Origin of the sequence: Mucilaginibacter sp. NFR10, assembly GCF_900100445.1 — a bacterium.
Taxonomy (GTDB): Bacteria; Bacteroidota; Bacteroidia; order Sphingobacteriales; family Sphingobacteriaceae; genus Mucilaginibacter; species Mucilaginibacter rubeus.
Genome location: NZ_FMTV01000006.1, coordinates 345054 through 402724 on the forward strand (window position 1 = coordinate 345054; position 57671 = coordinate 402724).

Annotated in this window: 48 protein-coding genes and 1 tRNA gene (2 of these 49 cut by a window edge); 23 read left to right on the forward strand and 26 right to left on the reverse strand. The window is 42.9% G+C overall.

Annotated elements, in window-relative coordinates; all coding sequences use genetic code 11:
• From BLP33_RS20610 to efp, 7 genes are all read left to right on the forward strand, one after another.
• Nucleotides 1-400: the end of an HD domain-containing protein gene (locus BLP33_RS20610; RefSeq protein WP_090532868.1), read on the forward strand. It extends 833 nt beyond the left edge of the window; only the last 400 of its 1233 coding nucleotides appear in the window; the start codon falls outside the window, past its left edge; it ends in the stop codon at nt 398-400.
• A 445-nt stretch (nt 401-845) separates the two neighbouring features.
• Nucleotides 846-1895 carry a UDP-3-O-(3-hydroxymyristoyl)glucosamine N-acyltransferase gene (gene lpxD, locus BLP33_RS20615; RefSeq protein WP_090532652.1) on the forward strand — a complete coding sequence of 350 codons (1050 nt, stop codon included), beginning with the start codon at nt 846-848 and terminating at the stop codon, nt 1893-1895.
• A 21-nt stretch (nt 1896-1916) separates the two neighbouring features.
• Nucleotides 1917-3323 (forward strand): bifunctional UDP-3-O-[3-hydroxymyristoyl] N-acetylglucosamine deacetylase/3-hydroxyacyl-ACP dehydratase, encoded by a 1407-nt coding sequence (locus BLP33_RS20620; protein WP_090532654.1) that lies wholly within the window; start codon nt 1917-1919, stop codon nt 3321-3323.
• The gene (gene lpxA / locus BLP33_RS20625) at nt 3320-4105 is read left to right on the forward strand and encodes an acyl-ACP--UDP-N-acetylglucosamine O-acyltransferase (protein ID WP_090532656.1); all 786 of its coding nucleotides are present in this window, start codon (nt 3320-3322) and stop codon (nt 4103-4105) included. Before BLP33_RS20620 ends, lpxA begins: the two co-directional genes overlap by 4 nt.
• Nucleotides 4106-4198: 93 nt before the next feature.
• Nucleotides 4199-4330 (forward strand): hypothetical protein, encoded by a 132-nt coding sequence (locus tag BLP33_RS27805; RefSeq protein ID WP_256382336.1) that lies wholly within the window; start codon nt 4199-4201, stop codon nt 4328-4330.
• Nucleotides 4327-4947: an ABC transporter ATP-binding protein gene (locus BLP33_RS20630; RefSeq protein WP_090532658.1), complete on the forward strand. Its 621-nt coding sequence runs from the start codon at nt 4327-4329 to the stop codon at nt 4945-4947. Before BLP33_RS27805 ends, BLP33_RS20630 begins: the two co-directional genes overlap by 4 nt.
• Before the next feature lie 221 nt (nt 4948-5168).
• Nucleotides 5169-5732 (forward strand): elongation factor P, encoded by a 564-nt coding sequence (gene efp / locus BLP33_RS20635; protein WP_090532660.1) that lies wholly within the window; start codon nt 5169-5171, stop codon nt 5730-5732.
• 120 nt (nt 5733-5852) lie between these two features.
• Here efp and BLP33_RS20640 read toward each other — a convergent pair whose 3' ends face one another.
• Nucleotides 5853-7178 carry a D-alanyl-D-alanine carboxypeptidase/D-alanyl-D-alanine-endopeptidase gene (locus tag BLP33_RS20640; RefSeq protein WP_090532661.1) on the reverse strand — a complete coding sequence of 442 codons (1326 nt, stop codon included), beginning with the start codon at nt 7176-7178 and terminating at the stop codon, nt 5853-5855.
• Between the two features lie 59 nt (nt 7179-7237).
• On the opposite strand from BLP33_RS20640, the gene BLP33_RS20645 reads away from it, so the two are divergent.
• The gene (locus tag BLP33_RS20645; protein WP_090532662.1) at nt 7238-8488 is read left to right on the forward strand and encodes an aspartyl protease family protein; all 1251 of its coding nucleotides are present in this window, start codon (nt 7238-7240) and stop codon (nt 8486-8488) included.
• A 95-nt stretch (nt 8489-8583) separates the two neighbouring features.
• Nucleotides 8584-11226 carry a zinc-dependent metalloprotease gene (locus BLP33_RS20650; protein ID WP_090532665.1) on the forward strand — a complete coding sequence of 881 codons (2643 nt, stop codon included), beginning with the start codon at nt 8584-8586 and terminating at the stop codon, nt 11224-11226.
• Nucleotides 11227-11361: 135 nt separating this feature from the next.
• On the opposite strand, the gene BLP33_RS20655 is transcribed toward BLP33_RS20650, so the two are convergent.
• A complete protein-coding gene (locus BLP33_RS20655) occupies nt 11362-11634 on the reverse strand; it encodes a hypothetical protein (RefSeq protein ID WP_090532667.1) in 273 nt (90 codons plus the stop codon).
• 437 nt (nt 11635-12071) lie between these two features.
• On the opposite strand from BLP33_RS20655, the gene BLP33_RS20660 reads away from it, so the two are divergent.
• Nucleotides 12072-15032 carry an outer membrane beta-barrel protein gene (locus tag BLP33_RS20660; RefSeq protein WP_090532669.1) on the forward strand — a complete coding sequence of 987 codons (2961 nt, stop codon included), beginning with the start codon at nt 12072-12074 and terminating at the stop codon, nt 15030-15032.
• Between the two features lie 155 nt (nt 15033-15187).
• On the opposite strand, the gene BLP33_RS20665 is transcribed toward BLP33_RS20660, so the two are convergent.
• Together BLP33_RS20665 and BLP33_RS20670 are read right to left on the reverse strand one after the other, a co-directional pair.
• A complete protein-coding gene (locus BLP33_RS20665) occupies nt 15188-16702 on the reverse strand; it encodes a PA14 domain-containing protein (protein WP_090532671.1) in 1515 nt (504 codons plus the stop codon).
• Nucleotides 16703-16913: 211 nt separating this feature from the next.
• Nucleotides 16914-19610, reverse strand: coding sequence for an outer membrane beta-barrel protein (locus tag BLP33_RS20670; RefSeq protein ID WP_090532673.1), 2697 nt, complete (start codon nt 19608-19610; stop codon nt 16914-16916).
• 540 nt (nt 19611-20150) lie between these two features.
• On the opposite strand from BLP33_RS20670, the gene BLP33_RS20675 reads away from it, so the two are divergent.
• From BLP33_RS20675 to BLP33_RS20690, 3 genes are all read left to right on the forward strand, one after another.
• The gene (locus tag BLP33_RS20675; protein WP_090532675.1) at nt 20151-20558 is read left to right on the forward strand and encodes a hypothetical protein; all 408 of its coding nucleotides are present in this window, start codon (nt 20151-20153) and stop codon (nt 20556-20558) included.
• 121 nt (nt 20559-20679) lie between these two features.
• The gene (locus tag BLP33_RS20680; protein ID WP_090532677.1) at nt 20680-22218 is read left to right on the forward strand and encodes a YifB family Mg chelatase-like AAA ATPase; all 1539 of its coding nucleotides are present in this window, start codon (nt 20680-20682) and stop codon (nt 22216-22218) included.
• 605 nt (nt 22219-22823) lie between these two features.
• Entirely contained in the window at nt 22824-23264 is a 441-nt protein-coding gene (locus tag BLP33_RS20690) for a hypothetical protein (protein WP_090532681.1), read from the forward strand.
• A gap of 637 nt (nt 23265-23901) precedes the next feature.
• On the opposite strand, the gene BLP33_RS20695 is transcribed toward BLP33_RS20690, so the two are convergent.
• Together BLP33_RS20695 and BLP33_RS20700 are read right to left on the reverse strand one after the other, a co-directional pair.
• On the reverse strand, nt 23902-25641 hold the full coding sequence (locus BLP33_RS20695) for a cellulase family glycosylhydrolase (RefSeq protein ID WP_217633199.1): 1740 nt from the start codon (nt 25639-25641) through the stop codon (nt 23902-23904).
• A gap of 89 nt (nt 25642-25730) precedes the next feature.
• Nucleotides 25731-27134 carry a glycoside hydrolase family 30 protein gene (locus BLP33_RS20700; protein ID WP_090532686.1) on the reverse strand — a complete coding sequence of 468 codons (1404 nt, stop codon included), beginning with the start codon at nt 27132-27134 and terminating at the stop codon, nt 25731-25733.
• Nucleotides 27135-27409: 275 nt separating this feature from the next.
• Here BLP33_RS20700 and BLP33_RS20705 point away from each other — a divergent pair, with 275 nt between their 5' ends.
• Nucleotides 27410-27781, forward strand: a complete 372-nt coding sequence (locus BLP33_RS20705; RefSeq protein WP_090532688.1) for a response regulator — start codon at nt 27410-27412, stop codon at nt 27779-27781.
• A gap of 230 nt (nt 27782-28011) precedes the next feature.
• On the opposite strand, the gene BLP33_RS20710 is transcribed toward BLP33_RS20705, so the two are convergent.
• The 9 genes from BLP33_RS20710 to BLP33_RS20750 form a co-directional block, all read right to left on the reverse strand.
• The gene (locus BLP33_RS20710) at nt 28012-29592 is read right to left on the reverse strand and encodes a M1 family metallopeptidase (RefSeq protein WP_090532690.1); all 1581 of its coding nucleotides are present in this window, start codon (nt 29590-29592) and stop codon (nt 28012-28014) included.
• Nucleotides 29593-29689: 97 nt separating this feature from the next.
• Nucleotides 29690-30613: a hypothetical protein gene (locus BLP33_RS20715; RefSeq protein ID WP_090532692.1), complete on the reverse strand. Its 924-nt coding sequence runs from the start codon at nt 30611-30613 to the stop codon at nt 29690-29692.
• A 79-nt stretch (nt 30614-30692) separates the two neighbouring features.
• The gene (locus BLP33_RS20720) at nt 30693-31436 is read right to left on the reverse strand and encodes a hypothetical protein (RefSeq protein ID WP_090532694.1); all 744 of its coding nucleotides are present in this window, start codon (nt 31434-31436) and stop codon (nt 30693-30695) included.
• Nucleotides 31437-31679: 243 nt separating this feature from the next.
• On the reverse strand, nt 31680-33008 hold the full coding sequence (ffh, locus tag BLP33_RS20725) for a signal recognition particle protein (protein WP_090532696.1): 1329 nt from the start codon (nt 33006-33008) through the stop codon (nt 31680-31682).
• 150 nt (nt 33009-33158) lie between these two features.
• Nucleotides 33159-34100: a DUF3078 domain-containing protein gene (locus BLP33_RS20730; RefSeq protein WP_254780206.1), complete on the reverse strand. Its 942-nt coding sequence runs from the start codon at nt 34098-34100 to the stop codon at nt 33159-33161.
• Nucleotides 34101-34327: 227 nt separating this feature from the next.
• Nucleotides 34328-35098: a peptidase associated/transthyretin-like domain-containing protein gene (locus BLP33_RS20735; protein ID WP_090532699.1), complete on the reverse strand. Its 771-nt coding sequence runs from the start codon at nt 35096-35098 to the stop codon at nt 34328-34330.
• A 164-nt stretch (nt 35099-35262) separates the two neighbouring features.
• On the reverse strand, nt 35263-36099 hold the full coding sequence (locus tag BLP33_RS20740; RefSeq protein ID WP_090532701.1) for a glucosaminidase domain-containing protein: 837 nt from the start codon (nt 36097-36099) through the stop codon (nt 35263-35265).
• Nucleotides 36100-36161: 62 nt separating this feature from the next.
• A complete protein-coding gene (locus BLP33_RS20745) occupies nt 36162-36704 on the reverse strand; it encodes a glycoside hydrolase family 73 protein (RefSeq protein WP_090532703.1) in 543 nt (180 codons plus the stop codon).
• Between the two features lie 3 nt (nt 36705-36707).
• The gene (locus tag BLP33_RS20750) at nt 36708-37346 is read right to left on the reverse strand and encodes an O-methyltransferase (protein ID WP_090532705.1); all 639 of its coding nucleotides are present in this window, start codon (nt 37344-37346) and stop codon (nt 36708-36710) included.
• Between the two features lie 162 nt (nt 37347-37508).
• Between BLP33_RS20750 and BLP33_RS20755 the strand changes: the two genes are divergently transcribed.
• Nucleotides 37509-37886 (forward strand): GxxExxY protein, encoded by a 378-nt coding sequence (locus tag BLP33_RS20755; RefSeq protein ID WP_090532707.1) that lies wholly within the window; start codon nt 37509-37511, stop codon nt 37884-37886.
• A gap of 94 nt (nt 37887-37980) precedes the next feature.
• Here BLP33_RS20755 and ruvX read toward each other — a convergent pair whose 3' ends face one another.
• On the reverse strand, nt 37981-38391 hold the full coding sequence (gene ruvX / locus BLP33_RS20760; protein ID WP_090532709.1) for a Holliday junction resolvase RuvX: 411 nt from the start codon (nt 38389-38391) through the stop codon (nt 37981-37983).
• Nucleotides 38392-38555: 164 nt separating this feature from the next.
• Between ruvX and BLP33_RS20765 the strand changes: the two genes are divergently transcribed.
• The 3 genes from BLP33_RS20765 to BLP33_RS20775 are packed head-to-tail and all read left to right on the forward strand — an operon-like array spanning nt 38556 to nt 41679.
• Complete coding sequence (locus tag BLP33_RS20765) at nt 38556-39701, forward strand: DNA polymerase III subunit (RefSeq protein WP_090532711.1); 1146 nt, start codon at nt 38556-38558, stop codon at nt 39699-39701.
• 2 nt (nt 39702-39703) lie between these two features.
• On the forward strand, nt 39704-41200 hold the full coding sequence (gene ricT / locus BLP33_RS20770; protein WP_090532714.1) for a regulatory iron-sulfur-containing complex subunit RicT: 1497 nt from the start codon (nt 39704-39706) through the stop codon (nt 41198-41200).
• A complete protein-coding gene (locus BLP33_RS20775; RefSeq protein WP_090532715.1) occupies nt 41197-41679 on the forward strand; it encodes a gliding motility lipoprotein GldH in 483 nt (160 codons plus the stop codon). The genes ricT and BLP33_RS20775 overlap by 4 nt, the downstream gene beginning before the upstream one ends.
• 6 nt (nt 41680-41685) lie before the next feature.
• On the opposite strand, the gene BLP33_RS20780 is transcribed toward BLP33_RS20775, so the two are convergent.
• Entirely contained in the window at nt 41686-42066 is a 381-nt protein-coding gene (locus BLP33_RS20780) for a hypothetical protein (RefSeq protein ID WP_090532717.1), read from the reverse strand.
• A 99-nt stretch (nt 42067-42165) separates the two neighbouring features.
• On the opposite strand from BLP33_RS20780, the gene BLP33_RS20785 reads away from it, so the two are divergent.
• The 3 genes from BLP33_RS20785 to rmuC all read left to right on the forward strand — a co-directional run bounded on the left by BLP33_RS20785 (nt 42166) and on the right by rmuC (nt 45376).
• Nucleotides 42166-42396, forward strand: coding sequence for a hypothetical protein (locus BLP33_RS20785; protein ID WP_090532719.1), 231 nt, complete (start codon nt 42166-42168; stop codon nt 42394-42396).
• Nucleotides 42397-42499: 103 nt separating this feature from the next.
• Nucleotides 42500-43927 carry a DUF4932 domain-containing protein gene (locus BLP33_RS20790; RefSeq protein WP_090532723.1) on the forward strand — a complete coding sequence of 476 codons (1428 nt, stop codon included), beginning with the start codon at nt 42500-42502 and terminating at the stop codon, nt 43925-43927.
• 78 nt (nt 43928-44005) lie between these two features.
• Nucleotides 44006-45376 carry a DNA recombination protein RmuC gene (gene rmuC / locus BLP33_RS20795; protein WP_090532725.1) on the forward strand — a complete coding sequence of 457 codons (1371 nt, stop codon included), beginning with the start codon at nt 44006-44008 and terminating at the stop codon, nt 45374-45376.
• Here the strand turns inward: rmuC and BLP33_RS20800 are convergent, their stop codons facing one another.
• From BLP33_RS20800 to nadA, 4 genes are all read right to left on the reverse strand, one after another.
• Nucleotides 45377-46237 carry a DUF6263 family protein gene (locus BLP33_RS20800; protein ID WP_090532727.1) on the reverse strand — a complete coding sequence of 287 codons (861 nt, stop codon included), beginning with the start codon at nt 46235-46237 and terminating at the stop codon, nt 45377-45379.
• A gap of 36 nt (nt 46238-46273) precedes the next feature.
• Nucleotides 46274-46720, reverse strand: a complete 447-nt coding sequence (locus tag BLP33_RS20805; protein ID WP_090532729.1) for a hypothetical protein — start codon at nt 46718-46720, stop codon at nt 46274-46276.
• Nucleotides 46720-47766: a thiamine-phosphate kinase gene (thiL, locus tag BLP33_RS20810; protein WP_090532869.1), complete on the reverse strand. Its 1047-nt coding sequence runs from the start codon at nt 47764-47766 to the stop codon at nt 46720-46722. Before thiL ends, BLP33_RS20805 begins: the two co-directional genes overlap by 1 nt.
• 442 nt (nt 47767-48208) lie before the next feature.
• Nucleotides 48209-49201, reverse strand: coding sequence for a quinolinate synthase NadA (gene nadA, locus BLP33_RS20820; protein WP_090532733.1), 993 nt, complete (start codon nt 49199-49201; stop codon nt 48209-48211).
• Nucleotides 49202-49608: 407 nt separating this feature from the next.
• On the opposite strand from nadA, the gene nadB reads away from it, so the two are divergent.
• Complete coding sequence (nadB, locus tag BLP33_RS20825) at nt 49609-51201, forward strand: L-aspartate oxidase (protein WP_090532736.1); 1593 nt, start codon at nt 49609-49611, stop codon at nt 51199-51201.
• A 126-nt stretch (nt 51202-51327) separates the two neighbouring features.
• On the opposite strand, the gene BLP33_RS20830 is transcribed toward nadB, so the two are convergent.
• Nucleotides 51328-51400 (reverse strand) — tRNA-Gly (locus tag BLP33_RS20830).
• 84 nt (nt 51401-51484) lie between these two features.
• Here BLP33_RS20830 and BLP33_RS20835 point away from each other — a divergent pair.
• Entirely contained in the window at nt 51485-51997 is a 513-nt protein-coding gene (locus tag BLP33_RS20835) for a gamma carbonic anhydrase family protein (RefSeq protein WP_090532738.1), read from the forward strand.
• Here BLP33_RS20835 and BLP33_RS20840 read toward each other — a convergent pair.
• The 4 genes from BLP33_RS20840 to BLP33_RS20855 form a co-directional block, all read right to left on the reverse strand.
• Nucleotides 51987-53627, reverse strand: coding sequence for an Ig-like domain-containing domain (locus tag BLP33_RS20840; protein ID WP_090532740.1), 1641 nt, complete (start codon nt 53625-53627; stop codon nt 51987-51989). The two genes, BLP33_RS20835 and BLP33_RS20840, sit on opposite strands and share 11 nt — an antisense overlap.
• A gap of 115 nt (nt 53628-53742) precedes the next feature.
• Nucleotides 53743-55605: a tRNA uridine-5-carboxymethylaminomethyl(34) synthesis enzyme MnmG gene (gene mnmG, locus BLP33_RS20845; protein ID WP_090532742.1), complete on the reverse strand. Its 1863-nt coding sequence runs from the start codon at nt 55603-55605 to the stop codon at nt 53743-53745.
• Between the two features lie 184 nt (nt 55606-55789).
• On the reverse strand, nt 55790-56035 hold the full coding sequence (locus BLP33_RS20850) for a CBU_0592 family membrane protein (RefSeq protein ID WP_208102383.1): 246 nt from the start codon (nt 56033-56035) through the stop codon (nt 55790-55792).
• On the reverse strand, nt 56035-57671 hold the 3' portion of the coding sequence (locus BLP33_RS20855) for an ABC-F family ATP-binding cassette domain-containing protein (RefSeq protein WP_090532744.1). 229 nt of this gene lie beyond the right edge of the window; 1637 of the gene's 1866 nt are visible here — the last part of the coding sequence; its start codon lies off the right edge, out of view; its stop codon occupies nt 56035-56037. The genes BLP33_RS20850 and BLP33_RS20855 overlap by 1 nt, the downstream gene beginning before the upstream one ends.

Genomic DNA, 57671 nt, shown 5'->3' on the forward strand with positions numbered 1-57671 from the left:
GTTTGCCTGTTTGGATGATACCGATATTATGGCATCGGTAAAAGTGTGGGCATATCATCCCGACCAGGTACTTTCCCATCTTTGCAAAAACCTGGTGCAGCGTAACCTTTTCAGGGTTGATATTACCAACGAATGCCCCGATGAAGCTTTTGTTGAAAGCCTCCGCCAAAAGGCGATGGAAAAGTATGGCGTTAGTTATGAAGATGCTGCGGCCTACTTTGTGTTTACCACATCTATCCGCAATAATGCTTATAACCAAAACGATGGCAACATCGGGATACTGATGAAGAATGGGGATGTAAAAGATATTGCTGCCGCCAGCGACAATTCAAACCTTGTGGCTTTGGCCAAGACGGTGAAAAAGTATATCCTTTGTTATAACAAGGAGTTGTTGAATTAACAGGCGGTTTTCACTGTAGAGACGCATAATTGCGTCTCCCGCATGCAGGTTACGGCAGTTCGAGATTGGCAAAGCGATCTGTCCTAAAGGAGACGCAATTATGCGTCTCTACATAAAAAGGCATTATGGATAAATGCCGGAAATGTGCGCTGGCCGCGTTAGGAATTGTAGTGTAAAGCCCGCAGCGAGGGTTGGAATTACGGGTTTGGCAAGCGAGGACTTGGAACGGAAAGCCCGGCCGCAGGCAACGCCCCTATTTAAGAGAGCGATAAAACAATGGCGTCGTACTTTGGATTTTAACAAATAGCAAAACGAAACCGATATACACTTGCGACAAATGAAGAAATGGTGAAAAATGAAACGCTTTGACAGTCAAAACTTTTTAACGCGAGTTCATAACTCATTAATAATTTGTTGCTTCAATTTTAACATTTAAATTTGCCCGATGCAATTTACCGCACATGATATAAGTTTACTGCTCAACGGAACTGTAGAAGGCGATCCTTCAGCAACTGTTAGCCAGCTTGCCAAGATAGAGGAAGCCGGGGCCGGCAGCCTTTCTTTTTTGGCCAACCCTAAGTATGAGCAGTTTTTGTATACTACCAACGCCTCCATTGTTATTGTTAATAATGATCAGCAGTTAACGGAACCGGTAAAGGCAACCCTGATCAGGGTTGAGAACGCTTACAGCGCGTTCACTGTCCTCCTTGATAAGTACAACACCTTCAGGCTGGATAAAAAAGGAATTGAACAGCCAAGCTTTATCCATCCCACAGCACAGGTAGGAGCGGGCGTTTATATCGGCGCGTTTGCCTATATCGGCCAAAATGTAAGCATCGGCGATAATTGTAAGATCTATCCAAACGTTAATATTGGCGATAATGTGACCCTTGGCAATAATGTAACGCTGTTTGCAGGGGCCACGGTTTACTTTGATTGCGTTATCGGCAACAACGTGATAGTGCATTCAGGAGCGGTAATAGGCAGTGATGGCTTTGGCTTTGCGCCCAACCCCGACGGCACTTATACCAAAATTGCACAGATTGGTAACGTAATATTGGAAGACGACGTTGAAGTGGGTTCAAATACTACTATCGACAGGGCGACCATGGGTTCGACCATAGTGCGCAAAGGGGCTAAAATTGATAACCTGATCCAGATAGCCCACAATGTGGAAATTGGTGCGCATACTGTAATTGCAGCACAGTCGGGCATTTCAGGCAGTACCAAAATTGGCGAAAGGGTTGTAATTGGCGGCCAGGTTGGTTTTGCCGGTCACCTCAATATTGCTAACGGATCGCAGTTTTCGGCCCAGACGGGGATAAACGGCTCTATAACAGAAGAAGGTAAGGCATGGGGGGGCTCTCCATATATGCCATATAAAGATTACCTTCGTGCCCACGCTAAGCTGCGAAAGCTGCCCGAGCTTGACCGTAAGGTGTACGAGCTTGAAAAATTAATTGAAGAACTACGTAAAGGCAGGGCAAGCGAATAGCCTTAGCCGGTAAATTTAAATATGAACGTTAAACAAAGAACTATTAAAGCGCCGGTTTCGGTATCAGGAACAGGCTTACACACCGGACAAAGCGTTACAATGACCTTTAATCCCGCCCCTGAAAACCACGGTTATAAATTCAGGAGGGTTGATATTCCCGGTGCGCCAATTATTGATGCCGATGTTGATAACGTGAGTGATACCTCACGCGGAACATCTATAAGCCAGAACGGCGCTACAGTAAATACTGTTGAGCACGTGCTGGCCGCTTTGGTTGGGCTTGAAGTTGATAACCTGCTGATTGATCTTGATGGCCCCGAAACTCCCATTATGGACGGCAGCTCGATACAGTTTGTTGACGTAATAACCGAAATCGGGCTGGTTGAACAGGATGCCGACCGCGAATACTATCATATTCCCTATAACATTCATTACTCTGAACCTGAGCGAAAGGTTGAAATGGTTGCCATGCCTTTGGATGATTACCGTTTTACCTGTATGGTTGATTATAATTCGCAGGTGCTGGGTAGCCAGCATGCCAGTATCTCAACCATTGGCGAGTTTAAAAAAGAAATTGCTTCATGCCGTACCTTCTGCTTTTTGCATGAGTTGGAAATGTTGCTAAAGCATGACCTGATTAAAGGCGGCGACCTGAACAATGCCATCGTGGTTGTTGATAAAGATGTTGACCAGGAAGAACTTGATCACCTGGCCAAGCTGTTTAACCGCAAGGATATCAATGTTGCCCCGCAGGGCATTTTAAATAATATTGAACTTCGCCATCAAAATGAGCCGGCACGCCACAAGCTGTTGGATATGATAGGCGATTTGGCGCTGGTTGGCGTACCGCTTAAAGGGCACATCATGGCCGCAAGACCGGGCCATGCGGCTAACGTTGCCTTTGCTAAAAAGATCAAAGCGCTCATCAAAAAGGAAAAAAGCCGTAAGCAGGTAAAAACTTATGACCTGAACGCCAAGCCGGTTTTTGATACGGTGGAAATTATGGGCATGCTGCCCCACCGCCAGCCATTCCTGATGATCGACAAGATCCTGGAGCTTACTAAAAGCCACGTTGTAGGGTGCAAAAACGTAACCATTAACGAGGAGTTTTTTAAAGGCCATTTCCCCGGCGCGCCAATCTTCCCCGGTGTATTACAAATTGAAGGGATGGTACAAACAGGAGGGATCCTGGTTTTAAACACGGTTCCCGATCCGCAAAACTACCTTACCCTGTTCCTGAAAATCGAGAACGCCCGCTTTAAAAGCAAGGTGGTTCCCGGCGATACCATTATTTATATTTGCGACCTGATTGCCCCCATCCGCCGCGGCATAGCTACCATGAAAGGTATAGGCATGGTGGGCGACCGCGTTGTTGTTGAGGCCGAACTGATGGCTCAAATTGTAAAAGTAAAAGAATCTGAAGCATGATCCAGCCATTAGCATACATCCATCCACAGGCCAAAATAGCCGATAACGTGGTAATTGAACCATTCGTTACCATCCATAAGGATGTTGAAATTGGCGAAGGTACCTGGATCGGCTCCAACTCCGTAATTATGGATGGCGCCCGCATAGGTAAAAATTGCCGGATCTTCCCCGGCGCGGTAGTATCCGCCCCACCGCAGGATTTAAAATATAAAGGCGAACAAAGCACCGTAACCATAGGTGATAACACAACCATTCGTGAGTGTGTTACCCTTAACCGTGGTACCGCCCTTGATAAAAACACCACCACCATTGGCAGCAACTGCCTGCTGATGGCTTATGTACACGTAGCGCATGATTGTGTTATCGGCGATAACGTAATTGTTGCCAACGCCGTGCAATTGGCAGGCCACATTACGGTTTATGATTACGCTTTCATCGGCGGCTCATCTGCCGTGCACCAGTTTGTTGAAATTGGCGCGCATAGCATGATCTCGGGCGGTTCATTGGTACGTAAAGACGTTCCCCCGTTTACCAAGGCTGGTCGCGAACCGCTGTCATATGTAGGTATCAACTCCGTAGGCTTGCGCCGCAGGGGATTTTCGGCTGCTACGATAGCCGAAATCCAGGAGATCTACCGGATCATATTCCTCAAAAAATATAACGTAACCAAAGCGCTTGATATCATCGAGGCCGAGTTTACCCCAAGTGTAGAACGCGATGAGATCATCAACTTCCTCCAAAACTCGCAACGCGGTATCATGAAAGGGTTTGGGAATACTTAAATGGTTGATGGGTTATAGTTCATGGTTCATAGCCGCGCACTTGTCTGATTCTGTATTGCATCAACCATAAGCTACAAATCAGGTTCTCCGGCCATGAACTATGAACCATCAACCATAAGCTACAAATCAGGTTCTTCGGCTATGAACTATGAACCATCAACCATAAGCTACAAATCAGGTTCTTTGGCTATGAACTATGAACCATCAACCATAAGCTCCCCATGACCATCACCCTCAAAGACATCGGCCGCCGCTTTAACCGCGACTGGATTTTCAGGGGAGTGGATTATACCTTTACTTCCGACGAATCATATGCTATCCTCGGCCCCAACGGCTCCGGGAAATCAACCTTACTGCAGGTTTTAAACGGGAGCCTTTCGCCTTCTACAGGTAAAATTGAATTTGCTAACGGAGGTAAGCCGGTTGAAATAGATACCGTTTTTACTCATTTAAGCCTGGCTGCTCCCTATCTTGAGCTGATAGAAGAGTTTACCATGAGCGAGATGATCGATTTTCATTTCAAATTCAAAAGCTTTAAACCGGGTATAGATAAAGAAACGGTTATCGCGCTGCTTAACCTGCCTAAAAGTGCCAACAAGCTTATTAAATACTTTTCGTCGGGGATGAAACAGCGCCTTAAGCTTGCCCTTGCTTTTTGTGCCGATACCCCCATGCTTATGCTGGATGAGCCAACTTCCAACCTGGATACCCAGGGCGTTGACTGGTACCTAAGCCTTGTTCAGCAATTCGCCGAAGGTCGCCTTACCATCGTATGCTCCAACCAGGAGCATGAGTATGGCTTCTGTACGCACAGGTTGAGTATTGTGGATTACAAAGGGTAGATTTGAGACGTTAGATATAAGATTTGAGATTTCCAATTCGTTAGGTTGTTTGGATAATCTACACAGCGGATATCCGACTCGCTTAGTCTCAAATCTCATATCTAACATCTCATATCTATTTTATACATAACCCTTTAAATGTGGCTGCAGAGTAGAAAATCTCAAATCTAACATCTCAAATCTCAAATCAAATTCCTAAGTTTGCGCCTCAATATTATTTTATGGCTAAGGCATCAGATGTTAAAAATGGAAATGTACTTCGCTTCAACGGCGAATTAGTTCAGGTTGAGGAGTTTTTACACCGTACCCCGGGCAACTTACGCGCGTTTTACCAGGCCCGTATGCGCAACGTTAAATCAGGCAAACTGGTTGAATACCGTTTCCGTACCGATGAAGAGGTTGACATAGCCCGCGTTGAAACCAATGATTATCAATACCTGTATGATGAAGGTGATTCATTAGTAGTAATGGACAACACCACATACGATCAGCATAACGTACCAAAGGCATTATTTGGCCCGGCAGTTAAATTTTTGAAAGAAGGCATGAACGTAATTGTTGCCTTCGAAAGCGACGAGCCCATCATGGGTTCTATCCCTGGTTCGGCCGAGCTGGAAATCACTTACACCGAACCGGCTGTAAAAGGTGATACCTCAAGCGGAGCTTTGAAAAATGCCACCGTTGAAACCGGCGCAGAGATCCGTGTACCGTTGTTCATCAACATTGGCGATAAAGTTAAAGTGGATACCGCTACCGGCGCTTACGTTGAGCGTGTAAAAGGTTAAGCCACCGGCCCTTAAAGGGTAGGAACAGATATAAACCAGGAAGAGGTTTCGCGAAAACGAAACCTCTTCCTGGTTTTAGCCCCGCCCATGCCATACTTGTTTCGGAATCACTATAGGGGATTAAAACTTATCATGTATGTACGTCATGATCCTCACCATCTCATCTCTTATTTCACGGGTTGACCGGGTAAAATTATTGTTCATGAATGCAAAAGCCAGGCGTTTGCCTTTACGGGTAACTATGTACCCGCTTTGGTTATGGTTATTGCTTAACGACCCGGTTTTTGCCCAAACAAAAGGCTGCCCGTTATCAGTTTTATAGGCGCTTTTAATTGTACCCGCTACGCCGCCTATCGGCATCATGCTATGTAACAGGTTTTCATCTTTCACCTCATCCTGAATTTTGAGCAGCAGGGCTACAAGGTCGCGGGGGGTAAACAAATTATACCGCGACAATCCCGAGCCATCAACCCATTGCGGCACATCGGGCAAGTCATTCAAAAAATGTGTTTTTGAGTAATTGATCACCGAATCGGTACTGAGGGTATTAAACCTTACTGACGAGCACACCAGCAGCAATTGTTCGGCAATAAAATTATCGCTCGGCTGCAGCATCCGCCGGTAAACGGAATCGGCATTGGTATTATAAATAACCCGGGCATCGGCAGCCATTGGTTCCTGCAATAAGGATACCTGCTTTTTAAGCGTATCCTGCAGCAGGGCCATGGTAAGCTGCAGGCTTGTTTTCCATGGGATTTCCTGTTTGTAGTTTTTGGGGATCTCCCCGGCAGGGTACACAAAATTATTGCTGATAAAATCGCGCTTAACTTTAAACTGAGCCGGGCGATAATTAAGATCCGCGTTTAAAAACCGTTTTAGATATTGGGGCCTTACCTGCATGTTACCGTCATTATCGGCATACAGCTGAGCCACATTATCCTCAATTGGCAGGGCGGTTATTTCGGCCTGGTAATAATCATTGTAATCGTCCCAGCCCCATCCTGCACCAAAAGGCTCACCGGTATAGTTGCCGGGCGAATAAAAAAGGTGTTTACTGCTGCTCTTCAAAAAGTTAAGCCCGTTTACCCCTTTCAAATCGCTGTGCAAAAAAGAAGGATCGCCGGTACCCCAAAATATCAGCGAATCACCGCGGGTTTGATAACGCAATGCCGGGATAGAATCGCCAAGCATTTTCAAACAGGTATAAAAAGTAAAAAGCTTGGTATTGGATGCCGGTGTAAAGTATTTATCGGCGTTTAATTCATATATCATTTTATGCTCGTCCAAATCATAAAGGGCGAACCCGGTAAAATGATCATTAACAATCTGCGAATGCTTAAACAGCTTTTTAACCTTTCGTTTTTTTATGGAACGGGCATAAACAATATCACAACAAAGGGATAAAACACAAACAATTAACAAAAATGAAATTGTTGACTTTCGCATAATAAAATAATTTTTTAACAAATAAATCTCGTAAATTTAATATACCAACTATAACCACTTTGTTACACAAGCTATATTATAAAATACGCCATCCGGGAGCATTGTGGCTGGCATTTGTGTTAACATTTTGCCTTATAACCACAGCCCGGGCCCAGTACTTTGATCTTGATGTACATAAAAAAAAGGTGAATATCCCGTTTAAGCTGGAACGAAACCTGATGATCATTCAACTTAAGATCAACCACAAAGGGCCCTTTAACTTTATATTGGATACCGGCGTAGGCCTCATGATCATAACCGATCCTAAATTAGTCGATTCTATCAGTATTCCTAATAAACGAACATTAAAAATCCCGGGGCTTGGCGAAGGGGAAGATTCTGAAGCTTATGTAACCTCAACCTTAGATGTTGCCATACCGGGGCTGGTTAGTTATGATGTTGCGGCTGCCATATTAAAAAAAGATCTTTTTAACCTTTCGGGTTACGCGGGCATGCCCATTCATGGTTTGCTGGGTTACGAGTTTTTTAACAACCTTGCCGTAAAGATCAGTTTCCAGGACAGCGTAGTTACCGTTTGCCGGCCTAAAGACCTTAAGCCTTTCAGAAAAGCGAATAAGATCCCCATGTCTGTCGAAGACAGGAAAGCCTATGTGGATGCGCGGGTTATAATGCCAGGCATAGCACCTATTAAAACCAAGCTGGTTGTTGACCTTGGCGCAGGACACCCGGTATCAATTGAACGTTATATCAAAACCTATGGCCTCCCGCAAAAATTTATTGCTTCGGCCAACCTGGGCATCGGCCTAAACGGACCCATAAACGGCTTTATAAGCCGGATGGACGAATTTAGTTTAGGAAAATTCAGGATGAAAAGGGTAATAGCTTCATTTCCTGATGATAGCAACAACCAAATCAATCTGTCGGTGAAGCGCGACGGAAACCTTGGCGTTGGGATCTTAAAGCGATTTACCGTTATTCTTGATTATCCGGATAGCGCCATGTATTTAAAACCCGGCCCAACCTATAACGATCCGTTCGAGCATGACATGAGCGGCCTTGAGTATTATGCCGCAGGCGACCACCTCGACAGGATCGTTATCAGCCGCGTAGAGCCCGGTTCGGCAGCCGATGAAATTGGCCTTGAGCGCGACGACGAGATCATATCGGTAAATTTTAAACCCGTTTCAAAAATGAACCTCCAGGATATTGATGAAATATTCAAATCAAAGGACGATAGAAGCCTGCTGCTTGAGGTGTACCATGACAAACGGGTTGATAAAGTTGTACTGACATTGAAACGCAGGATATAATTAGTAATACCTGTAAAATTATTATTGATAAAACACTTTGCAGCTAAAAAAACCTGTTTTTTATATAAGTTTACGGTTTAAACTATTTTTAATAAATGAAAAAACATCCGTTGCCGGGTATTTATTTACGCGGCTCAGTATTGGCACTTGCGGTTTTGGCGGGCTCTTGCGCTGCCAGGAAGCAAGCTGCAAACCAAAGCCTTACCCTAAAAACCACTACCACACCCGGCGGAACCGTTGCGACAGCAACAACCGGCCCCCCCAAAAAGGAAGGGATTAAAAAGTTTAGCGACCTTATTCCCGCTAAAACAAAAGCTGATAGCGGCCTTTTTAATACTTATAAAGTTGATGGCAAATATTACTACGAAATACCCGATTCATTAATTAACCGCGAGATGCTGGTGGTTACCCGTTTTGTAAAAACACCGGGCGGCCTCAAAACATTTGGCCAGCAATATGGCGGCGAAGAAATTAACAACCAGGTTTGGAAATGGGAAAAGCACGATAAGCAGGTATTTATCCGGGTGCCCAGCTATTCGTTGCGTGCCGATAGCGCCAGTGATATGTACCAATCGGTTAAAAACTCAAACCTTGATGCTATACTGGCCTCCTTTGAGGTAAAAGCCTTTAACAAAGACACTACCGGCGTTTTAATTGATGTTACCGATTTTTACAATGGCGATATTGCCGCTATTGGTTTGTCTGATGATATCAAAAAGGCTTATAAAACCATGGGGGTTGATAACTCACGTTCCTATATCGACACTATTAAAAGCTTCCCGATAAATATTGAGGCGCGTACACTAAAAACCTACCGCGCCGGCGAGTCGCCAACTGATAACAGTAATGCAGCTATTACCTTTGAGTTGAACACCTCCATGCTTTTGCTGCCCAAAGTCCCGATGAAAGCCCGCATCATGGACCCGCGCGTGGGCTTTTTTGGCCAGCGCCAAACAGATTATGGCACCAATGCTCAAAAAGCCCTGGTTACCGCTTATATTCACCGCTGGAGGTTAGAGCCTAAAGACCCCATTGCTTATGCCAAAGGCGAGCTGGTTGAACCTAAAAAGCAAATTGTGTTTTATATTGACCCGGCTACACCTAAAAAGTGGGTGCCTTATTTAATACAGGGCGTAAACGACTGGCAAAAAGCGTTTGAAGCTGCCGGTTTTAAAAATGCCATAACCGCTAAAGAAGCTCCAACAGCAAAACAGGACCCGCAGTTTAGCACCGAAGATGCCCGCTACAGCGTGATCAGGTATTTTGCATCGGATGTAGAAAACGCCTATGGCCCGCACGTGGCCGATCCGCGCAGCGGCGAGATCCTGGAAAGCCATGTTGGCTGGTACCATAATGTGATGCAGCTATTGCGCGATTGGTACCTGATCCAAACAGCAGCGGTAAACCCCAAAGCCCGCCACGCACAATTTGCTGACGATCAAATGGGCGAGCTAATCCGTTTTGTATCATCGCATGAAGTTGGTCATACTTTAGGTTTGCCACACAACTTTGGCTCGAGCTACGCTTACCCTGTTGATTCACTACGCTCAAAAACCTTCACCGATAAACATGGTACAGCGCCCTCCATTATGGATTATGCCCGCTTTAACTACATAGCCCAACCCGGCGATGGCGTTACGCACCTGTACCCGCAAATTGGCGAGTATGATAACTGGGCAATAAAATGGGGGTATACCTGGTTCCCGGGCAATAAAACGCCGGAGCAGGAAAAAGAAACATTAGCCGTGTGGACCAACAAAAACGCAGGCAACCCGGTTTATTATTTCGGTCGCCAGGGCACTACTATCGATCCCCGCCTGCAAAATGAAGATTTGGGCGATAATGCCATGAAGGCCAGCGCTTATGGTATTGCCAACCTGAAACGGATTTTGCCAAACCTCGAAAAATGGTCGTACAAAAAAGATGAAGGCTATGCCGATCTTAATGAATTATATAACGAAGTTTTAGGTCAGTATTACCGTTACATGGGGCATGTTACCACCAACATTGGCGGCATGAACGAAAACTTTAAAACATATGATCAAAAAGGCGCCGTTTATGATTTTGTGAGCAAAGAACGCCAGCGCGAAGCCGCTTTATTTTTAAACCAGCAATTATACATAACCCCGTTATGGCTAATTAACAAAGCCGAATTGGCCAAATTTGATAACGGCGTTATGATAAACCGGATTAAGGCTATGCAGGTTTCGTTGTTAGGCAATGAGTTAAACCCCTCAAGGCTGGCGCGGATGTATGATAACGAGGCCAAAAATGGCGCTAATGCCTATACCGTTGCGCAGTTATTAACCGATTTGCATACGGGCATATTCGGCACAACCAAACCCGACGGCTACCAGCGCAACCTGCAAAGGGGCTATATCGAAAACCTGAAGAACCTGTTAAATACAGATGCAAGCTTTGCGTTCCCGGGTATATCAAGCGCGCAGCTGGCAAGCTGGGGCTTTACTCCAATCAACATCGCATTGTCTGATATCAGGCCCATGGTACGTGCCGAATTAAAGAAAATTGATACCGGCCTGCCCAAGGGCGGCGATGCAATAACAGCAGCTCATTATGCCGACCTTCACCTTAGGATAAAAGAAGCCCTTAATCCGACAAGGCCGGTTGTAAATATTGAAGGGGGAATGGTTAGGGGTATAAACACCGCCAACCAGGATATACTGAATGAGAAAACAGGAAGTATGAACTGCTGGCCACGTACCAATGTTGAAAACTAATCTGGCACACCCCTTAAAAATCCTTCTTAAAATCCTGCCCTATTTGTAGGGTGGGATTTTTATTTGATGGATTTGTTTTAACAAAATGCTGATGACTTAAAACAATTATTCGGCCGGGTGTAAAAAGCCCTTTGCCTATTTAAGCTGGCTTATATTTTCAAAAAAAGCAATCTGCAAATCAAGCAGCGACTTCACGTTTATTTTTTCGCCGTAAGCATCAAAGCATAAAAATTTTGTTAACTCGGGCCTGTTTTTCTTCGATTTTTCGAAAAAATTAAAGGTTTCAAAAAAATAATGATTGGTTGTAACCTGACTTTTGCTGTTTGTTTGTGATGTATTCAGCCTAAAACCGATCGTATCGATCCATTTGTGCACTTTTGAATGCAGCGAGTTTCTAATATTGTTCATAGGTTAATGTTTGGTTTAAGTATTACGAAATTTCATGCCACAATGTTACTATCATATAAATTCATTTTAAACAATAGTTTATTTCCTGTGTGGATTATTAACGCATCAATAGCATTATTTGGTATTTGCTGCAACAAATATTGAAACTAATTATTCACATTTTCGTAATAAACCTAAAAACCTCCAAACGTGGCTCATTGAGCACTCCCCGCCGCTTGTAATTGACTGACTGATCTTTATAACAACCACAAGGCCGGAGACCCCGGCCTTTTTTGCATAATAATTTGTAACAATAATATGATTGATAAGCAATTACAGGCCTAATGTGTAACAATAATATATTGATTGGGCTTTTAGCAAATTTTAAGTTGAACATTTGCAGTTCAATTACGTCTATATACACACAAAAACAATAATTGCACGCCGAAAAAACGTTTATGAAACCCCTATTTCTTATTTTAAGTTTTACCCTTTTATTTGCCTTTGGTTCCTACGCTCAAACAGGGCGGGAGGTAAGGGGAACTGTCGTTGATTCCACTAAGCTTTCCTTACCCGGAAGTAGTGTCAAACTGGTTTCAAATGCCGGGGATAGCACCATAGCCATTGCCGATGCTACAGGTAAATTTTCGTTCCCGGTAGTAAAGGGCAACAAACTAACCCTTACCATTTCGTCAATCGGTTTCACCGCAATTAAAAAACATTACTCGCTTGATGCCGGGACCCAACCGGTTGATCTTGGCCCGATAGTTTTAAAAACCGAAACCAATATGCTTAACCAAGTTACCATTGTAGGCGTTAACCCGGTGATATTAAAAGAGGATACAACCGAATATAAAGTAAGCGCATATCCTGTACGCGAAAATGCTCCTGTTGAAGACGTGTTAAAGAAACTGCCCGGCGTTGATGTGGATAAAGACGGTAATGTAACCGCACAGGGCAAATCGGTGACCAAAGTAAGGGTTAACGGAAAGGATTTTTTTGGGGGTGATGTTAAAACAGCAACCAAGAACCTGCCTGCCGATGTGGTTGAAAGCATCCAGGTAATTGATGATTACGGCGATCAGGCCAACCTTACCGGCATAAAAACCGGCGAACCGGATAAGATCCTGAACATCACCATCCGCAAGGACAAGAACCATGGCTATTTTGGACAAGCCACAGCCGGCGACGGCGAGGATTTTTTACCTAAAGACCCAGGCGTCACCAATGCCAACCGTTATATAGGCGATCTGAAATTTTTCAACTTCAATAATGAACAACAAATAGCCGTATTGGGTACCATTAACAATACCAACGTAAATACATTTACTTACGGTAGCCCATCATCGGGTGGCGGAGGTGGTGGTGGTTTTGGCGGCGGGGGCGGCGGCCGGGGGAATGCATTGCGTGGCTCAAGCAGCTCCACAACCAGCGCAAACGGTATCACCAACGCGCACGCCATTGGTGCCAACTTCCGCGATCAGTGGGGTAAAACACTCTCTGTTTACGGAAGTTACAGCTATACTGACAATACTACCAACACCATTAGCTCATCTATCCAAACCAACAACGTTCAGTCGCCAAGTATAAGTACACAAAAAAGCGATCAAACAGATAATCCCATTAACCATCGCTTTAACTTTAACCTTGAGTGGAAACCTGATACCATTAATTACTTAAAAGTTGTACCAAACTTCACCTATTCGAGCACTAATACAGATGCTAACGAATCCTTATCAACAACTATTGATGGTATAACACATCCCTCATATACCTCGCTATCTCATACCGACGGCACAACACCAAGCTATGGTATTAACGCCTTGTATAACCACCGCTTCAACGGGCATGGCCGTAACCTAAGTATTAACATCAGCGCTAATACGTCAAAAACATCGCAGTTCGATAATCCGACTTATGATTATGCCGATGGCGCACCCCGCCAGGCGCCTGCCAATCAGCAAACCTATACCGATAGCCGCGTAACCAGCTTTGGTACAAACATCTCCTACATTGAGCCTCTAAGTAAACGGGGGTACCTGGAGTTAAATTATGCCTTTAACCGCTCAAACACCACAAGCGACAGGGAAACCGATACGCTGAGTACCGCCAATACATATGACCATTACGACAGGTTGAGTAATAACTATAAATACAATTTTACCACCAACCGCGTTGGCCTGAACTACCGCTTTATCGAAAAGAAATACAACGTTACTGTAGGTATTGGCGTACAACCGGCCGCATTAAACGGGCTAAACCTTAAAAACGATTCGGCTACGCATGTAACCACGTTTAACGTGATCCCAACCGCTCGTTTCAGCTATAATTTTTCGAGAGGAAAAGCTTTAAACTTCCTGTATAACGGATCAAGCAACCAGCCTACATTTAGCCAGCTGCAGCCCGTTATTGATTTCACAAACGCGCTTTACCCGGTACAGGGTAACCCTAACCTAAAGCCGGAACTTGCCAATAACTTTTCATTGAGATATAATAATTTCAGTTTCCAAACCGGCAATATTTTCTTTACCAATTTCAACTTTACCGCAACACAAAATAAAATAGTACAAAACACTATTTCTTATCCCCGCAAATTTAGTAAGGCGGTGTTAGCAGCAGATCCATCGTTAAAAAGCTTTGAGGGCACTAATCTTACCAACTATTTAAATGCGGATGGTTACTATTCGGGCACTGCCAATGTGGTATACGCCAAGCCGTGGGCCCAGCGTAAATTTACCCTGCAATTTAATAGCGCCTTAACTTACACCAATGGTGTGGCATTCTCAAACAGCATCGATAGTAATAATGTTGCCGCATCAGCTGCTCCATTAAAAAACATAGCCAAAAACCTCAACTTTACCCCCGGTTTAAAATTCAGGGTAAATATTGTTGATGTTATTGATGCAGAGGCAAGCAGCAGCTATGGCATCAATAAAACAACCAACTCTATCCATAGTACGCTTATTGATGGCAGCTCAAACTTCCGCACGTTAAATTTAGGGCTGGCCGGCAAAAATTATTTCTGGAAAGACTGGACCCTGAGCTATGACTTTACCCGTACTGTAAATTATGGATATGACCCAAGTCTTGGTATTAAAAACCCTAACATTCTGAATACTTACGTTGAACGTCGCTTTTTGAAAGATCACCGCGCAACTATCCGTTTAGCGGCATACGATTTATTTAACCAAAACACAGGTTATACATCGGTTGTAAATGGCAATATAACCACGCAATCTACTGTAAACAGGCTTGGGCGTTACTACTTGCTAACATTCACACTTCGTTTACAAAAGTTTGCAGGCAAGGCCCCGGATCAGCAGCCCGGCCAGCGCAGGTTTAACCGCGATGGCGGAGGTCCGGGTGGACCGGGCGGTGGTCCAGGTGGAGGTGGCCCGGGCGGTCCGGGTTCTTTCTAAGGGATAATATTTTTGTAGAGACGCATAATTGCGTCTTCCGCAGGACAAGCGATTTCAATAGCGTCTTAGCTACCGTAAATTGCAGGCGGGAGACGCAATTATGCGTATCTACATTCAAAAACTGTCATTTTTAAATGGCCTCTACGGTAAGCAACCTATCTGGGCCCATACTGCAATGCGTAGGGAATTGGCGAGATCTTCTTTTTGGCAATATTATCCGGGGTTACGTAAACAAAATCAAGCTTACGGCCACCTTCTTTTTGAAAGTATTCTATCCGCAGCGGATAAAACCCTTTTTTCAAAGGAACGATGTATGACCGTTCAATATCGCCGTCATGCAAACCATCAAGGTCAAGGATCGGCTTATCATTCAGGTACACTTTGCAACCATCGTCGCTCCCTAACCCAAAAATGTAATAGCCATCCTGTTTAACTTCAAATTGCCCATCCATCACTATACCGAAATTATTTTGGCGGGGGAGTTTATTGATACTGAAAGTACTATCGGCTACGCCCTCTTTAACTGGTTTTAAAGTCTTAAAGTCGGGTAGCTTATCCCATTGGCCTTCGTAATAAGCGTAATGAAGGCCGCCCGGCTTGTAGTTTTTCCTGAGCCGTGTTGCAGGCAGATAAGTACCCACCCTGAAATCGCCGCTGGTGCTCTTGTCAAATTTAGCCCGATCGGCTATCTTCCGCAGGGTAACACTTGCGGCGCCTGATAACTCTATTTCGGGCCTTACAGCCGGCGATGCCACTGACGGCTGCGAGCCATCAAATGTATAGTGCACTTTTGTGGTATCGTCAAAGTACCAGATCTTTATTGGCTTATCCTTAAGTACAATTCCGCGGGATGGGTGAAACTCCAGCGGCTTACCGCCATAGTCGTTATAAGCAAACCTTAAACCATCATACATATTTTTCAATCTCACGGTCCCGTGCGATTCCTTTGGATACGCTTTAACCACCCACTCAAAACCCGTCGGGGCATCTTTTTTCAGCAGGCTATCCATTGCGTTTATGTTCATCTCCTTCATGCCCTGTCCTTCACGCCCGCCGATATAAAGCGCCTTACCCTTACCTGCAAGCGAAGGCAACTTCTCTTTAACCTGCTTAAGCATCACGCCATTATCCCACCAATAACTTGGGTCGCCGGCAATATAATTGCTGAAGAGCTGCGGTTCGTTCAGTAAAGCATAAGTAACAAACACGCCGCCGAAAGAGTGGCCGAAAAGGGTATTATCACCATCAGAAGGGTAGGTTTTATCAATATAAGGGATCAGCTCCTCTTTAAAAAACTTTAGAAATTTGTCAGCCCCGCCCGATGTTTTATTTCCATTATTATGGGTCGGCAAAAAATCTCTATCACGGTCAACATTCAGTAGCCCGACAATTATCATTGGCGGCATGGTGTGCTCATCAAAAATAAAATGCTGGATATCGCGCCCTAATTTTATATTCCAGTCGTCAATGATGTACAATACATCATATTTGGTTGCCGAACCGGCTTTATAACCATCGGGCAATATTACCTGAATAACGCGTTTCTCATTTAATATAACCGAATTGATGGAATCGCGTTTACCGGGCAGGTCCTGCGCCTCAGCGCGTCCTGACAAGCTAACTATTACTGCAATAGTAATGGATAGAAAAAGGTAGGCCCTGGTTTTCATAATGGGGGAGGCTTTGATTACTGGTAAGACTATACCTTAGTAAGGATAGTTACACAAAGCAGGCAAAAAACAGCGGTTTGCTCTTTTTTCATAGCTAAAAGCAGAATACACAAAGCCTAAAGCTTAATTCGCTGATTATTAACCCTGTTTAATTACTTGAATTATTAGACGCTATATAGCTTAATACAGTTCCTTTATTTTTTTCCGACATTTATTTAGTGCTTAGCTTATTGAACTTGACACTGTAAGTAACCAGGAAATATCGCTTCAGTGTATTGTTTTGCACATCGTTAACCGAATTGGTGTTAATGTAACGGTACACGCTCACGTTTTGATTAAAGAGATCATAAACGGAAAGTTTAAGTTCTCCCCGGTCTTTTTTAAGCATTTGCAGGGCCAGGGACGAGCTCACTACGTTAACCCCTTTTTTAAAACCTGCCGCAACCTGGCTGTTATAATTAAAATCCTGCCTGGTTTCCCAAATGATTTTTTTAGGAAACCTTACCACCAGGCTGTTGCTTATATTGTAGGTAGCTACCCTGATACTCCTGAAATCGTCATAATGATATTTGGAGTTCGATTGGTTAAAACCAACGGCGGTATTCAGGTCAATCACATCTTTCCAGTTAACATTAATATTTTCACGCAATCCATATGCAACAGTATTTTGCCAGCCTTCCACATTATTCAGCAAATTAAGGTTTTGGTAATAGTTGCCGTAAAAATTAGCTGATGTGCCGAGCTGCCAGTCTTTTATCTTTTTGAACCCTTTAGAGACACCAACTGAAAAATTATAGCTCGGCCTGCCATCGCGGTTAACGGTAGTACTATTTTGCACCCCGTCTGAGCGAATGGTTTGCTGTGTAATTGCCATGTTTTTTTGCGAAGAAATGTTGCCGTACGAGTAAATACCCAGCTGACTGTTATTAAAGTATTTGAAAAAATTAAAGTAATAGGTATTACTTATGCCGGGCCTCAAATTTGGATTACCGGTGTAGCTGTACAACGGACTATAAACAATAGTAATAGGCTGCAGGTTTGATACCCCCGGCTGGTTAACACGGCGCTCATAACTCAAGAATATTCCATAAGCTTCGATACGGATTGTTGGCAATAGGAAAAAATAATTTTGAACAAGCCTGCTGGTCGCGAAATTGTTATTGATCTGCTGCCATTGGGTGTTAAGCCCGGCGATGATTTGTGTGTTTTTATTGAGCTGATAAGTGATCCCCGGTTTAATATTCTCCGTCCACAGATCCCGTTTAAGGTCGGAGCTTTGATTAGTGAGCAGCGAATCAAAACCGCCTGTTTTACGGTCGAAGGTAAAGACCTGGTCGCTGGTTTTATTATATATGCCCGATGTGATAACATCAACAATAAGCTTTTTGGTTAGCGGGTATCGGTAACTAAAATCGAGATTGCCCGAAGCATTGTTTGATGTGCGGGTAGATAACCTATGCAAGCTATCTGATAATTCCGGGCGTTGATAATTAACTACATCATTATTATTGAAATTGTTGTTATGATTAGGGCTAATGCTGAGGTTATGCGAGATAGTGAACGACTCCTTGCTTTTGTTCTTAGATCGTTTATGAAAATAAAAGCTTTGGTTAAATTGCGTTGAATGCCAGTCGCCCACGGAGCCCGATACCGATTTATTCACTGGCATATCAAAATTATTTGAAGTATTGCCCAACGACGAGGAGATGCTATTATTAGAATTATAACTTAATGATGGATTATAGCGCAGGTTCCGGATAGTATCAGGCTTCCACTCTACAAGTCCGCTTATCGTGTGCGTATGATTGTTTGCATACCTGCTGCTTGAAGCACGGGTTAACAGCGTTGTATCCTTCAGAAACTGCTGCTGAAAATTGGCTGATTCAATTTTGTTGTTCCGCTGTGTATAAAAATATTGCAGGTTAAGCTTTAGCTTTTCGCCATAGTTTTGGTTAAGGTTAAACCCTCCGGACGTAATTTTTTCAATGCCGCCGCCCCAGTTTCGGCCGCCGTTAAAGGATGTGTTACCCCCGCTGCGGTCAAAACCGCCCTCGGCATTAAGCTCATCGCGAGAGAAAGCTGTATGATTAAGGTTATTGCTTAACCCAATGAGGCTTACCTGCAGCGTATCCCGAAACATATTGAACAATCCCCCGGCCTCGTACCTGTCGCGCGAACCCACACCTCCGAATACCTTGCCGAAAACGCTTTTTTTAATGGCCTTTTTAAGTTTGATGTTAATGATCTTCTGTACCTGGGTTTCACTTACCAAATGATCGGGGTCATTCTCCCGGTCGTCATAAACCTGAACCTGTGCAACAATGGCCGCGTCCAGGTTTTTGGTAGCGATCTTAGGGTCGGAACCAAAAAACTGCTTGCCATCAATCAACAGTTTGCTTACCTGTTTCCCGTTAACGGTAATGGTTCCGTCGCCATCTATTTGTACGCCGGGAAGCTTTTTAAGCAATTCTTCAACGGCGGCATTGGGGCGGGTTTTGAAAGCGGCAGCATCAAATTCAATGGTATCTTTTTTTACTTTGACTGGAACCCGCTCTGCACGTACCACCACCTCCTTTAGCATCTTACTGCTGAGGGTAACATTGCCCAGATCAACTATATCGCCTTTTTTAAAATTAAAATTATGGATATAATTTTGATACCCGGCATAGGAAATAACCAGGCGTACCTGCTTATCAACAGGGAGTCGCTGTAATTCAAAATCCCCGTTCTTTTTACTGAGGGTATAAGCTATAAGCGAGGTATCTTTCAGGTCGACAACGGCAACAGTACTCAACTCAAGAGCTTGCTTATTCAGGGAATCGGTGACCTTCCCTTTTATTGTGGCCTTTTGGGCAAAGGCCCCGGAAAACAGGCATAACAGTATTAATGAAAGAAAGATGGTTTTCATCCAGGTTTAGGTGCAGACAGGTAAGGTTAATTAAATTGTGTTATAGGTGATGTAGGGCCGAGGTAAATAGAAACTTAAATCATGAGGTAGTTATAGGGTTTAGATGTTAGCATGTTGGTTAATTTTTTTGATAGACGCGTATTCGACAAATATCAAACTTAAACTTTTAAAGCATAAAAACAGCTCACCCAGCTTAACCACTACATCCATAACCCCGTAGGCAGCATTATATGCTATAAATGTGCTCTAATAACATGAAAGCAGCATTAATATTGCCTGATACGCTACAAAAAGGGGAGATATTGGGTATTGTAACATTGATTTTACCAAAGTGTCCTTTTTCCCGGAGCCATGCAGAATAAAATTATTTCTTTCTCCGCGTTGTTTTTTTGCGATATAAACATCAAACCAAATAAATGAATATAAATGCTATAAAAATCAAGCATGGCCGCAATAAAATTTTGCCAATTCCGTTTTTAAACTAATATTGTGCAAGTAATATTATTTTGTACCGAATTAATTACCTAAAACCATAACATTATGAAAGCAGCAGAAACCTACAAGTCCATTTATGTAACGTTTTACAGGTGGAACGTTAAAAATTTTGGTCACGGCGGATTGCCAAAAGCTAACGCCCTTTTTGGAGCAAGCTTTTTGATGATCATTTTGCTGGCCATTTTAGTAAGTGTTGCGCAGTTATTTTTAACCGCCGGCTGGTTTCAGTTAAGTCCGGTATTCGGCTTAATGATATTACTGGGCGCCACAGGCGCGTTTGTACTTAATTATTTTGTATTGCTGAACAGCCGCTACTTTAAAAAGGTGAATGCCGCTTTTGCGCGCATCAGCAAACACAATCCCAATACATGGTCAATAATGCTGATGGTTTGTGTGATTGTTTCCTGCACCATGCTCCTGGTTGTTTGCCAGGCCGGAACATTTTTAAGATGAGATTAAACAATGTGATTATAAGAAGGCCCGCCGGTACCGGCGGGTTTTTTGTTTTATATGGTCCCGCTTTATCACTTCATCAAAATTCTATATCTTTCGCTTCAATTAAACTTTTATCACTGTGTTGGTTAAAACTTTTGGAAGCGCGGTTTATGGGATACAGGCTATTACCATAACAGTTGAGGTGAATATTGCATCGGGCACAAAATATTTCATTGTGGGCCTGCCCGATGTGGCTGTAAAAGAAAGTTATTTCAGGATAGAATCGGCGCTAAAAAACTGCGGTTTCAGGATGCCCCGCCAGCAGGTAGTGGTTAATATGGCCCCGGCCGATATCAAAAAGGAAGGCTCATCCTATGATCTTACTATTGCTACTGGCGTATTAGCCGCATCCGGCCAGATAGAACCCGAAACCCTTGATAAATTCATCATCATGGGCGAGCTTTCACTCGATGGAAGTCTGCAGCCCATAAAAGGCGCTTTGCCCATAGCCATACAGGCCCGAAAAGATGGCTTTAAAGGGTTTATCCTCCCTAAACAAAACGCCCGTGAAGCAGCCATTGTAAACGATTTGGAAGTTTACGGTGTTGAAAGCATTAAAGACGTCGTTGGCTTTTTTAACGGCACATCCGAGCTTAAGCCCGAAATAGTAAACACCCGTGAAGAGTTTTACGACAGCCTCTGCAATTACGACAGCGATTTCAGCGAAGTAAAAGGCCAGGAAAATATTAAGCGCGCCTTAGAGATTGCCGCGGCCGGCGGCCATAATGTGATCCTGATCGGTCCGCCCGGAGCAGGTAAAACCATGCTGGCCCGGAGGCTGCCCTCCATTTTGCCGCCATTGAGTCTCTATGAATCGTTAGAAACCACCAAGATCCATTCGGTGGCAGGCAAACTTGCCGCTGCCGATGCGCTGGTAACCATTCGCCCGTTCAGGAGCCCTCACCATACCATCAGCGATGTAGCTTTAGTAGGAGGGGGGAGCAACCCTGCCCCCGGCGAGATCTCTTTGGCCCATAACGGCGTTTTATTTTTAGATGAATTGCCGGAGTTTAAACGCAGCGCGCTGGAAGTAATGCGCCAGCCGCTCGAAGAGCGCCGGGTAACCATATCACGCGCTAAATTTACGGTAGATTATCCCAGTAGTTTTATGCTGGTGGCAAGCATGAACCCCTGTCCATGCGGCTACTATAATCACCCCGAAAAAGAATGTATTTGCCCGCCGGGTATGGTGCAAAAATACCTGAGCAAAATTTCAGGTCCGCTGCTGGACAGGATAGACCTGCATGTGGAAGTAACACCGGTTAACTTCAGCGAGCTGTCATCTGACCGTGCTGCCGAAAAAAGTGAGCTCATCCGCGAGCGGGTGATCAGGGCAAGGGAAATCCAGGTAGAGCGTTTCGGCAACCGTCCCGATCTGCATGCCAATGCGCAAATGAGTCCTCAAATGGTACGCGACTTATGCAAGATCAACGCGGCAGGCCAAACCCTGCTCAAAAAAGCTATGGAAAAACTCGGCCTCTCGGCAAGGGCTTATGACCGCATACTGAAAGTATCCCGCACTATTGCCGATCTTTCAGGGAGTGAGGAAATTAAACTGGAGCATTTAGCCGAGGCTATCCACTTCAGGAGTTTGGATAGAGAGGGATGGGCTGGGTAAGGTACAACGAGACAGTGTCTCGGGAAAGAGTAATCCGAAGCCGGAAACTTCGGACAGCAAGGGTAGCGTCTTTTGGTTTTATTCTTGTTCGGAGAATAAGTACAAGTAAAGGCAAAAATAAATGATTAGCAACAAATCCATTTCAAGTGTAACAAATAAGAGCGATAATCGCATGGCTTATTGGATATCCGTGTCCTGCGTGATCATTATCGGATTTTTTTGTCGAGATTTTATTGAATTGATTTGGGGTCTTTTGGGATTTGTAATACTTTTTACAGCAATCTCATACATTTCAAAGACTATAATTTTAACTGAAAATTCAATAATTATTCAGAGCATTTTCGGGAAAGATATTACAAAAGATGTAAATCAATGCATGCGTTTAACAACCTCTTGGCTCCTGATAAACAGAATGAAATTGGAGTTTATTGATGGTAGTCGGTATTTGTTTAACGGAAACTCCTCTGACAAAGTCGTGAAAGAACTGACCAGAATTATTGCTCAACGCACTCCGGCACAAGTATGAAAATCTGGCGATTTGTACCATATGCTTAAAACAGCGCTGAAAAACTATGGCCTTAAGAAGTTTTTAACATATAAACTACATGACAACCAAACCTTTACTCCTTACCACTATCGCTGCACTAACTATCTTTTCAAGCTCCTGCAAAACCTATTACATGCCTGTTGGTACTTTCCTGGAACAGGTGCCAACCCTGGAAACGGTGAATTTAAGACAGGTTACCGCCCAAGACCCACTTGGGCATAAGCATACCTATAGTGTTTATCCTATTGATTCGATTAAATGTTTCGATAAAGACGGAACTCCTTATAAGTTAAAGAACGGACCATCTATTGAAATACGTTTTACAGATATCAATGGCAGGCGATCAACCTTTTACTTCGACCGCACCTGGGTTATCCAGGATTCTGTTATCGGTGTTCAGTCAAAGATTCTTTCACTGAAAAAAGCAATACCGGTAAGCACTATTAAAATAATTGAAGTACAGGATGGGCGAAAAAAATACAAATACATTAACCAGTAGGCCAAAATAAAGCTGGCCTACACAACAGCTGATTTGGAGTTTAATAGCGGGCAATACAAAACAATCATTTGCCGGCGAAGCCGGGGCTGATACCCGGCGCGGGCAAATTGGGTTATGCAGCTTAGCAGTTTACCTGCAAAACTTTAAGCCATACAGCCAACTGTACTATTATATTAAATAGCCTGTTAACTTAAAAAAAGCATGGCCCGCGGTTGCTGCCAATTGGAAATTTGTTAACCCTGCCATGCACATGATCGCAATGTGTATGATCGCGATACATTTTTTGATGAGATGGCGGGCAATTTACCTGTAGTGGTTGGGTAGTTTCAGTCTTATCAGGCTGACAAACTATCGTAGCTTGTTTTTTCATAACGACTTCTCCCTATGTTAGGTGACATTGATAATTGATATAATAAATTTAACTATAAAAACAGTTATTTACAATACCTTTTTATCAGAAAATAATATTAAAAAATTACGGGTTAAACCCGAAGGTGCAAGTAGCTTTTGCCCGCAGGCAAGCCCTGCATATTTGCGCCGGTAAAGGAAAAAATCATTTTTGGCATCTTAGATAAATAAACAGCCGGAGCAAATAATATATACTCCGGCTGTTTAAATAAGTATAGCGTACCTGTATTTACTTCCCTTTCCAAAACTGCAGGTAATGCAGGTTGTACCCTCCGTTGTTAGCTAATGCCTTTATTTTGTTGCTCCCGGCCTTTAAAACAATGTTTTTTACAGCAATAACCTGCCATTTTTTTAACCCGCCGGTGTTGGGAACCGCCACTTCTTTTGCCTGGGTTATATTATTAACTAAAACAGATAGTTTGGCATCATCGGTGGCGGATGCCACTTTGAGGCTTAGGGAGTATATGCCCGGTGTTTTAACCTGTATTGTGTACTGTGTCCATTCGTTGGTTTCAATATGATCTACATAGTAACTTTCATACTTCGTAGAATCTTTGCTGATATCAACGCCGTCATTTCGATAAACATGGCCTTTGTTGCCTACACCGGGTTTGCCTGAAGTATGATAGTCGGCGGTATCGGTGTCAAAATATGCGTAACCGTTGCGGCCCAGGTCATAATCAACAGCATTGATCACGGTGCCGTTGCCAATCCTGTTGGCTTTAAAGGGCTTGGTAACGCTTGTATGCGGCTGCCTGAAAATAGCATCGATGACATCATGATGGATAATGGTATTTTCTAATTTAGCATACGTAGCAAGCTCAAGGGTGCCGCTATACGTATTGCTCTCGTTAGGTTTATTCCTGCCGGTGTTCAGGTACCTCGCCACATCATCATAGTTCAGATTTGAACGGATCTCCATCGGGTTGTTGATGCCCAATTTTTTTAATGGCCATAATGACCAGCCAATGTTATTTTTTTCTAATAAGCCGATAGCTTCGGTAAGCCAGGTATTTGAGTTTTCGCCGGTTTCGCCCAACCATACGGGGATATTATACTGCTCGCGGGTTTTTACGATATGATCAACAGACTTCTGATCGTTAAAATTCCAGTACTTATGAAAGCTCAGCACCATGTTTTTATCCCACTGGGGTAAAATACCGTTATAGTTATTGCCCCAACCGTTGCCCTCAATAATAATAATGTGTTTTTTATCTACCTCGCGAATGGCAGCAGTAATATCAACCATCAGTTTTCTTAGCGGACCGTTTGTTTTTTCCTTCAGTCCGTTTTTATCATTTTGAGGATCGTCAAAACCCCAGTTTGGCTCGTTGATGATATCATAAGCACCTATATAAGGCTCGTTTTTATAGCGTTCGGCCAGTTTACGCCAAAGGGCTATGGTTTTTTGCTTATTGGCCTCGCTGTCCCAAAGCGATGGTTTGTCCGGGTCGCGGTCGGAGATGTTGAGGTCGTTGCCTTGTCCGCCGGGGGCGGCATGCAGGTCAAGGATCAGGTACATATGGTTTACTTTACACCAGGCCAGCAGATCGTCGGTCATTTTAAACCCTTTATCCAGCCAGGTGTTTTTACCGGCAACGGGCTCCTTATCAACCGGCAGGGTGTAAAGGTTATAATGCATTGGCAGGCGGATAGAATTGAATCCCCAGCGTTTCATAGAGTCTACATCGATTTTGCGGGTGTTATTGGCCAGCCAGGTATCATAAAACTCCCTGGTTTCGGCCGGTCCCATTAGTTCTTCCAACCTTTCACGAATGCGGTACTGCCGGCTGTCTTTGTTAATGTGCAGCATATAGCCTTCCTGTAGCATCCATCCCCCTAAACCCATCCCTCGCAGCAATACATTCTGCCCCTTTTCATCAACTATTTTTTTGCCTTCGGCTTTTAAAAAGCCTGTTTGCGCATTGCCTTGTAACGCTACAAATAACGCCGGGACCGCGGCAAGCATAACTTTAATCCCAGAGCTTATCTTTATGTTTTTTATTAACGATGTTAACATGTTGTTGTGCATTTAAATTTTTCCTGAACCGGTTTATATTACCAGATATACGTTCCAACCGAACCTTTATCAAGTTTAACAGCTAATACTTTCCCCTGGTACTGGATGTTAAAATCCTGCGCGCCATCGCCGGTGTTGGCTACGATAAGTACTTTTTTGCCATCGGGGGTTTTGAAAGCCACATTAGGTAAAGTGTCTATATTGTTTGATGCGATACGTACTGAACCCGGACGTACAAATTTGGAAGCGTGGGCAATTGAATAATAAGCGATGTTTTTCTTAACCTCATTTTTATCAATGGTAACCGCACCCTGGCACATTGGGCAGCCGCCCCTGTCGGTATAGGGCTTATATTCAGGGTCGGCGGCAAGGTTCCACTCCAGTACATTGCGGCTCCAGTTGCGGGTTGCGCCAACAATCAGGCTTTTTACCGGCCAGGCTATGTTGATGGTACTTTGATTTTCAGGCTCAACGGTCATCTGCTCGGTAAAGTAAATGTTTTTATCAGGATGGGCGTTGTGCACATCGGTAAGGGCCGAGATATCGCCGCCATACAGGTGAAAGCCCGAACCATCCACATATTTACGGGCAGCCGGGTCATTCAATATCGAAATAGGATAGTCGGGCCTGTCGGCATTATGATCGTAAACAATGATCTTTGTTTTGATACCTGCCGCCTTAAACGCCGGGCCAAGGTTGTTTTTGATAAAGTCGGCTTCGTCGGGCGCAACCATCAGCAAGCTGGGGTTATTACCCGGGTGTAACGGCTCATTTTGAATGGTGATAGCATCGATATTAATTCCATTGGCCTTCATCGCCTGGATATATTTAACCAGGTATTTTGCATACACCGGGTAACAATCGGGTTTTAACCTGCCGCCGCGGGTATCATTATTGGTTTTCATCCAGGCCGGCGGCGACCAAGGTGAGCCCAACACCTTGATTGCCGGGTTAATTGCCAGGATCTGTTTCATTACCGGGATCACATCGGTTTTATCCGGGCCAAGGTTAAAATGTTTTAACGTTGGATCTGTCTGTCCTTTGGGCATATCATCATAGGAGAATACTTTCTCGTTCAGATCGGATGCGCCAATACTCAGCCTTAAATAACTGATACCAATATCATTCCCTGTAACCGCGAAAAGATTTTTAAGCAGCGCGGACCGGCTTTCGGTACTCATGCGGATGATGTGCATAGCGCTGCCTCCGGTTAATGCAAATCCAAACCCGTCTATCGGCTGGTAATGTTGCTTATCATTAACAGTAATAGTAGTGCCGTCGGCCTCCCCGGTTTTAAAAATGAGCGGCTCCTTTTGCTGCTCAAAAAGTGCCGATCTGTCGGCCCGGGTAAGCCATAAGCTTGCCTTTGTTTGCGCGTTTATTGCAGCAGCCGGGCCAAGCAGCATGGCGCCCAATAAAATCGATTTGATTTGCGTATTCATGAAACAGGATTTACAGGTTTATTTGTTGGACAACAGGAATTAATACGGCTGTTAAAATTGGATAAGTAAAAATATTACTGTTTTTAATAAAACGTAGTAATTAATCGGTTACAAAGTCAATAATTAAATTTTGTAGTGGTTAAGAAGTAGTTTACTCATGGGGTTAATTTAAAGCAGGGCGATATAAAGTCTTGTTTAAACGGGCAAATTTAATTTTCAATTTAAAACATTTGTTTGTATGAAAAGATTTCTATAAATTCACATACAACTATCCAATGAATACTCCATCTAAAAAAATTGTCATATTTGATGACGACGAGGACATACTTTCTATTTGCAGTTACATTTTGGAGGAACAAGGGTGGGAAGTGCACACATTTAGCGACTGCAATAACATTGTTGAGAAAGTTTCGGGCATTTTGCCAGATGTGATCATGATGGATAACTGGATCCCCGATTCGGGCGGGATCATTGCCACGCAAACCCTCAAAAAAACCGAAGGACTTAAAGAAATACCGGTAATTTACTTTTCGGCAAACAGCGATATCCAGATCCTGGCCAATCATGCCGGCGCCCAAAGCTATTTAGCCAAACCATTTGATCTGGAAGACCTGGAAAAGGTGATCAACAGGGTGATAGCCGCGTAGGAGGGTTAGTTATTATGCCATAAATTTATCTTGGGGATAGTGCAAAGGGCTGCGTTAGTGATAGGAGCGGATACCGGCCTTGTGGCTAATGCCTGTGCAGTATGAGCGTATAGCACGGGCCGCAAGCAACGCCCATATTTTTCATACCGATCAAAAAATATATTTAATTTATAACTATCCGTAACAAAAAAAGAGGGTCAAACAATGACAGCCCTCTTTAAAAACCGCTTCTATCTTTTTTCCTCAAACGATGCCAGCAGGTTTATATTCGGGTCCACCTTAACATCTGCCGGTTTGGCTTTTACCCGGAAACGGGCTGTTGTCGATTTCTCTTTTACCGGCACAGTTAACAGTTGTCCGTCAACAGACACTTCCAGCGGCAAATTGTAAACATAGGCCTGGTTTTGGGTTACATTTATGGTAATGTAACCATCCTTTTCATTATACTTCCAGCTAACCGCCAAATTTGGGTGCCCGGCGTTGCGCAGCCATTGCGTAAAAAACGGTTTCAGGTCCTTGCCGCTGGTTTGTTCCATTACCCGCCTCAAATCATCGGTATTGGCATTGCTGCCCTGGTATTTTGAATAATAGTTTCTAACCCCTTTCCAAAAAACATCATCGCCCAGTTTGCGCCTCAGCATGTGCAGTACCCAACCGCCTTTTTCGTAACTATTGGCATTAAGCAACTGCATAAATTTTGTTTTAACAGCGGTATCAACCACGGGCGTTAAACGCCCTTTTTCAAAATCCAGCACTTTTTTACGCTGGCCGATAAGGCGCGTTTTTAAGGTATCGGCCCCGTATTTATTTTCGAGATAAAGATTGGTCATATAAGTAGCAAAGCCTTCACTTAACCAAAGGTGGCCAAAGCTTTTCTCGCTGGCGCCATCGCCAAACCACTGGTGGGCAATTTCATGCGCCATTAATTCCTCTATATCCGGACTTTTAACCGATTCTTCAAAGTAGAATATGGCACTGGCATTTTCCATACCGCCAAAAATGGTTTTCGACTGCACGTTGGCCAATTTTTCGTAGCTGTAAGGGCCAACATTTTTTATAAAGTAGGGGAGAATGTTTTTAGCTACAGCATAGCTTTTAAACCCAACCTCTTTACTTTCCGGAAAAACATAGGTAAAAACCGGGATTCCGTTAACATCACCGGGGCGGTCAACTGCAAACTCAGCTACGCCTATAACCATTACTTTGGTAGGCAGCGCAACGGCTTCAACCCAATGGGTTAGTTTGAGCTTTCCGTCGAGTTGCTTTTCTTCGGTTTGCAGCCCGTTTGATACTACCTGGTAATGATCGGGCGCGGTTACAATAAAATCAACCGTGGCTTTGTCGGCAATATTATCAACGCAGGGGAGCCAGTTGTGGGCCCGGTTAGGCCAGTTATCACCAAAAAACGTGCGGTGCCCGAATGCGTTGGTCGAGATGATCAACCCATCGGCCGGGATGCCGCTATAACTTATCGTATAATCGCGGGTGTTCCCTTTATAGGCGCGGGTATTGATCTTTAGCTGTTCATCGTCCTGGGTAAACTTTACGGGCTTCCCGTTTTCGGTCACTGCCGATACCAGCATGCCTTTACCCTCAGCATTCTTTTTCACCAGGTCGAGGCTGAACCCTTCTGCGCCGTTCAAAAACCTTACCGAAACCGTGGCCTTTCCCTCTATATTATTATCGGCGTCATTAAGTTTAATATCAAACGTATAATGTTTAACATCAATCTGCGCCCCTGGAACCTGGGCAAATGCCGGCATGGTAAACAGGGCCGGTAACAATAAAAGAACAAAAAATATCCTGCGCATAGCCTTGGTTCAGTTTGTTTTGTACTGCAACAAAGCTAATAAAAACAAGCTGTTATCCGCCCTTCCCGGCCATATGGTTTATCACATTTTTACATTGCTAAAACGTTACATTAACCCCTGTGGTGAACAAAAAGTAAAGCCCGTTCATTTTGGTGTTTTTTACATAATCAACCTGGTTAAATGGCTTGATGAGGTAGGGCGTAAAGACGATTTGCCACTTGTTAATAGCATAGGTTAAAGGCAACGATCCGCTGAAAGCAAGCAGCTTATATTGCCTTACCTCGCGCTGGTTTTGCTGCGTTACCGTTTGCGTTATGATAGTTTGCTTTGGCTGACTGGGAAACAGGATATTAATAGGTGTTTGCTGCTGGGGCTGCTCTATCGAGCGGGTAACCTGCGATTCGGTATAATAAGTTTGGTAGAACGATTGTGTACCGGCATAAAGCGTGGCGGTAGGAGTAACTTTTAGCCCGCTTTTTTTATCCGCGCCTGTTTTCAGGGCAAAAATTTCTTTTGATAATTCGGCCGTATTAACAACGTCGTTGCTGTTATTTTTATTAAACCTATAGCTGATGCCCGCGGTAAATTTTACAATATCATCCGGATTGGCATACAGCTGCCCGTCGAGCGTGGCATTAAATGAAGAAAGTATAATGGGACTGCTTTTGGTGATAAAATATTTGGTGGCCGATACATTGCCTCCATAATACCGTTTTGCATCAAACGCGAAAACATAGCCCGGCGTAACGCTAAGGCCTTCGGTGCCAGATTTGGAGCCATTAAGATCAAAATAGCCGATAGCGCTTACAAAAAAGCCCTGCTTGCTAACTAATGTAACCGAGGGAAGAAGCACCGGAACACTGCTTTCATCGCGCCGGCCGGCATAGGTAAGGTTTGAAAGATATTGCAAACCCGCATTTACAAACAACTCTTTTGTTTTTGCCGCGGTATCAGGTTTTTGCTGGGCATAAACCGCAGGGCCGGCCAAAGCCAGCAGCAGGATAAGTTTAAGTTTTTTCATGGCTAATGTTGAATAAAAAAAGTGCGGATAATCAAAAAGGCCGGTACCGGCCTTTTTGATTTAATATATGTAAATACTATTACTGTTTGGTAGCGCTCAGTTTGGCTGAACCCTTGCCCGAAGTTTTAACAGTAACGCTTTTCTTTCCCGCCTTTACAGCAGTACTGGAAGCGCTGCTATTTGAGAACCCGGTATTTAGCTTTTTAGAGCCCGTTGCCACGTTACCTGTGCTGTTCAGGTTGCCAGACGAGGTAACACTCACATTTTTGCTAACAGCATCGGCGCTATTACCCGCGGCCACTGCTGTTTTACCTGTAGTTGTTGTAGCGCCGGCCCTTAAAGCGGCAGCATTGCTGCTTACTTTTTCGGTAGTGTTAGCGGCAACACCTTCGGTTGTGGTTAATGTTTTTTCGCCTGTTGCTGTTACTCCGGTTGCATTCACAGTACCTGCGGCTGAGGTATTGCTGCTAACGCCGGCCTGTGCAGCTGTTGTCCCTGCGGTAGCATTTACGGTTGAGGCAACGTTGCTGTTAACATTAGCGGCCTCACTGGCGGCAACGCCTGTTACGGCCTGGTTGGTGGTAGCCTGGGTTTGAGTAGCTGTCCGCGCTGCTACATTCTGAGCCTGTGCGGCAGCTTGGTTGGTTACGGTTGAGGTTGTGTTAACCGCTTTTTGCGCTATAGATGCAGCATTCACAGTTGGTGTAGCTACCCGCGTAGCTATTTTAGTTGCGGTAGTTGCTCCAAGATTAACCTGGGCCGAACCAACTTTAAATGCAAATAATGCAGCGGTCAATAAAACGGGTTTAATTAAATTTTTCATGATTAGTTTTTTAATTCATTAATATGTGAGGGGGGGGTAAACTTGGGGCCCTCATCTGTTCGCTGTAGTAAATCAAAGCAAGTGCCATTGCACAGTAAATGACATTTTAATGACTTCCGGTCTCAAAAAGTGTGAAATTGTGTATAATAAATTATACATATGTTCATTTTGTTCGCCAGCAATGGGGCAAAAAAAACGCCCCTTGTTTTGGCAAGAGACGTTCTTTTTATCTACTGTTAAGCACTACATTTTAGGCATTCGACGCATCATGTTGGCCATAGCAGCGGGATTGCTCATTTGCTTCATCACTTTCTTCATATCATCAAACTGCTTCATGAGGCGGTTAACTTCCTGTAAATCGGTGCCCGAACCTTTGGCTATGCGGTTACGGCGGCTTTGATTAATGGTTTCAGGGTTAGCTTTTTCAAACGGGGTCATAGATTGAATAATAGCCTCTATCGCTTTAAACGCATTATCATCAACCTCAACATCCTTCATCATTTTGCCCACGCCCGGTATCATGCCCATCAGATCTTTCATGTTACCCATTTTCTTGATCTGCTGGATCTGGCCGTAAAAGTCGTTAAAGTCGAACTTGTTTTTGCGGATCTTCTTCTGTAGCTCGGCTGCCTCTTTCTCGTCAAACTGCTGCTGAGCGCGTTCAACCAAAGACACCACGTCGCCCATGCCCAAGATCCTCGATGCCATACGATCGGGGTGGAAAACGTCAAGCGCTTCCATCTTTTCGCCGGTACCAATAAACTTGATCGGCTTATTAACAACCGATTTGATAGAAAGGGCCGCACCACCGCGGGTGTCACCATCCAGCTTGGTTAATACCACACCGGTAAAGTCCAAGCGGTCATTGAACACTTTAGCAGTATTCACGGCATCCTGACCGGTCATGGAGTCAACCACAAACAGGATCTCGTGCGGTTTTACGGCATCTTTTACCTGCTCAATCTCCACCATCATGGCCTCGTCAATAGCTAAACGGCCGGCGGTGTCAATAATCACCACGTTATTACCGTTCTGCTTAGCCTGGGCTATCCCTTCGCGGGCAATAGCAACCGGGTCTTTCGAGTCGCGATTGGCATAAACAGGGATACCTATCTGCTGGCCTAAAACCTCCAGCTGATCAATAGCCGCCGGACGGTAAATATCATCAGCAACCAGTAATGGTTTTTTATTGCGTTGTGTTTTTAAGTAATTGGCAAGCTTACCGGTGAAGGTTGTTTTACCAGCACCGTTCAAGCCGGCAATAAGGATGATGGTGGGTGTAGCCGGAAAATTCAGATCGGCTGTGGTACCGCCCATCAACGCGGTAAGCTCATCGTTCATGAGCTTGGTAAGCAACTGGCCCGGCGAAATGGATGTTAATACGTTATTACCAAGCGCTTTTTGCCTCACATCATCGGTAAATGCTTTGGCAGTTTTATAATTAACGTCGGCATCAAGAAGGGCCTTGCGGATCTCCTTCATGGTTTCGGCCACGTTTATTTCAGTAATTGTTCCCTGACCCTTCAGGACCTTGAACGCCCTGTCGAGTTTATCCGAAAGATTTTCAAACATTATATTAAAAAACTTTAATCTTTTTTATAAGGATACAAAGGTATGATTTTGAACTATATTAACTTGTCTCATCCCATTGTTTATTCCAAAATAAAGCCGGCCCTGTTTTTAATAAGGCCGGTTCAATTGTATTATTTGTTCAAGACTGTACTACGGGAACCGGTACAGCATTCCCAACCCAATGCCTTCATAGCCCTGGGCGCTATCGGATGTATGTTTATCATACAACAGCGTTCCGTTTACCGTTGCACTAATTAGCCTGTTCACCTTGGCTGTTAGCGTTAAATCAACACGGTGGGTAATAAATTTTGGCGATTGGGCATAAGGGATAAATAACGCGTAACGGGTATTTAAGTGAATGTTTTTGGCTATATCTTTATCCAGCAACGCCACAACCTGGAACGCCAAATCATTCTTCACTGTTTTTAATGTATCCACGCCGTAGTTATCTTTTTGATATTTATGGATGGTGTGATCAAGTACAAAAGTCTGTCGTGCGGTACCGGTACCCAAACGCAAATCGAACCAACTTTTTGGCTTATACTCAAAACCGACCGATTCGGTAAGATAACCCGGCGACATAAAGTTTGAAATATATTGCTGCTCGAACTTGCCATTGCCTTGATCGACATAATTAAAGCCTTTATCAAACTGTGACTCGAAGGTTAAGGCACCGAAAAAGTACCAGCTTTTTGATAATTGCGAAGCTACTTTGTTGTCAAAATAAATACGGTCCTGCGTTTTGCGTTTGCCCTGTCCTTTATTCTTTGATACGCCGTAAGTAAGGTTAAGCTCGGATACATAACTGAAAGGCGCTTTGTTATATTCGGTATGATAAATAAAATTTGAACCCAATGCCACCGCACTTACGCCACCCGCCGCATAATTACTGCTAAAAGCCGACTGGCTAAAGTTCAGCCCGAATGTGATTACCTTTTTCCAGTAGTTTACTTTATAATCGAGCATGGTAACAGGTACCATTTCGCGCTGGATCTGTATGGGGCGAACCCGCGTGGGGATGGCATTTTTGCGGGAATTTATCCGGTATTTATTAAGTACGGCAGTGTCTATTTTAACACTATCTTTTTTCAAGGTATCGGTCTGTGCTTTTGCTGATAAAACGCACGTGACTGATAATGCGAGTATTAGTAATCCCGGTTTTGTTTTTAACATAGTAAACAAATTAAAGCAAAAATCTCCTTTTTTACCCACAATAAACAAAAATGTTGCTTCAGGGTTTAGTCTGGAAAACGACTTTTGGGCAAAAATATTGGAATTTCCGGATATTAAAATGAACGTTGTATTAAGGTTAATCAACCTTATTCGCGGCCAAGATCCTTCTTACTGTCTTCGGGCGTAACAAGCGGGGTGAGGGAATACGGGCGTTTCTTATACTTTAAAAAACGATTGAGGTTGGTTTTGATGGAGGCTATAAACTCATAGTCGCTAGCGGTTTTTACCAGGTAATAACCGGGGCGGTACCGCAACATGAAGTCGGTAAGCTGCTGATCTTTTAAATTGGTTATGGCGCCAACATAAGTTCGGTTAAAACGATAGTCAATAACACTTTGCTGATAGTCTTTCTCAATAGTTTCGCGCAGATGGGCGGCGTTTCTGCCGCTTCGGCTTAACGCATTGTAAATAGCATCAATGCTTAAACCGGCGCCACCAGGACCAAAGCTCAATAAATCTTTATTGTTAAGCGGGCCGAAGATTTTGGTATAATCGTTTTTGGTTGCAGCCAGCCGTTTTTGCGGGTTAAGCAGGGTATCACGCACGATAACTTCTTTAAGCTGGATAGCAGTGCGCTTCATATAAACGGCCAGTGATTCGCCGCCTTGCACTTTCAAAGTATCAGGATGATGATCTGATTTTGTAAAAACAAGCACATCGCCCGGCTGGGCTTCTATCTTGAATTCACCTTTAAAAGTGTTGTAAATAGATTTGCCGGTGGTGATGTTCTGTACATTAACTTTGGCAATGCGGTCTTTGCTGTCTTTATCAAACACAACCCCATCCACGGTTTTTTGCTGGGCAAAAACCCGGGCCGCGGGCAGGGCAAAACATATCAGGAGCATCCACAATTTCATTGCGGGGGCAAAAATACGTGTTGTACAGCGGGCGATCATACAATTTAACAACAATTAACCTTTGGGGGAGGGAGCCAAGATACCAGGAGTCAAGAATCAAGATAGATTTAGAGGTCATTTCTTTCTGTCCTGGCTCTTGACTCTTGCTGTCTTGCCTCTGTTTCTCACTTAACAACCACAAGCTTCTGGCCAATTTTAATGCCATTGTCGCTCATACTGTTTAACGCTTTCAGGTCATCAACAGTTATTCCAAAACGTTTGGATATGTTGTATAGTGTATCGCCCTGTTTTACGGTGTAGATCTTATCGTCGGGCGGGGTTTTGGAAAGGGTATCCTGAACGGGTTTACCAATGCTATCGTTGATCTGCGATAATACACGGTCTTCCCGTTTAATTTTAGCAATCTCGCCTTCGGGGCGGTCATACTGATCGAGGTTATATTTTACAATAATATTGATCAGCAACTGCGGATATTTAGGATTAGTGGCATAACCTGCCTTTTTCAACCCATAAGCCCAGCCTTCATAATCGTTCTTGTCCAGTTCAAAAAGTTTAGCATAGTTTTTACGTTTTAAAAACGCCGAGTGGTCACGGAAGGAGTCTTCCGGATTATCATAAACGCGGAAACAATCATTCACGTTGTCGTCATCCTTATAATAACTTTTGCCGGTCCAGTCGCTGGTGCATTTTATGCCGAAGTGGTTGTTGGCGTATTTGGCCAGGTCACTATTGCCCGCACCCGATTCAAACAAGCCCTGCGCCAGGGTGATGCTGGCCGGGATACCATACTGGTTCATTTCCTGGATGGCGATGGCCTTAAAACGGTCAATATATTCTAACGAATTGTACGACCGGTAGTTGGCAATAGCATCCTTATTGGCCTTTTGGATATTACTGTTATTGCGTTTGGCATCGCGGTTTGATACTGTAGTGGTTTTTTTGCGGGCAGAGCATGAATTGAGGCAAACTACAGCAATGAACAGGTATATGGTTTTTCGCATGAGGCTTAAATCTTATTATGTGGCATATAACCAGGGGCCAAATTAAGATTTTATAAACGTAATTATTGCTGTTTAGTTGTTGCGTCGGCCAATTGCGTTTGGTTTGCCGGATTTTCATCCAGGTCATTGAGGTTATACCTGTTAATGATACCTAAAACCTGCGATGCCCATTTGCGGCTACCGGCATAACCGGCGCGCTGAATACCTTTTGCCCATCCTTTATAATCATAATGGGTAAGCGCGTCGGCCAGGTGGCTAAACTGCTTGCGCTCGGTCATGATACGTGCAAAGTCCTGAAACGAATCAAAAACCGAATCGTATCTTTTATAAGAGGTGCGAACTTTTTTGTTGTGTTTGGTATAAACTACGGTATTGTAACCTTTTACTCCAAATTGATTATTAAGGTTTTGTGCTATGGTGCTGTTGCCGCAGCCCGATTCATGCATGGCTACACCTAAAACGATGCTTGCCGGGATCCCGGTTTCGTGCATGATCTTAATGGCATCATCTTTGAACTTTTCAATGTAAGATTGTGAGGTATTTTTCTGTGCTGAAGCAGCTAATGTTGAAATCAACAGTGTTGTAATCAGTAAGATTTTCTTCATAATTTATTTTTTTCTGATAACCAGCAGCCCGTCGCGTACCGGCAGGATCAATTTTTCTATCCTGCTATCAACAGCTATCTGGTCATTTAGTTTGCGGATTCCTTCAGTATCGGCATCTTTTTCGGTGCCGTACACCTTTCCTTTCCACAAAACGTTATCAATTATTATTAATCCTCCGGATCTGACTTTGTCAAAAACTAATTGAAAGTAAGTATAATTATTCTTTTTATCGGCATCTATAAACACCAAATCAAAAACATCCTCCTGTAAATCAGCAATAACGGCCCCTGCCTGCCCAAAATGCAGCTTTATTTTGTTTTCAACATTTGTTAGTTTAAGATGTGAAGTGATGATCTCCTCCATTTCGCGGTTAACTTCGATGGTATGGAGGATGCCGTCGTCGGTCAAACCCTCGGCCAGGCAAATAGCCGAGTAGCCTGTATAGGTACCTATCTCCAGGATGCGTTTAGGCTGCACCATTTTGCTTAAAAAACTAAGCAGCCTGCCCTGGTAATGCCCCGATAGCATGTTAGGTTTTAACACCTTGATATGCGTTTCGCGGTTGAGCTTTTTAAGCACCTCCGGCTCCGGGTCGCAATGGTCATCTAAGTAAGCCAGTAAGGCATTAGGGAGAATATCCATGGGGCAAAGATACACAAAAACCTTGATTTTCTCGATTAAAGGATTTCCTGATGCTATACATCGCTTCCTTTTGAACCTTGATTCACTTGATTAAAGGATTTTTTGATGGTGGTTTTGAGTTTGTTTTTAATACGATATCTTTAGCTGGATTTAAACCTTAACATGAAATATAAAGAGCTTACTGAAAAGATAATAGGATGTGCAATGCGTGTACATAATACTCTCGGAAATGGTTTTCAGGAATTAATTTACCAGCGCGCATTGGTTTTGGAATTAGCAAAAGCAGATCTGAAGTTTGCTCAGGAACTGGAGATGATCATCTATTATGATGGTGTTGACATAGGAAAGCGTCGGGTTGATTTTTTTGTTGAAGGATCAATCATGGTTGAACTAAAAGCCATCATATCCCTTGAAGATGTACATTTGGCACAAGCCATGAACTATCTTGAAGCCTATAAGATGGAAATAGGGCTACTAATAAATTTCGGATCAAAAAGCTTACAATTTAAACGCGTTCATAATAACAATCTATTAGCTTGAAGCAGATATCAGGCTATCATCTAATCAGGAAAATCAAGGTTCAACCCTCTATCATGAAATCCTCTAATCAAGCAAATCATGGTTCAGAATCAGCTTAAAATCTCGTCCCCATCCAACTCTGCAACAATATCACTGCTGATATAATATCTACCTGTTCCTTATTCTGACGGTTCTTCTTGTTCATGCCACTCTGAGCGATAGTTGCTGATGCCATTTTGGAGGTAAAGCGCTCGTCAACCATTTCGATAGGGATTTCGGGGAATGTTTTCTTTAACAGGTTCACAAAACCTTTTACATGAATGGCCGATTGCGAAGGGGTATTATCCATCTGCTTTGGTTCGCCTACGATGAACCGCTCCACTTGTTCTGCTTGCAGATATTTTTTTAAAAACTCAATAATGTTATTGGGGTGGATGTTATCGAGGCCCGTCGCGATGATCTGCAAAGGGTCGGTAACCGCTATGCCGATGCGCTTGGTTCCATAATCAAAAGCCATTACTCTCATGTTGTAAAGATATGAGATGTGAGATATGAGATATGAGATTTTTTGAATATGATGATAGTCACTCTTTACTTTCCATCAAATAAGGATACTCCGCTATGCCATTCCTGTCTCAAATCTCACATCTCATATCTCACATCTAAAATCAAATTACTATTTTGCACCAAATGCAGTTTAAAGAAATAGTAGGACAGGAAGCGACAAAGCAACGATTGCTTAACACGGTGAGCGAGAACCGGGTAAGCCATGCGCAATTATTTTTAGGCCCCGAAGGATCGGGCAGCCTGGCGCTTGCAGTTGCCTATGCGCAGTACCTATCCTGCGAAGACAAGCAGCCCGGTGACTCATGTGGGGTATGCTCTTCCTGCCGGAAATACCAGAAACTGATGCACCCGGATCTGCATTTTTCTTACCCTTTCTTTGCAAAACATAAAGATGATACAGCGCTTACTTTTATTGAGCAATGGCGCGGCGCTTTAACGGCTAACCCATATTTGAGCCTGGATATTTGGCGGGGGTATCTGGATGCCGAAAACAAGCAGGCCAACATCAATATTGCCGAATGTCACCAGATCATTAAAAAACTAAGCTTTAAGCCTTTTGAATCGGAGTATAAAATCCTGATCCTCTGGTTGCCCGAATACCTCGACAAAGAGGGGAATGCTTTGCTTAAAATTATTGAAGAACCGCAGCCTAATACACTGTTTTTATTAGTTGCCCAAAACCAGGATCAAATCCTGAACACCATATTATCCCGTACGCAGCTGGTTAAAATACCAGCTTTGGAGTACGATGAAATTAAAGAACATTTAATAAATACCCATCACCAAACCGAAGAAGCCGCTGCCGAAATAGCTTATTTGAGCAATGGCAACATGACCGAAGCACTGGCCATGCTGCAACAGGATAACAAAAGCTACCATGAGCTGTTTGTACAATGGCTGCGCTATTGCTTTGGCAATAAAGGCATAGAGGTGATGGCTTTTGTGGAGCAGTTTGCCAAAATGGGGCGCGAAAACCAAAAAAACTTTTTGCGTTACGGTACCAGCTTTATCCGCGAGTGCTGTTTACTCATTGCCGGGGCGGGTAGCCTGGTACATTTACCGGCAAAGGAATTGGACACGGCTCAAAAAATGAGTAACGTGCTGAGCATTGGCAAATCGCAAATGATTATTGATGAGCTGGAAAAAGCACATTATCATGTGGAGCGCAACGCTAATCCCAAAATCTTATTTTTAGATGTATCTTTACAAATTATTAAAATACTAATAAATAAAAATGTCCCTGCGGGGAATCAATATATGCCAAGTTAATTATGGGATGTGGAAGTTGCTCAACAGGTGGCGGATGTTCGCCTGCGGGCTGCAAAAGTAACGGCAGTTGCCTTACTAATGGTTGCAGCAAATTAGATGTTTACGATTGGCTGTCGCATATGGACATGCCGACTAACTATAAGCCGTTCCAGGTTATTGAAGTTAAGTTTAAAGGCTCGCGCAAGGAGTTTTATTTAAACAACGATAATATTTACCTCGAAGCCGGCGAACTTGTGGCTGTTGAAGCAACCACTGGTGGCTATGATATTGGCCATGTTTCGCTTACCGGCGAACTGGTACGCATGCAGATGGTAAAACGCCATGTAAAGGAAGCCGATGTTGTAAAAAAGATCTACCGTAAAGCTACCGTTGCCGATGTTGACAAATGGAAAGCCGCCAAGGATATGGAATGGGAAACCATGCACAAATCGCGCAAGCTGGCGCTTGACCTTAACCTGAGCATGAAACTAAGTGATGTAGATTACCAGGGCGATAAAACCAAGGCTACATTTTATTATACGGCCGAAGGCCGCGTTGATTTCAGGGAACTGATCAAAAAAATGGCCGAAACCTTCCGCATCCGTATTGAGATGAGGCAGATTGGCATGAGGCAGGAAGCAAGCCGCTTAGGCGGCATAGGTTCATGCGGCCGCGAGCTTTGCTGCTCAACATGGCTTACCGATTTTAAAACCGTATCTACTTCGGCCGCTCGTTATCAAAACCTTTCGTTAAATACATTGAAACTGGCCGGCCAGTGTGGTAAGCTGAAATGCTGCCTTAACTACGAGCTGGATACTTACATGGATGCCTTAAAATACATCCCTGATAATGTAAACACCCTTAAAACCCAAAAAGGGGATGCCCGCCTGCAAAAAACCGACATCTTTAAAAAAATAATGTGGTTTAGCTACCCGGGAGAAGAATCATGGGTTCCGTTGCCAATAAAAAAGGTTAAAGAGATTCAGCAGCAGAATAAAGATGGTGTGATCCCTGAAGACCTTGGCGAAATTGTTGAAGTTGAAACACCTGCGGCAAAAGCGCTCGATTACGAAAACGTGGTTGGCCAGGATAGTCTTACCCGCCTGGACGAACGGCGCAACAACAATAAAAAGAAGAACAAAAACCGCAATAAAAACCAGAAACCCGGAGGCCAGGCGCAAGCCGAGGGCAAACCGGCCAGTCAGCAACCTCAGCAGGGATCGGGTAATCCGCAGGAAAAACCGGCACAGCAGCCACGTCCTGAAGGAAACCGTCAGCCGCAAAACAATAACAGGCCTCATGGTAACAGGCCTCCGCAGCAAAACAGACCGCAGGGAGAAGGCCGGCCTCAGGGCGAAGCCAAACCTCAGAGAGAACCGAGGCCACAGGGTGAACCGGGGCCACAAGGCGAAGGAAAACCACAGGGTGAAGGAAGCGGTAACAACAACAGGCGCCGCAGGCCAAACCGCCCAAACCGGAATAATAATAACAACAATAATCAACAGGCAAAACCTGAATGAAACGGGCTTTAAATATCATTTACCCGGCAGTATTGTTATTGGTAACCATGTTTGCCGGTTCCTGTACCGATCCTAACAGGATCATTGATACCAACACCGAAATTGCCGATCATAACTGGTCGTACGTTAACCGCGTAAACTTTGATGTTAAAATTGATGATGAAAAAGTTGCCTATAACCAATACCTTAATTTACGGGTTACGGGCAACTATAAATACTCCAACATATTTGTATTGGTTAATCAAATCTCGCCCGATAAAAAAACGCATATTACGCGTTTTGAAGTAAAGCTGGCCAATCCTGATGGCGAATGGCTGGGCAAGGGATCAGGCAACCTTTACAGCTACCAGGTGCTTTTACGTAAAGATTATCATTTCCCCACAAAAGGCGTTTACCGTTTTCAGATAGAACAAAACATGCGCGATAACCCCCTTCATGAGATCAGCGATGTGGGATTAAGGATAGAGAAAGCCCAATAATTTACACTAAGGTATATTATAGGTAACGGTAACCGAGCCATGCGTCAGTACCTCTCTGTCGGTATCCTGTACAACTATTTTGTCATTGTCGTAAATTCTGTAGGTAACGGTATTGCTAACGTCTGAGGCAACAACCAGGGTTACCTGGTCGTTTTGATTCAATGTAGCAGTATAGCTGTATGATGATCCTTTTGCAACAGCTTTCGCATCAACTATTTTAGGGCTGCTATCCGTTGTTTTATATTCAGATAATGAAACGTTAAAGGCATCTGCTCCGCTTACCGTAACTTTTATGGTATGGGGCTGCGGAGGCTGATCTGTGCTTTTCTTTGAGCAGGACACAAACAGCAAGCTTATCAATATCCCATAAATCAGTTGCTTCATCATTGTTTTTTATTTGTGAATATGCTTAATTTATACCAGCGAACAAAATCTTAATAATAAAACTGAAACGTATAACTACCCGTTAAGCCTTAAACATCACCCATGAAAAAATTAACCATCCTTACATTTGTAGCTGCTTCAATAGCTTTTGCATCCTGTCATAGCGCCGATAAAAATAACCGTCAAAACGATACCAGCGCGACCCAAGGCAGCGGCGGCCCTGCCGATTCGGCTAAAAGTTCGGCTCCGGGCAATGGCGCTGTTGCACCAAATTCGTCGGATACAACCAGTCTTCATGGTGATACTGATTCTGCTGTGCATCCGGTGCATTAATGCTGGCTGATCACTATTTCTTTTGTTCATGATTAAACTAAGAATTAGCTGATCAGTCTACCTTCAGGAGTTTACTTTTTTGTTGCCTTTAACCTTTTATTAAATGAAATACCTAAACCTATCTTTTCTTATCATCTTTTTTCCCTTAGTGTTATCAGCCCAAACTAATAATACTATAGCAACGCCCCGAATTGATAAACGTGTAGAATTGCTGAGCATTGTTTTCCGTTTAGCGGGTAACGAAGAATACAATACCCCTGACAATGTTAAATACGTTGCAGATATTCATAAGCATTTTGATAAATTTATTGACCATCCGCTCATTAAATACGCCCAGGAACTGAGGGACAGCAGCGGCGTTAGCTACGATGCTGTTATGTCAATGGCCGTTCACTTAAATGAACCACCGGCATTAGAACCATTAGTACCTTTTTCAGTCTCTTTACCAGACAAAAGGTGGACCCTGGAAAGCGCTGTAAAATTCACTGCCCTGTTAAAGCAATTTTATAAAGACGCCGACTTCGATGGGTTTTTCCATACCCATTTAGCTGATTATGCTATAGCCGAAAGCCGTTTTAATGTCCTGTTTAAAAAGCTGGATGTATCCTGGTATTATAAATTTTATGGTAAAGCGCCGGCCGAAAATTTCAATATCATCATAGGATTTGGAAATGGCGGAGGAAACTACGGGCCACATGTTTATTTAAACGATCATACCAAAAAAGTATATGCAATTATTGGTTCTGGTACTTTTGATGAGCAAGGCTTACCTACTTATGACGCGGCATCTTATCTGCCTACATTGATCCACGAGTTTAACCATTCATTTATCAATTATCTTACCGATAATTATGAAAACCAATTGAGAGACGCGGGTGCGCTTATTTACGAAAAAGAGCGCACAAAAATGCGGAAACAAGCTTATGGCGAGTGGAAAACAATGATAAACGAAGCGTTAGTAAGGGCATCGGTAATCAGTTACCTGAAAACCCATAATACCGATACATTGGTGGCCGAACAAGAGCTTAAGCAGCAATTGGCCAGAGGTTTTGTTTGGATGCGGCCATTGGTTAATTTACTTGGTCAATATCAATCAAACAGAAAAACTTATCCTGCACTTGAAAGCTTTATGCCTGCTATTGTCGTCTTTTACAATAAATTGGCGCCAAATATCAGTTTTTACGATGACGACTATCAGCAACATTGTGCCCGGGTAATAGCAGTAAGGCCTTTCAAAAACGGCGATACTACAATAAGAGCCAACACAACTGAAATTATATTTGATTTTGATAAAAAATTGGATGGCATAAAGTACTTTTTTGGCCCGGGAGCCAAGGGTATAGATCATTATCCTAAGTCGGCAAAATTTACCTTTGCTAATGATAACAAAAGCATTATTATGAAAGTTAGCCTGAAGCCCAATACCGAATACCAGATAAATATTGCCGGCGGTATGATGCGGGCAAGCGATGGCTATGCTGTACAAAACTATATCCTGAATTTTAAAACAGAAAATAGTCCCATCCCTTAATTCACTTGCCTTTCCTGATTAACTTTATTAGTATTTATAAAAATTTATGCTTTACTTTACTAATATTTTTATCAATAAATGACTGGTATTATATTAGTATTTGTATCCCTGATCATCCTACTGATTGCAGTTTTTCTATTCCTGAAAAAACCAAAAGCAGTTGAGCTGATCTCTGCCGAGGAGTTGAGCAAACTCCGGTATGAGCATGATCAGTTTAAAATTTTATTGGCTAAAGCCGAAGAAAAATCTAATGGCTTAGCTGCTGAAAAAGAAAGCATTACCAACTTTTTAAAGGAGGAAAAGAACCGCCTGATTGACGAACTTTTATACGAGCGTACCCAACTTGCACAGGCCAATCAATCCTTAGAAAGTGCCCGGGCCTACTATAAATCGCAGCAGGAAAAACTGCAGGAGCAAAAGGCCGAGATAGAGCAGATTCGCACCCAATTTCAGCGGGAATTTGAAAATGTGGCCGAAAAACTGCTTAAAGAAAAATCGAAGGAATTTACCGATATCAACCGCAGCAATTTAGATGTTATCCTTAACCCATTAAAGGAAAACTTGAAAGCATTTGAGGATAAAGTTGAGAAAGTTTACAACATGGAAGCAGCCGAGCGGAATACGCTAAAAGGCGTGATCACCCAACTGATGGATCTCAACAAACAGATTAGTGATGAAGCTCAAAACCTAACCAAAGCGCTTAAAGGGGATAACAAAAAACAAGGCAACTGGGGCGAGGTAATTTTGGAGCGGGTACTGGAACGTTCAGGCCTCGTCAGAGATCAGGAATACCGCATCCAGGCCGCCATGCAGGCCACCGACGGCACAAGATATCAACCAGATGTGATCATCGACCTACCCGATGAAAAACACCTGATTATCGACTCCAAAGTATCGCTGATAGCCTATGAAAAACTGGTTAACGCCGATACCGAAGACGACCGAAAACTGTTTGCTAAAGCTCATGTGGAATCCATCCGCGGGCATGTTACCGGCCTCTCAGCCAAAAAATATCACGATTTATATAAGATCAATTCGCCCGATTTTGTGCTGCTTTTTGTGCCGATAGAATCCTCATTCAGTATTGCCGTACAACTGGATGGCGAACTGTTTAATTATGCCTGGGACAGGAAAGTGGTAATTGTTAGTCCGTCGACTTTGCTGGCTACTCTGCGTACCATTGCCAGCATGTGGAAACAGGAACGCCAAAACCGTAATGTATTGGAAATAGCCCGTTTAAGCGGCGATATGTATGATAAGTTTGTTGGTTTTTTAAGTGATATGGACAGCATTGGCAAAAATATCAACCAAACACAATCGGCTTATAATAACGCCATCAGTAAATTATCGGAGGGTAGGGGCAACCTTACTACTACCGCCGAAAAGATCAAAAAGTTGGGAGCAAAAGCGGACAAGCAAATAGATCAAAAATATATTGGGGATGAGTAATTAAAGCTCGTTAACAACTGCCAGATATGATGCGTTGGCGGATGCATTTGCTTTAAAAGTTATCCCCTCCATTATCATGGACAGATTAAAATTTATATTGCTAACCATGCTACTCATGTAATTTTGTTTGATACTATAAACAAGTTTGCCGCTTCCTTTACCGTTACCACTAATAGCTACCTCTGCTCCGTTTGTAGTAGTCTTCAAATCCATAGCCATCGATTGATCTATATCGAAATTTGCTATATCATTATTAACAGATATGAGTTTATAAACAAGCTTTATATTCATTTGCATATTGGTAAAGCCGGGTACGGGCATTGCCATGGGTATTTCCTGCGTAAAAGTCTCGCCAATTTTCATTGGCTTATCCGGAAATTGTAGTTTGTTACTGATGTTATTGATAATAGCAGTAACAGCTGATTTTATCTTTTCGTCTGTATTTTTTCCGGATACCGAATCGATATGTATTTTGCCCTCCGGCGACCCCGTTCCATAAAAAATTCGGTCTTTCAAAGGATCCGGGGTTTCAATCTGCTTCCCATTAAAATTCATTACCGACGGCATCCCCCAAAATGTCATCGTAAAAGGAAAAGAATTATCGCTATTTAGTTTTCCTGTAACTAAATCTAAATCATGACCATTATGCCCGGTTATGGTCGCTGGCAATTTCGTATTTTTCTTTATTTCGGCTATACTTGCTTCATCACCTACGGCGTCTATCTCCATTTTAAGATCAGTTACCATTTTCACATGATATTTATGAAGCGACTTATATTTTATCTTAAAAATGGTTGAGTTTTGAGCAAAGCTTTTAGCTATAGTGAATAATAAAACACATGAGATTATGTATTTTTTCATTTTAAAAGATTTAGGTTTGATTTAAAAATAAAGTTTTTATCTATTAGTGTTTTTCCTGTTAAACCACCAATCGGCCTGTTTGGTAAACATCAGCGCCCATCCCCATAGTTCAACAATGATCTCGACGAGGGTTAAAATGATGAGATAAACCGGCATTTCTATAGCTTTTTTTTGAGCCGAACTATCATGCAAAATTCCAAAACTGTATAACAATGATGATCCCAGGAAAAACACATTCAGCAATACCAAAACCGAAAGGATGATCCGGGCCCATTTCTTTCCTTCGCCGGTAACAAAGATCAAAAAGCCGACAGCGACGAATACAAACAGGATGGCCGAAAAATTGAACCCGTCCAGGTAATTATTCAACGTTTGGATCAGCAAGCCCAGGTAAAGCAATAAAATTCCCTTCACAAAAGCCCCGGGCGGTTTCCCATCGGGATGATTGTTGAGGTAAAATTTATCGAAAATATCCTGCAGCATTATTCGGATTTTTTAAACGCGTTCCAGCCCTGGGCTTTCAATTCGTGTACAGTACCGCTTTTGGTGATCAGGTTACAACCGGCCGAAGCCTCGGTGATATAGCCGATGATGCTGATATCCATTTTAAACTTGATCTTATCGTAATCTGCCTGCTTCACGGTAAACAACAATTCATAATCTTCACCACCACTCAAAGCGCAAATAGTAGGGTCGAGGTTAAATTCGCGGGCCGTTTCAAAAGTCATCGGGTCGAGCGGGATCTTCTCTTCGTACAGGTTACACCCCTTGTTGCTTTGCTTACAGATATGTAATAACTCGGAAGCCAAACCGTCAGATACATCGATCATAGCGGTTGGTTTTACCTCTATGCTTTTCAACAGTTCAACCACATCACGACGGGCTTCGGGCTTCAACTGACGCTCAACAATGTAATCTTTTCCTTCAAGGTCCGGCTGAATATTAGGATTTTCCAGGTAGATCAGCTTTTCGCGCTCCAGCAGTTGCAGGCCGGTATAAGCACCTCCCAAATCACCGGATACACAGATCAGGTCCCCTTCTTCAGCACCATTGCGGTATACAATATCAGCTTCATCGGCGTAGCCAATTGAAGTTACGCTGATTACCAAACCTTGCTTGGATGATGTTGTATCACCACCAATTAAATCCACATTATATTTTTCGCAGGCGATATAGATCCCCTGGTAAAGCTCCTCAATGGCCTCGAGCGGAAATTTGCTCGACATGCCGATAGACACCGTAACCTGCGACGCTATTCCATTCATCGCGTAAATGTCGCTCAGGTTTACCTGTATCGCTTTATAACCCAAATGCTTAAGCGGCGTGTACGCCAAATCAAAATGGATCCCTTCCAACAGCATATCGGTACTCACCAGCACTTTTTTACCGGCGAAATCAAGTACAGCTGCATCGTCGCCAACTCCCTTTTTTGAGCTTTCGTTAGTAAGTTTAATATTTTTTGTAAGGTGACCGATAAGGCCAAATTCGCCAAGTTCCTCTAAATTGGTTCTATCCTGATTTTCAAACATAGTTTTTGCGATTTCACCGATGACCTTTGATTTCACCGATTTTATTTTTCGGGCCGCAACCCGGTTTCACATCTTCCGCCGAAGGCGGGAAATTTTTTTTACACTTTTCGGTCACGTACCAACCAAATTTTTCTCACCTCCAAAAACGGACGACAAATATATATACTCGAATTTCCCTTTAGCTTTTATACTTCTTAACAATAATGTGGATAACCCAATTTCTCGGGCCGCAACCTTTATACCTTATATCCGCCTTTGGCGGAAAAATTTTTTACGATTTTTAGCCTTTTTACAAGCAAGAAGGCACTTTTACACTAAAAATACCTTCAATTTTATAGCTCCCGGTTTTCCACAATTCCCCGGTTTATAACTTCCTGATCAAGGCCATCCAACTGATAAAAAATCGGTGAAGTCAACTTGTAATCGGTGTAATCCCAAAGAACTATAATCCAAGCTGCGCCGAAATTTCAAGCATGCGCTCAATCGGTTTTACTGCTTTTTCAATGATATGCTGTGGTACAGTTACCTCAGGCGTTTCATTTTTCAAACACAGGTATAATTTTTCCAGTGTGTTACGCTTCATATGCGGGCAATCATTACATGCACAGTTGTTGTTTGGTGGCGCCGGAATAAAAATTTTATCCGGGTTTTCCTTTTGCATCTGGTGTAAAATGCCCGATTCCGTCGCTACAATAAATTCCTTGTCCTGGTGGCTGCCGGCATATTTTAAAATTCCGGTTGTTGAACCAACATAATCGGCCATTTCCAGTATAACATCCTCACATTCAGGATGTGCCAACAGCTTTGCACCCGGGTGGCGTTCCTTCAGTTTGGTGATCTTTTCTCTCGAAAATATCTCATGAACCATACAGGCCCCATTCCACAATACCAGGTCGCGGCCGGTCTTTTTGGCTACGTACGCGCCAAGGTTTTTATCAGGTCCGAAAATGATCTTCTGATCCTTCGGTAAGCTCTCCACAATTTGCACAGCGTTGCTTGATGTACAAACAATGTCGGTTAAAGCTTTCAATTCAGCCGTACAGTTTACATAAGTGATCACCAGGTGATCCGGATAGTTTTCCTTAAACTTTTTAAACAAGTGTGGCGGACAACTATCTGCTAATGAACAACCTGCCTTCATATCCGGCAGTAAAACCTTCTTGGTTGGCGACAGGATCTTGGCAGTTTCGGCCATGAAATGTACACCTGCAAAAACAATGATATCGGCATCCGTTTTGGCGGCTTGTTGAGATAATCCTAAACTATCGCCAATGTAATCGGCAATATCCTGGATATCGCCATCCTGGTAATAGTGCGCCAGGATCACCGCATTCTTTTGCTTTTTTAATTTTTCAATTTCCGCGAAAAGATCAAGCGTCGGATCAATTTCTTCATCCACGTATCCTTTCAGATTTATTTCTTCGAAGGTATTCATTTCCACAATTCAATTAATAACAACTAATTTTTAAATTAAAAAGAACTATTGTTTATTAGGGTGTTGGTAATGTGCAAAAGTCGGAGTAATTTTTGTTTTAAAAGTTAGTTTTCACAATTTATTAACACTTATACACATTTTTCCACTAAAAATAGCGCTGATTTTTAGATAGGTATGATAATCAATTTTTATTTAAAAAAGTTTTATGTTAATATTTTCAGGGTTGACAAAATGTTAGCTTTATGACTAAAGCGTCGTAAAAGTCGCTCAAAAAATATTGATATTCGACCTGAGAAAGGGAGTTATACACACTGTAAACTATTTTTCACTTTTTGTTTACATAAACTTAACAGGTTATACAGCTGTTATTAACATTAGTACTACTTTTACACACATTCATCTAAAATATGACCCGAAATGTTGATTTCCTTGTAGTGGGTTCAGGGATAGCCGGATTAAGTTTTGCGCTCAAAGCCGCGAAGCATGGTAAGGTACTGATAGTTACAAAATCTAACGAAGACGAATCCAACACCAAATATGCCCAGGGGGGCGTTGCGGTGGTTGTGGATAAAAAAGAAGATTCTTTTGAAAAGCATATCCAGGATACCTTAATAAGTGGCGATGGGCTCTGCGACCGCGAAGTTGTTGAAGCAGTTGTTAAAGAAGGGCCCGAGCGCATCAATGAAATTATTGATTACGGAACTAATTTCGATAAGACAAACGAGGGTGTTTATGACCTGGCTAAAGAGGGGGGGCACTCCGAGTTTCGTGTGTTACATTACAAAGATGTAACTGGCTGGGAGATAGAGCGTTCACTTTTAGAGGAAATTCATAAAAACCCTAATATTGAGATACTTACACATTATTTTGCGGTTGATTTAATTACGCAGCACCATTTGGGCGAGCTGGTAGGTAAATCAAGTACTGATATTACCTGTTTCGGGATTTATGCGTTTAATACCGAAACTAAGATTGTAGAGAAGATCTTATCTAAAGTTACGGTAATGGCTGCTGGTGGTGCCGGGCATATTTATGCGGTTACCACAAATCCAACAATCGCTACTGGTGATGGTATTGCTATGGTTTATCGTGCTAAAGGTAAGGTACGTAATATGGAGTTCATGCAATTCCATCCAACAGCTTTGTATAATCCCGGCGAGTATCCTTCTTTCCTCATATCAGAAGCTGTACGCGGTTTTGGCGGCGTGTTGAAGCGTACTAACGGTGAAGAGTTTATGCACGAATACGATGAGCGTAAATCATTGGCTCCACGTGATATAACGGCAAGGGCTATTGATGCTGAGATAAAAAAATCGGGCGAAGACTTTGTTTATTTAGATGTAAGGCATCGCAGTAAAAAAGATATCCTGAACCATTTTCCTAATATTTATGCTAAATGCCTGGAGATTGGTATCGATATGACCAAAGATATGATTCCCGTTGCGCCGGCTTGTCATTATATGTGCGGCGGTATAATGGTTGATCATGTTGGGCAGTCGTCTATATTAAGGTTGTATGCCTGCGGCGAATGTTCATCAACAGGCCTGCATGGCGCTAATCGTTTGGCTTCAAATTCGTTATTGGAGGCGTTGGTTTTTGCTCACAGGATCTACGAAGACGCAATTAAGAATTTTGAAAATAATGTAATCCCCGATAATATCCCGGATTGGGATGAGAAGGGCGTGCAGCTGTCAAACGAAGATATCCTGGTTACCCACAACGTACGCGAAATGCAGAAGCTGATGAATGACTACGTAGGTATCGTTCGTTCCGATTTCAGGTTGGACAGAGCTCTGCGGAGGTTAAAATTATTATACGAGGAAACTGAAGATTTCTATAAGAAAACTAAGCTATCGGTTAAACTTTGCGAGCTGCGTAACCTGATTCAGGTATCGTTTATTGTCGTAAAATCGGCTATGTTACGTAAAGAAAGCAGGGGATTACATTATACTACTGATTATCCTGAGCATGCTGAGCAGGTGCAGGATACGGTGTTTTAGTATAAAATTATCAGATGAATCGTCATTGCGAGGTACGAAGCAATCACCAATTTGCAGCTCAGTCTTGCATAGTTCGCGATTGCTTCGTACCTCGCAATGACGGTTTTAAAATGGTTTTGGAAGAAGAGCGAAAAACGGGATTCGAACCCGCGGCCTTCAGTTTGGGAAACTGACGCTCTACCGACTGAGCTATTTTCGCTTATAATATATCCAAACATAACTAAAATTTTGGATTTCGGAATTTAGATTTCGGATTTTTAAATTATAATTTAATAATTAATTTATGCCATTAGTTCTGCCTGTAAGAGATAAAAGCCCGGTTTGGGGTAAGGATTGTTTTATTGCCGAAAACTGTACTATAGTAGGGGATGTGGTAATGGGTGATAATTGTTCGGTATGGTTTAATGCCGTGATCCGTGGGGACGTACATTACATTAAAATTGGAAATAATACCAATATTCAGGATGGTGCAGTGATCCATGCTACTTATTTAAAAGCGCCAACTAACATAGGTAACAGCGTTTCTATAGGGCATAATGCGCTTGTACACGGCTGTACTTTACACGACCATACATTGGTAGGCATGGGTGCAATTGTGATGGATCACGCGGTTGTAAATGAGTTTGTGATCATTGCTGCAGGTGCTGTTGTATTGGAAAATACGATATGCGAATCAGGCTATTTATATGCCGGCATCCCTGCAAAAAAAATAAAGCCCCTTACTGATGAGCAAAGGGCTATGTTGAAGCAGTTGTCTCAAAATTATATCATGTATTCGGGCTGGTTTAAGGAGTAACCTTTTCCTTCGGAATAGTAACCGACTCCTCCGCTTCCCAGTTTGGCCTCAGGGTGATGAGCTTTTCATTTAGCCAGATATTTTCGGGTTGTCGCTTCAACCGTACGTTCCCGCTATCCCATTTGCCGTTTTTATTTTCGTCGTAAATAATCCTCACATAGTATTTAGCGGCCAGAATCCCTTTATATACCAATGAAGTGTTTTTGGTTATAGGGTCGCTTTGAATTAATTTTTTGTCTTCACTTAATAACTCAACCACATAGGCCTTGGAGGTATCAGGTACAGTTAGCTTTACTGTAAGCTGGCTATAATTATCCAGTTTATTGATCTGGAATTTTTTGGACAGGCGTTTGTTTTTATCGCCATAAATATCCGTCAATGCGCCTTCATTCAATACCAACTCATATTTACTGCTTTCCCGCCATCGATATTTTAAATTGAGCAATTTATAGTTGCCTGTATCTTTTTGGATGGTGTAATCGCTTGTAGCTACAGAATCTTCGTTTAAGGTAATTTGCGATTGGTCGAAGTTTTCGATGGGGATGCTTGCCGTGATCACCAAATTGCCGCCGGGTTTTAATTTACCGTCATTACCCATGTTATAGCTTGTTGTTACAACACGTGTAAAGCTTTCATTTTTACGTTTAAGCTGATAGATGGTATCTATAGGTTTGCCCTTGTCAAAAATGGCCACACGCAGGGAGTCAAAGTTCATATTACGCAAATAAACAGATGCTGTATCTTTTGTACGTGAAAACGATACCTGTTTTCTATCATCCACATTGGCAGGATAAATTACTTTGATCGCAGGCTGTGTCAGCCCTTTATTAAATACCAGTAATAACTTACCATCAGTATCAAAGCGTTTTTCGGATACCCTGAATTTTTCAGGATCTTGCTTGAATAAGTTTAATTGGACGTTCGAAGTATCGGCCCTGAGATGGATAGGTTTTTTCAGGAAGGCGATCAACTCTTCATCGCGGTTAAAAATTTTATCGGGGCTTGCTTCTTTTAGGGCATAGATGCGATAGTCATCTTCCCTTAAATTATTCAAAGCGAAATTTCCTGACGAATCGGTGAGGGCAAAAATAGACGGCTTCTTTTTTCCGAAGAGTGTGTCCTGCTTCACCGGGAAAATAAATACCAGTACATCTTTCTCTTTTTCCTGGGTGAGGGTATTGGTTACCGTACCGCTGATGCTTAATGAATCGATATGGCTGCCGGTAGAAAAAACATAAGTGAAATTTTTCAGGATGTTACTTTCATTAACATCTTGTATCGACTTTCCAAAATTGATAACGTAGGTGGTATTTTTTTGAAGGCTGTCTTTAAACTCAATTTTTAGTTTTCTTTTGTTTGATGAATACTCGGGTGGCTTCTCCATGGCCGGGCTCATGCTGATCTCCTGGTAAGCGTTAGTAAGTTTGATGAATTCGTCAAATTCCAGGTCGATTTGTTTGGCGGCAAAATTCCGGGTTTTATTTCCGGGAATTGCCTTCACCAATTTTGGCGGGGTTTGGTCGCGCGGCCCTCCTTGCGGTGGTTGTTGGGCTGCGCATCCAAAAATGAATAAAACAATAAAAATCAGTATTGAATTTTTGTAAAAAATAGCCGTTTTTGTGTTTAACATAGTTTTTAGGCGATATAAGCGATTTTTATGTTTTTATGAGAAGTACTATTAAAAATTAAAAATAATTGATTTTAAAGGACTTTTTATAATTAATTAATTATCAGTTATTTACGTTTTATCTCGATACATGAACCATCAAAACTGAAATATCGGAGGGTGAAACGCCCGATATTCGGGAAGCCTGGCCCAAAGTGCGTGGTTTTATCCTCATCAATTTTTCGCGTGCCTCTTTGGAGAGCGATACCAACGTGTGATAATCAAAATTTGGATTGATCTCGCGGTCTTCCATTTTTTTCATCCGGTCAACTATCTCCATCTCCTTGATGAAATAACTCTCATATTTGATTTTTATTTCAGCCTGCTCAATAGTTTCTTTATCGTAGGCCGAAAGTAACTCGGCCAAAGGAGCGTCGGCTTTTTTAAGGTCATTAAAGGTTACCTGCGGGCGGCTCAACAAATTGAATAGTTTGGTGCTTTGCGCAAGCGGACTCGTACCCAACTCTTCCATCAGGGTGTTAACTGTTGATGGATCGATGGACTTGCTTTTGGTATAAGCCACAATATCATCAGAGTTTTTTATCTTTTGATTTACTTTTTCCAAACGCTCATCACTAATCAATCCCAGTTCATGACCCATAGGAGAGAGCCTGATATCTGCATTATCCTGGCGTAATAAAAGTCTATGTTCAGCCCTTGAAGTGAACATGCGGTAAGGCTCTTCAGTACCTTTAGTTACCAGGTCATCTATCAAAACACCTATATATGACTCTGCTCTTTTCAGGATCAATTCATGTTTATCGTTAATTTTTTGGTGCGCATTGATCCCTGCAATGAAACCTTGAGACGCTGCTTCTTCGTAACCGGTAGTGCCATTGATTTGGCCGGCGAAGTACAGGTTGCTGATCTGTTTAGTTTCTAAGGTTAAACCTAATTGTGTAGGAGGGAAGAAATCGTACTCAATAGCATAACCCGGCCTGAACATTTTAGCGTTCTCAAAACCCGGAATCTTGGTGAGTGCTTTGTATTGTACATCCTCAGGTAAGGAGGTGGAGAAACCATTTACGTAGATCTCAACAGTATTTAAACCTTCCGGTTCAACAAAAATCTGGTGGCGATCGCGCTCAGCAAACCTGTTAATTTTATCTTCAATTGAAGGGCAATAGCGTGGACCTAAACCTTTGATTCGACCTGTAAACATGGGTGATCTTTCAAAGCCTTCTTTCAAGGTTTCGTGTACATTGGTATTGGTATAGGTAATCCAGCAGCAGCGTTGTTCTTCTATAAATGGTACGTCGGTAAAGGAAAATTTGCCTCTTACGGGATCGCCCCATTGCTCTTCCATCAAGCTATAGTTTAAACTGCGACCGTCAACACGGGGTGGGGTACCGGTCTTCATTCTACCTGCTTCAAAGCCTAATTCAACCAATTGCTCGGTTAAACCTGTAGCTGCTTTTTCACCTGTACGGCCTCCGCCAAATCTTTTTTCGCCAATATGGATCACACCATTCAGGAAGGTTCCGTTAGTTAATACAACGGCATCCGCTTCAATTTCGATACCGATAGAGGTACGAACACCTGCTACGGTATTATTTTTTACCAGCAGAGAGGTAACTGTGTCTTGCCAAAAATCAACGTTAGGGGTGCGTTCTAATGATAAACGCCACTCTTCGGCAAAGCGCATACGGTCGCTTTGAGCACGCGGGCTCCACATTGCGGGGCCTTTTGATTGATTAAGCATCCTGAACTGGATAGATGTTTTATCCGTTATAATGCCCGAATATCCACCCAAAGCATCTATCTCCCGCACTATTTGTCCCTTAGCAACACCACCCATGGCAGGGTTACAACTCATCTGTGCAATGGTACCCATATTCATGGTGATCAGCAAAACTGATGAACCCAAATTAGCAGCGGCAGCAGCAGCTTCACAGCCTGCGTGCCCGGCACCTACCACTATTACATTATATTTCTTAAACATTTTATCCTCCTTGTTCCACTTTTGGTAAGTCTTGAGTTGCAGGTTTTAAGTCTTATGTTGACTTAATGGTACTTCAATTCAAGTTTGTTCCACGTGGAACTTTAATTTTATTTACGTTGATTTTCTCGTTGGTACTTTCAACTTACTGTTTAGAATTTCAGACTTAACTGCAAAATTACCTCAATTAAACAGATGTTCCACGTGGAACCCTGAATAATGATATTAAAGCTACAAACCCCCAAACGCCCTCTAACACCACAAAAGGGTAGAAATTTACCATATATGATGCATAGCAACAGGTGCCTGCGCCAATAAGGTTTAAAAGGCTGTAAAGCTTGCTTTCGGTAGGTAGTTTCTTAGTTAAATTTAACAGAAATGCTATTAAAAGTATAATTACTCCTATTGATGCTATAATATCCGATGCCTTCATTATCCTTCGTTTAGCTCGGTTAATTCCATCCAACGGGCGCTTTTATCGTCCAGTTGCTTGTTTAAAACCTCTATTTGCTTTAATAAATCATCAAGCTTTTTAGGGTCGATGCCCGAAGCGTTCAGTTGTTCGTTTTTATCTTTTATACTTGCCTCAATGGCGTTGATCTCATCTTCAATGTTTTCTAATTCTTTGGCTTCTTTATAGCTTAACTTGCTCTTTTTAGCTGCAGGTGCTTGTGTTTGCACTACAGCAGCAGGTTTTTTAGCTTGTTGTTTGGCTTCTTCCAGTTCAAGCCTGTACGATGAGTAGTTTCCATTAAAGATGCGCACGTGACCTTTTTCTTCCATGATGAAAAGCTGGTCGGTAAGCTTATCCAGCAAATACCTGTCGTGCGATACCATCATCAATACACCTCCGTAGTTGGTTAAAAACTCTTCCAATACATTTAAAGTGTCGATATCCAAATCATTGGTGGGCTCATCCAGTATCAGAAAGTTCGGGTTCTTCATCAGGATGCTCATTAGCTGCAAGCGTTTCTTTTCACCACCGCTTAGTTTGGATATAAAACCATACTGTTTGGCAGGAGGGAAGAGAAACAAGGTAAGCAAAGCAGAAGCCGAAATAGTTTTACCGTCGGCCATGGTAATAAATTCTGCTACGTTTTTTACAATATCAATTACACGCTCATCTTCCTTAAAAGTAATCCCTGCCTGGTGGAAATAGCCTATTACCGTGGTTTCTCCTTTAACTACAGTTCCCTGATCAGGTTGTAAAGCGCCTGTGATGATATTTAATAAGGTCGATTTACCGCTACCGTTTTTACCGGCTAAGCCAATCCTATCGCCTTTTTTAAAGATATAACTGAAATTATCGATATATGTGTTACCGTTGAATGATTTGTACAGGTGCTCCATTTCCATGATCTTATTACCCTGGCGCGATGTTTTAACACTTAATTCAACTTTATCACGGATACCACCATTCTTGGTCTTTTCTTCCAGGTCATAATACGCATCGATGCGGGCTTTTGATTTAGTACCACGTGCCTGCGGCTGGCGGCGCATCCATTCCAACTCTTTCCTTAACAGGTTGGAGTTTTTCTGAAATGCCGCTTCATCTGCTGCTTCACGCTCGGCTTTCTTTTCAAGATAATAACCGTAGCTGCCATTGTAAGGCTGGATCTTGCCACGATCGATCTCTAAGATCTCGTTACATACGTTATCCAGAAAGTACCTGTCGTGCGTAACCATCAATATGGTTTTATTGCCTTCAGTCAGTAATTTCTCCAGCCATTCTATCGTATCAATATCCAGGTGGTTGGTAGGCTCATCCAGTATATAAACTTCCGGGTCTTCAATAAGCAGCTTGGCTAAAGCTAAACGTTTCTTTTGCCCGCCCGATAGGGTAGTGATATGCTGATTGAGGTGGTGGATATCTAACCGGCCTAAAATAGTTTTGATTTTGTACTCATACTCCCAGGCATCAACCTCGCTCATCTCTTCCATTACCTTTTCAATGGCTTTGGTATTTTCAGGGTCGTTCTCCATCAACTCCTCATACCTGCGGATGAGCTGCTGCTGCACATCATCAGCATGAAATATATAATCGCTGATGGTAACCGCGTTTTTAAAGT

Excerpts from the sequence above, each read along its gene's own strand:
- lpxD (WP_090532652.1), top strand. The coding sequence starts at position 846 with ATGCAATTTACCGCACATGATATAAGTTTACTGCTCAACGGAACTGTA.
- BLP33_RS20620 (WP_090532654.1), top strand. The coding sequence starts at position 1,917 with ATGAACGTTAAACAAAGAACTATTAAAGCGCCGGTTTCGGTATCAGGA.
- lpxA (WP_090532656.1), top strand. The coding sequence starts at position 3,320 with ATGATCCAGCCATTAGCATACATCCATCCACAGGCCAAAATAGCCGAT.
- BLP33_RS27805 (WP_256382336.1), top strand. The coding sequence starts at position 4,199 with ATGAACTATGAACCATCAACCATAAGCTACAAATCAGGTTCTTCGGCT.
- BLP33_RS20630 (WP_090532658.1), top strand. The coding sequence starts at position 4,327 with ATGACCATCACCCTCAAAGACATCGGCCGCCGCTTTAACCGCGACTGG.
- efp (WP_090532660.1), top strand. The coding sequence starts at position 5,169 with ATGGCTAAGGCATCAGATGTTAAAAATGGAAATGTACTTCGCTTCAAC.
- BLP33_RS20640 (WP_090532661.1), bottom strand. The coding sequence starts at position 7,178 with ATGCGAAAGTCAACAATTTCATTTTTGTTAATTGTTTGTGTTTTATCC.
- BLP33_RS20650 (WP_090532665.1), top strand. The coding sequence starts at position 8,584 with ATGAAAAAACATCCGTTGCCGGGTATTTATTTACGCGGCTCAGTATTG.
- BLP33_RS20655 (WP_090532667.1), bottom strand. The coding sequence starts at position 11,634 with ATGAACAATATTAGAAACTCGCTGCATTCAAAAGTGCACAAATGGATC.
- BLP33_RS20660 (WP_090532669.1), top strand. The coding sequence starts at position 12,072 with ATGAAACCCCTATTTCTTATTTTAAGTTTTACCCTTTTATTTGCCTTT.
- BLP33_RS20665 (WP_090532671.1), bottom strand. The coding sequence starts at position 16,702 with ATGAAAACCAGGGCCTACCTTTTTCTATCCATTACTATTGCAGTAATA.
- BLP33_RS20670 (WP_090532673.1), bottom strand. The coding sequence starts at position 19,610 with ATGAAAACCATCTTTCTTTCATTAATACTGTTATGCCTGTTTTCCGGG.
- BLP33_RS20675 (WP_090532675.1), top strand. The coding sequence starts at position 20,151 with ATGAAAGCAGCAGAAACCTACAAGTCCATTTATGTAACGTTTTACAGG.
- BLP33_RS20690 (WP_090532681.1), top strand. The coding sequence starts at position 22,824 with ATGACAACCAAACCTTTACTCCTTACCACTATCGCTGCACTAACTATC.
- BLP33_RS20695 (WP_217633199.1), bottom strand. The coding sequence starts at position 25,641 with ATGCTTGCCGCGGTCCCGGCGTTATTTGTAGCGTTACAAGGCAATGCG.
- BLP33_RS20700 (WP_090532686.1), bottom strand. The coding sequence starts at position 27,134 with ATGAATACGCAAATCAAATCGATTTTATTGGGCGCCATGCTGCTTGGC.
- BLP33_RS20705 (WP_090532688.1), top strand. The coding sequence starts at position 27,410 with ATGAATACTCCATCTAAAAAAATTGTCATATTTGATGACGACGAGGAC.
- BLP33_RS20710 (WP_090532690.1), bottom strand. The coding sequence starts at position 29,592 with ATGCGCAGGATATTTTTTGTTCTTTTATTGTTACCGGCCCTGTTTACC.
- BLP33_RS20715 (WP_090532692.1), bottom strand. The coding sequence starts at position 30,613 with ATGAAAAAACTTAAACTTATCCTGCTGCTGGCTTTGGCCGGCCCTGCG.
- BLP33_RS20720 (WP_090532694.1), bottom strand. The coding sequence starts at position 31,436 with ATGAAAAATTTAATTAAACCCGTTTTATTGACCGCTGCATTATTTGCA.
- ffh (WP_090532696.1), bottom strand. The coding sequence starts at position 33,008 with ATGTTTGAAAATCTTTCGGATAAACTCGACAGGGCGTTCAAGGTCCTG.
- BLP33_RS20735 (WP_090532699.1), bottom strand. The coding sequence starts at position 35,098 with ATGAAATTGTGGATGCTCCTGATATGTTTTGCCCTGCCCGCGGCCCGG.
- BLP33_RS20740 (WP_090532701.1), bottom strand. The coding sequence starts at position 36,099 with ATGCGAAAAACCATATACCTGTTCATTGCTGTAGTTTGCCTCAATTCA.
- BLP33_RS20745 (WP_090532703.1), bottom strand. The coding sequence starts at position 36,704 with ATGAAGAAAATCTTACTGATTACAACACTGTTGATTTCAACATTAGCT.
- BLP33_RS20750 (WP_090532705.1), bottom strand. The coding sequence starts at position 37,346 with ATGGATATTCTCCCTAATGCCTTACTGGCTTACTTAGATGACCATTGC.
- BLP33_RS20755 (WP_090532707.1), top strand. The coding sequence starts at position 37,509 with ATGAAATATAAAGAGCTTACTGAAAAGATAATAGGATGTGCAATGCGT.
- ruvX (WP_090532709.1), bottom strand. The coding sequence starts at position 38,391 with ATGAGAGTAATGGCTTTTGATTATGGAACCAAGCGCATCGGCATAGCG.
- BLP33_RS20765 (WP_090532711.1), top strand. The coding sequence starts at position 38,556 with ATGCAGTTTAAAGAAATAGTAGGACAGGAAGCGACAAAGCAACGATTG.
- ricT (WP_090532714.1), top strand. The coding sequence starts at position 39,704 with ATGGGATGTGGAAGTTGCTCAACAGGTGGCGGATGTTCGCCTGCGGGC.
- BLP33_RS20775 (WP_090532715.1), top strand. The coding sequence starts at position 41,197 with ATGAAACGGGCTTTAAATATCATTTACCCGGCAGTATTGTTATTGGTA.
- BLP33_RS20780 (WP_090532717.1), bottom strand. The coding sequence starts at position 42,066 with ATGATGAAGCAACTGATTTATGGGATATTGATAAGCTTGCTGTTTGTG.
- BLP33_RS20785 (WP_090532719.1), top strand. The coding sequence starts at position 42,166 with ATGAAAAAATTAACCATCCTTACATTTGTAGCTGCTTCAATAGCTTTT.
- BLP33_RS20790 (WP_090532723.1), top strand. The coding sequence starts at position 42,500 with ATGAAATACCTAAACCTATCTTTTCTTATCATCTTTTTTCCCTTAGTG.
- rmuC (WP_090532725.1), top strand. The coding sequence starts at position 44,006 with ATGACTGGTATTATATTAGTATTTGTATCCCTGATCATCCTACTGATT.
- BLP33_RS20800 (WP_090532727.1), bottom strand. The coding sequence starts at position 46,237 with ATGAAAAAATACATAATCTCATGTGTTTTATTATTCACTATAGCTAAA.
- BLP33_RS20805 (WP_090532729.1), bottom strand. The coding sequence starts at position 46,720 with ATGCTGCAGGATATTTTCGATAAATTTTACCTCAACAATCATCCCGAT.
- thiL (WP_090532869.1), bottom strand. The coding sequence starts at position 47,766 with ATGTTTGAAAATCAGGATAGAACCAATTTAGAGGAACTTGGCGAATTT.
- nadA (WP_090532733.1), bottom strand. The coding sequence starts at position 49,201 with ATGAATACCTTCGAAGAAATAAATCTGAAAGGATACGTGGATGAAGAA.
- nadB (WP_090532736.1), top strand. The coding sequence starts at position 49,609 with ATGACCCGAAATGTTGATTTCCTTGTAGTGGGTTCAGGGATAGCCGGA.
- BLP33_RS20835 (WP_090532738.1), top strand. The coding sequence starts at position 51,485 with ATGCCATTAGTTCTGCCTGTAAGAGATAAAAGCCCGGTTTGGGGTAAG.
- BLP33_RS20840 (WP_090532740.1), bottom strand. The coding sequence starts at position 53,627 with ATGTTAAACACAAAAACGGCTATTTTTTACAAAAATTCAATACTGATT.
- mnmG (WP_090532742.1), bottom strand. The coding sequence starts at position 55,605 with ATGTTTAAGAAATATAATGTAATAGTGGTAGGTGCCGGGCACGCAGGC.
- BLP33_RS20850 (WP_208102383.1), bottom strand. The coding sequence starts at position 56,035 with ATGAAGGCATCGGATATTATAGCATCAATAGGAGTAATTATACTTTTA.